General features: G+C 69.5%; 53 protein-coding genes and 1 riboswitch (1 of these 54 running past the window's edge). Of the genes, 25 read left to right on the forward strand and 28 right to left on the reverse strand.

Annotated elements, in window-relative coordinates; all coding sequences use genetic code 11:
• Positions 1-496: 496 nt before the first annotated feature.
• A complete protein-coding gene (locus tag ACTWQN_RS26230; RefSeq protein ID WP_443206236.1) occupies positions 497-709 on the reverse strand; it encodes an HC3 family zinc finger protein in 213 nt (70 codons plus the stop codon).
• Between the two features lie 113 nt (positions 710-822).
• Between ACTWQN_RS26230 and ACTWQN_RS26235 the strand changes: the two genes are divergently transcribed.
• Both ACTWQN_RS26235 and ACTWQN_RS26240 read left to right on the forward strand, forming a co-directional pair.
• Positions 823-1,674 (forward strand): helix-turn-helix domain-containing protein, encoded by an 852-nt coding sequence (locus tag ACTWQN_RS26235; RefSeq protein ID WP_443206237.1) that lies wholly within the window; start codon positions 823-825, stop codon positions 1,672-1,674.
• Positions 1,658-1,846 (forward strand): DUF397 domain-containing protein, encoded by a 189-nt coding sequence (locus ACTWQN_RS26240; RefSeq protein WP_443206238.1) that lies wholly within the window; start codon positions 1,658-1,660, stop codon positions 1,844-1,846. The genes ACTWQN_RS26235 and ACTWQN_RS26240 overlap by 17 nt, the downstream gene beginning before the upstream one ends.
• Before the next feature lie 25 nt (positions 1,847-1,871).
• On the opposite strand, the gene ACTWQN_RS26245 is transcribed toward ACTWQN_RS26240, so the two are convergent.
• Positions 1,872-4,850, reverse strand: coding sequence for a sacsin N-terminal ATP-binding-like domain-containing protein (locus ACTWQN_RS26245; protein WP_443206239.1), 2,979 nt, complete (start codon positions 4,848-4,850; stop codon positions 1,872-1,874).
• On the reverse strand, positions 4,847-5,698 hold the full coding sequence (locus ACTWQN_RS26250) for a DUF3027 domain-containing protein (protein ID WP_443206240.1): 852 nt from the start codon (positions 5,696-5,698) through the stop codon (positions 4,847-4,849). Before ACTWQN_RS26250 ends, ACTWQN_RS26245 begins: the two co-directional genes overlap by 4 nt.
• Before the next feature lie 78 nt (positions 5,699-5,776).
• Here ACTWQN_RS26250 and ACTWQN_RS26255 point away from each other — a divergent pair, with 78 nt between their 5' ends.
• The 4 genes from ACTWQN_RS26255 (at position 5,777) to ACTWQN_RS26270 (ending at position 9,814) form a co-directional block, all read left to right on the forward strand.
• Positions 5,777-6,619 carry a glutaminyl-peptide cyclotransferase gene (locus tag ACTWQN_RS26255; protein ID WP_443206241.1) on the forward strand — a complete coding sequence of 281 codons (843 nt, stop codon included), beginning with the start codon at positions 5,777-5,779 and terminating at the stop codon, positions 6,617-6,619.
• 21 nt (positions 6,620-6,640) lie between these two features.
• The gene (locus tag ACTWQN_RS26260; protein WP_443206242.1) at positions 6,641-7,390 is read left to right on the forward strand and encodes a hypothetical protein; all 750 of its coding nucleotides are present in this window, start codon (positions 6,641-6,643) and stop codon (positions 7,388-7,390) included.
• Between the two features lie 246 nt (positions 7,391-7,636).
• The gene (locus tag ACTWQN_RS26265) at positions 7,637-9,328 is read left to right on the forward strand and encodes an MFS transporter (protein WP_443206243.1); all 1,692 of its coding nucleotides are present in this window, start codon (positions 7,637-7,639) and stop codon (positions 9,326-9,328) included.
• A gap of 9 nt (positions 9,329-9,337) precedes the next feature.
• Entirely contained in the window at positions 9,338-9,814 is a 477-nt protein-coding gene (locus ACTWQN_RS26270) for a DUF2771 family protein (protein WP_443206244.1), read from the forward strand.
• A 397-nt stretch (positions 9,815-10,211) separates the two neighbouring features.
• Here the strand turns inward: ACTWQN_RS26270 and ACTWQN_RS26275 are convergent, their stop codons facing one another.
• A complete protein-coding gene (locus tag ACTWQN_RS26275; protein ID WP_443206245.1) occupies positions 10,212-10,604 on the reverse strand; it encodes a cold-shock protein in 393 nt (130 codons plus the stop codon).
• A gap of 239 nt (positions 10,605-10,843) precedes the next feature.
• On the opposite strand from ACTWQN_RS26275, the gene ACTWQN_RS26280 reads away from it, so the two are divergent.
• Positions 10,844-11,050, forward strand: coding sequence for a hypothetical protein (locus ACTWQN_RS26280; protein ID WP_443206246.1), 207 nt, complete (start codon positions 10,844-10,846; stop codon positions 11,048-11,050).
• 1 nt (position 11,051) lies between these two features.
• Here the strand turns inward: ACTWQN_RS26280 and ACTWQN_RS26285 are convergent, their stop codons facing one another.
• Complete coding sequence (locus tag ACTWQN_RS26285) at positions 11,052-11,672, reverse strand: HAD family hydrolase (RefSeq protein WP_443206247.1); 621 nt, start codon at positions 11,670-11,672, stop codon at positions 11,052-11,054.
• 205 nt (positions 11,673-11,877) lie between these two features.
• On the opposite strand from ACTWQN_RS26285, the gene ACTWQN_RS26290 reads away from it, so the two are divergent.
• The gene (locus tag ACTWQN_RS26290; RefSeq protein ID WP_443206248.1) at positions 11,878-12,852 is read left to right on the forward strand and encodes a R2-like ligand-binding oxidase; all 975 of its coding nucleotides are present in this window, start codon (positions 11,878-11,880) and stop codon (positions 12,850-12,852) included.
• 74 nt (positions 12,853-12,926) lie between these two features.
• Here ACTWQN_RS26290 and ACTWQN_RS26295 read toward each other — a convergent pair whose 3' ends face one another.
• Complete coding sequence (locus ACTWQN_RS26295) at positions 12,927-14,552, reverse strand: AMP-binding protein (protein WP_443206249.1); 1,626 nt, start codon at positions 14,550-14,552, stop codon at positions 12,927-12,929.
• A gap of 277 nt (positions 14,553-14,829) precedes the next feature.
• On the opposite strand from ACTWQN_RS26295, the gene ACTWQN_RS26300 reads away from it, so the two are divergent.
• A complete protein-coding gene (locus tag ACTWQN_RS26300; protein ID WP_443206250.1) occupies positions 14,830-15,666 on the forward strand; it encodes a PhzF family phenazine biosynthesis protein in 837 nt (278 codons plus the stop codon).
• An 80-nt stretch (positions 15,667-15,746) separates the two neighbouring features.
• A complete protein-coding gene (locus tag ACTWQN_RS26305; protein ID WP_443206251.1) occupies positions 15,747-16,148 on the forward strand; it encodes a YccF domain-containing protein in 402 nt (133 codons plus the stop codon).
• Between the two features lie 23 nt (positions 16,149-16,171).
• Here the strand turns inward: ACTWQN_RS26305 and ACTWQN_RS26310 are convergent, their stop codons facing one another.
• Genes ACTWQN_RS26310 through ACTWQN_RS26330 form a run of 5 tightly spaced genes read right to left on the reverse strand, consistent with a single transcriptional unit; the run spans position 16,172 to position 20,001 of the window.
• Positions 16,172-16,936, reverse strand: a complete 765-nt coding sequence (locus ACTWQN_RS26310; RefSeq protein ID WP_443206380.1) for an HAD-IIA family hydrolase — start codon at positions 16,934-16,936, stop codon at positions 16,172-16,174.
• A 26-nt stretch (positions 16,937-16,962) separates the two neighbouring features.
• Entirely contained in the window at positions 16,963-18,051 is a 1,089-nt protein-coding gene (locus tag ACTWQN_RS26315) for a sulfate/molybdate ABC transporter ATP-binding protein (RefSeq protein ID WP_443206252.1), read from the reverse strand.
• The gene (locus ACTWQN_RS26320; protein WP_443206253.1) at positions 18,048-18,857 is read right to left on the reverse strand and encodes an ABC transporter permease; all 810 of its coding nucleotides are present in this window, start codon (positions 18,855-18,857) and stop codon (positions 18,048-18,050) included. The genes ACTWQN_RS26315 and ACTWQN_RS26320 overlap by 4 nt, the downstream gene beginning before the upstream one ends.
• Positions 18,854-19,603 carry a molybdate ABC transporter substrate-binding protein gene (modA, locus tag ACTWQN_RS26325; RefSeq protein WP_443206254.1) on the reverse strand — a complete coding sequence of 250 codons (750 nt, stop codon included), beginning with the start codon at positions 19,601-19,603 and terminating at the stop codon, positions 18,854-18,856. The genes ACTWQN_RS26320 and modA overlap by 4 nt, the downstream gene beginning before the upstream one ends.
• Positions 19,600-20,001 (reverse strand): TOBE domain-containing protein, encoded by a 402-nt coding sequence (locus tag ACTWQN_RS26330; protein ID WP_443206255.1) that lies wholly within the window; start codon positions 19,999-20,001, stop codon positions 19,600-19,602. Before ACTWQN_RS26330 ends, modA begins: the two co-directional genes overlap by 4 nt.
• A gap of 184 nt (positions 20,002-20,185) precedes the next feature.
• Between ACTWQN_RS26330 and moaA the strand changes: the two genes are divergently transcribed.
• The 3 genes from moaA (at position 20,186) to ACTWQN_RS26345 (ending at position 22,887) form a co-directional block, all read left to right on the forward strand.
• Positions 20,186-21,244: a GTP 3',8-cyclase MoaA gene (gene moaA, locus ACTWQN_RS26335; protein WP_443206256.1), complete on the forward strand. Its 1,059-nt coding sequence runs from the start codon at positions 20,186-20,188 to the stop codon at positions 21,242-21,244.
• Positions 21,245-21,248: 4 nt separating this feature from the next.
• Positions 21,249-21,542, forward strand: coding sequence for a MoaD/ThiS family protein (locus tag ACTWQN_RS26340; RefSeq protein WP_443206257.1), 294 nt, complete (start codon positions 21,249-21,251; stop codon positions 21,540-21,542).
• Between the two features lie 572 nt (positions 21,543-22,114).
• A riboswitch (cyclic di-AMP (ydaO/yuaA leader) is annotated at positions 22,115-22,274 on the forward strand.
• Position 22,275: 1 nt separating this feature from the next.
• Entirely contained in the window at positions 22,276-22,887 is a 612-nt protein-coding gene (locus ACTWQN_RS26345) for a transglycosylase family protein (protein WP_443206258.1), read from the forward strand.
• 251 nt (positions 22,888-23,138) lie between these two features.
• Here ACTWQN_RS26345 and ACTWQN_RS26350 read toward each other — a convergent pair whose 3' ends face one another.
• On the reverse strand, positions 23,139-23,951 hold the full coding sequence (locus ACTWQN_RS26350; RefSeq protein ID WP_443206259.1) for an SDR family NAD(P)-dependent oxidoreductase: 813 nt from the start codon (positions 23,949-23,951) through the stop codon (positions 23,139-23,141).
• A 108-nt stretch (positions 23,952-24,059) separates the two neighbouring features.
• On the opposite strand from ACTWQN_RS26350, the gene ACTWQN_RS26355 reads away from it, so the two are divergent.
• Positions 24,060-24,662 (forward strand): TetR/AcrR family transcriptional regulator, encoded by a 603-nt coding sequence (locus ACTWQN_RS26355; protein WP_443206260.1) that lies wholly within the window; start codon positions 24,060-24,062, stop codon positions 24,660-24,662.
• Between the two features lie 154 nt (positions 24,663-24,816).
• Here the strand turns inward: ACTWQN_RS26355 and ACTWQN_RS26360 are convergent, their stop codons facing one another.
• The 4 genes from ACTWQN_RS26360 to ACTWQN_RS26375 all read right to left on the reverse strand — a co-directional run bounded on the left by ACTWQN_RS26360 (position 24,817) and on the right by ACTWQN_RS26375 (position 28,856).
• Positions 24,817-25,731 (reverse strand): molybdenum cofactor biosynthesis protein MoaE, encoded by a 915-nt coding sequence (locus tag ACTWQN_RS26360; RefSeq protein WP_443206261.1) that lies wholly within the window; start codon positions 25,729-25,731, stop codon positions 24,817-24,819.
• A 102-nt stretch (positions 25,732-25,833) separates the two neighbouring features.
• Positions 25,834-26,313: a cyclic pyranopterin monophosphate synthase MoaC gene (moaC, locus tag ACTWQN_RS26365; RefSeq protein ID WP_443206262.1), complete on the reverse strand. Its 480-nt coding sequence runs from the start codon at positions 26,311-26,313 to the stop codon at positions 25,834-25,836.
• Positions 26,314-26,897: 584 nt separating this feature from the next.
• Positions 26,898-28,352: an NAD-dependent malic enzyme gene (locus ACTWQN_RS26370; protein ID WP_443206263.1), complete on the reverse strand. Its 1,455-nt coding sequence runs from the start codon at positions 28,350-28,352 to the stop codon at positions 26,898-26,900.
• A gap of 318 nt (positions 28,353-28,670) precedes the next feature.
• Positions 28,671-28,856: a hypothetical protein gene (locus ACTWQN_RS26375; protein ID WP_443206264.1), complete on the reverse strand. Its 186-nt coding sequence runs from the start codon at positions 28,854-28,856 to the stop codon at positions 28,671-28,673.
• Between the two features lie 315 nt (positions 28,857-29,171).
• Between ACTWQN_RS26375 and ACTWQN_RS26380 the strand changes: the two genes are divergently transcribed.
• Positions 29,172-31,424, forward strand: coding sequence for a helicase-associated domain-containing protein (locus ACTWQN_RS26380; protein WP_443206265.1), 2,253 nt, complete (start codon positions 29,172-29,174; stop codon positions 31,422-31,424).
• A gap of 24 nt (positions 31,425-31,448) precedes the next feature.
• On the opposite strand, the gene ACTWQN_RS26385 is transcribed toward ACTWQN_RS26380, so the two are convergent.
• The 4 genes from ACTWQN_RS26385 to ACTWQN_RS26400 all read right to left on the reverse strand — a co-directional run bounded on the left by ACTWQN_RS26385 (position 31,449) and on the right by ACTWQN_RS26400 (position 36,520).
• On the reverse strand, positions 31,449-32,045 hold the full coding sequence (locus ACTWQN_RS26385) for a GTP-binding protein (RefSeq protein WP_443206266.1): 597 nt from the start codon (positions 32,043-32,045) through the stop codon (positions 31,449-31,451).
• On the reverse strand, positions 32,026-32,769 hold the full coding sequence (locus ACTWQN_RS26390) for a DUF742 domain-containing protein (protein WP_443206267.1): 744 nt from the start codon (positions 32,767-32,769) through the stop codon (positions 32,026-32,028). Before ACTWQN_RS26390 ends, ACTWQN_RS26385 begins: the two co-directional genes overlap by 20 nt.
• Positions 32,770-32,801: 32 nt before the next feature.
• Positions 32,802-33,209 carry a roadblock/LC7 domain-containing protein gene (locus ACTWQN_RS26395; RefSeq protein ID WP_063713963.1) on the reverse strand — a complete coding sequence of 136 codons (408 nt, stop codon included), beginning with the start codon at positions 33,207-33,209 and terminating at the stop codon, positions 32,802-32,804.
• Positions 33,210-33,388: 179 nt separating this feature from the next.
• Positions 33,389-36,520, reverse strand: a complete 3,132-nt coding sequence (locus ACTWQN_RS26400) for a nitrate- and nitrite sensing domain-containing protein (RefSeq protein ID WP_443206268.1) — start codon at positions 36,518-36,520, stop codon at positions 33,389-33,391.
• Between the two features lie 957 nt (positions 36,521-37,477).
• Between ACTWQN_RS26400 and ACTWQN_RS26405 the strand changes: the two genes are divergently transcribed.
• The 4 genes from ACTWQN_RS26405 to ACTWQN_RS26420 are packed head-to-tail and all read left to right on the forward strand — an operon-like array spanning position 37,478 to position 40,950.
• The gene (locus tag ACTWQN_RS26405) at positions 37,478-38,491 is read left to right on the forward strand and encodes an ABC transporter substrate-binding protein (protein WP_443206269.1); all 1,014 of its coding nucleotides are present in this window, start codon (positions 37,478-37,480) and stop codon (positions 38,489-38,491) included.
• 9 nt (positions 38,492-38,500) lie between these two features.
• Positions 38,501-39,268, forward strand: coding sequence for an ABC transporter permease (locus ACTWQN_RS26410; protein WP_443206270.1), 768 nt, complete (start codon positions 38,501-38,503; stop codon positions 39,266-39,268).
• Positions 39,265-40,065 (forward strand): ABC transporter permease, encoded by an 801-nt coding sequence (locus ACTWQN_RS26415; protein ID WP_443206271.1) that lies wholly within the window; start codon positions 39,265-39,267, stop codon positions 40,063-40,065. The genes ACTWQN_RS26410 and ACTWQN_RS26415 overlap by 4 nt, the downstream gene beginning before the upstream one ends.
• A 6-nt stretch (positions 40,066-40,071) precedes the next feature.
• Entirely contained in the window at positions 40,072-40,950 is an 879-nt protein-coding gene (locus ACTWQN_RS26420; RefSeq protein ID WP_443206272.1) for an ABC transporter ATP-binding protein, read from the forward strand.
• A gap of 79 nt (positions 40,951-41,029) precedes the next feature.
• Here the strand turns inward: ACTWQN_RS26420 and mdlC are convergent, their stop codons facing one another.
• Positions 41,030-42,625: a benzoylformate decarboxylase gene (gene mdlC / locus ACTWQN_RS26425; protein WP_443206273.1), complete on the reverse strand. Its 1,596-nt coding sequence runs from the start codon at positions 42,623-42,625 to the stop codon at positions 41,030-41,032.
• A gap of 109 nt (positions 42,626-42,734) precedes the next feature.
• Complete coding sequence (locus tag ACTWQN_RS26430) at positions 42,735-43,256, reverse strand: LppU/SCO3897 family protein (protein ID WP_443206274.1); 522 nt, start codon at positions 43,254-43,256, stop codon at positions 42,735-42,737.
• A 267-nt stretch (positions 43,257-43,523) separates the two neighbouring features.
• On the opposite strand from ACTWQN_RS26430, the gene ACTWQN_RS26435 reads away from it, so the two are divergent.
• Positions 43,524-45,071 (forward strand): purine-cytosine permease family protein, encoded by a 1,548-nt coding sequence (locus ACTWQN_RS26435; protein ID WP_443206275.1) that lies wholly within the window; start codon positions 43,524-43,526, stop codon positions 45,069-45,071.
• 16 nt (positions 45,072-45,087) lie between these two features.
• On the opposite strand, the gene ACTWQN_RS26440 is transcribed toward ACTWQN_RS26435, so the two are convergent.
• Positions 45,088-45,765: an LppU/SCO3897 family protein gene (locus ACTWQN_RS26440; protein WP_443206276.1), complete on the reverse strand. Its 678-nt coding sequence runs from the start codon at positions 45,763-45,765 to the stop codon at positions 45,088-45,090.
• A gap of 199 nt (positions 45,766-45,964) precedes the next feature.
• Between ACTWQN_RS26440 and ACTWQN_RS26445 the strand changes: the two genes are divergently transcribed.
• The 5 genes from ACTWQN_RS26445 (at position 45,965) to ACTWQN_RS26465 (ending at position 51,065) form a co-directional block, all read left to right on the forward strand.
• Entirely contained in the window at positions 45,965-46,504 is a 540-nt protein-coding gene (locus ACTWQN_RS26445) for an FMN-binding protein (protein WP_443206277.1), read from the forward strand.
• Between the two features lie 2 nt (positions 46,505-46,506).
• Positions 46,507-47,253, forward strand: coding sequence for an FAD:protein FMN transferase (locus tag ACTWQN_RS26450; RefSeq protein WP_443206278.1), 747 nt, complete (start codon positions 46,507-46,509; stop codon positions 47,251-47,253).
• Positions 47,250-48,911: a DNA repair helicase XPB gene (locus ACTWQN_RS26455; protein WP_443206279.1), complete on the forward strand. Its 1,662-nt coding sequence runs from the start codon at positions 47,250-47,252 to the stop codon at positions 48,909-48,911. Before ACTWQN_RS26450 ends, ACTWQN_RS26455 begins: the two co-directional genes overlap by 4 nt.
• 234 nt (positions 48,912-49,145) lie before the next feature.
• Complete coding sequence (locus tag ACTWQN_RS26460; RefSeq protein ID WP_443206280.1) at positions 49,146-49,814, forward strand: suppressor of fused domain protein; 669 nt, start codon at positions 49,146-49,148, stop codon at positions 49,812-49,814.
• 249 nt (positions 49,815-50,063) lie between these two features.
• Entirely contained in the window at positions 50,064-51,065 is a 1,002-nt protein-coding gene (locus ACTWQN_RS26465) for an o-succinylbenzoate synthase (protein WP_443206281.1), read from the forward strand.
• Between the two features lie 65 nt (positions 51,066-51,130).
• Here ACTWQN_RS26465 and ACTWQN_RS26470 read toward each other — a convergent pair whose 3' ends face one another.
• From ACTWQN_RS26470 to ACTWQN_RS26490, 5 genes are all read right to left on the reverse strand, one after another.
• A complete protein-coding gene (locus tag ACTWQN_RS26470; RefSeq protein WP_443206282.1) occupies positions 51,131-51,883 on the reverse strand; it encodes an SRPBCC family protein in 753 nt (250 codons plus the stop codon).
• Between the two features lie 413 nt (positions 51,884-52,296).
• Complete coding sequence (locus ACTWQN_RS26475) at positions 52,297-53,151, reverse strand: FAD binding domain-containing protein (RefSeq protein ID WP_443206283.1); 855 nt, start codon at positions 53,149-53,151, stop codon at positions 52,297-52,299.
• Positions 53,148-55,538 carry a xanthine dehydrogenase family protein molybdopterin-binding subunit gene (locus tag ACTWQN_RS26480; protein ID WP_443206284.1) on the reverse strand — a complete coding sequence of 797 codons (2,391 nt, stop codon included), beginning with the start codon at positions 55,536-55,538 and terminating at the stop codon, positions 53,148-53,150. Before ACTWQN_RS26480 ends, ACTWQN_RS26475 begins: the two co-directional genes overlap by 4 nt.
• Entirely contained in the window at positions 55,535-56,101 is a 567-nt protein-coding gene (locus ACTWQN_RS26485) for a (2Fe-2S)-binding protein (RefSeq protein WP_443206285.1), read from the reverse strand. Before ACTWQN_RS26485 ends, ACTWQN_RS26480 begins: the two co-directional genes overlap by 4 nt.
• Before the next feature lie 123 nt (positions 56,102-56,224).
• Positions 56,225-56,837, reverse strand: partial view of an XdhC family protein gene (locus ACTWQN_RS26490; RefSeq protein WP_443206286.1) — the 3' portion only. The gene runs 506 nt beyond the window's last position; the window shows 613 of its 1,119 coding nt (coding positions 507-1,119); its start codon lies beyond the right edge, outside the window; its stop codon occupies positions 56,225-56,227.

Below are 56,837 nucleotides of genomic sequence, written 5' to 3' on the forward strand. Positions count from 1 at the left end.
TCGCACCCCACGACCGGTTACCTGCGCAGGTGGTGCCGTCCGCTTGGCTCGTCAGGATCAGCGGACGGGAAGTCGGGGGCAACGGTGGATCGGGGTATCTGGGGGTGTTGGTGCTGGGTGAGGGGCACCCGTGACCAAGTAACTGGGTCACGGGTGCCCCTCACCCCGGTGGCCCTCACCTTTGTGGTGTGGTGTTCGGCTTCGATGTCGGCGATTAGGTGCCACACCGTGTACGCACCATCCCCGGCACCCGCGTGTTGGGCTGCGGACAGCGAGAACCGGCGTGTCGGTGTCTGGCTGGCCAGGAGGGCGAGGATCAGCAGGTTGATGAGGACGAGAGTGCTGAGCTGGAGCCAGAACATGTTGGGTTTCCTTCCCTTGATGGGGCATCGGTCCCGTGGATGGAGGGCGATTTCTCGCGAAATCGGCGCTTGTTGTGGGGCGGGGGCGGCGATTTCGCGCGAAATCGCCGCTCATCACCCCAGGTGGCGGATGGTCAGGGGTGGGTGGCGAGGAGGCGCCAGCAGGCCATGCAGGAGTCCTCTCTGATCCAGTCCAGCTCCGTGCGGTCGTGCAGCTCCGCCGCAGCCGCCTCCGCACCGCAGAACGCCGTCACCAGCTCCCCAGTCGGAGTTTTCTTTGCCGCGACGGGGAAAGCGTGGCGACCGCCGGTGACCGGACGCCAGATGTAGGTCAAGTAGTCAGACATTGGGCTCCTTCGGGACTTCCTGACTCGATGAGACAGTCCCAGAGGAATCAAAGCAATCTTGTTCACCGAAATGTGTAATGGCGCAGTCTCAGGGTCTGAAATAGCGTGGGTATATGACAACTGCACGTTCCCGTGGACTCGGCGCCGAAGTGCGCAAGCTTCGCAAGAACGCTGGCCTGCGCCTTGAGGAATTGGCCGAACTTTGCGGCTGGTCAAGGGCGACGTTCGGGCGAATCGAGTCCGGGGACAAGATTCCCACCGATACCGAGATAGCCATCATCCTGGGAACCCTTGGCATCAAAGGAAACGAACGAAAGCGCCTGCTGGAGTTGGCAAGCGACGCTCACCAGACACACTGGTGGGAAGTCGGGTATTCAGAGCTCCCATCCCAGCTTGTCTCCTTGCTGGAATTCGAACGCACAGCAACCAAGATCACTGACGTCGCGTTGGGCTTCGTCCCAGGCCTGCTGCAAACGGCGGACTACGCTCGGGCGGTCATTGCCACGGGTGGCGTCTCAGAGGGCACTGTCGAATCTAGAGTTTCGCTACGCCTCGGCAGGCAAAGTGTTCTGACCCGCAAGAAGCCAGTCGAGCTTCATGCCCTGATCGACGAATCCGTTCTTCATCGTCCAGTTGGCGGTGGTGACGTAATGGCAGAGCAGCTTCGGCACCTAATCCGCGTGAGCCAGCGACCTCATGTCACGATCCAGGTGGTTCCGTTTAGCGCAGGCGAGCACTGCGGCCTCAACGGAAGCAACATGATCTTGGAGTTCCAACGTCAGCGCCCGCTCGTCCATCTGGAGCACCGCCGTTCGGCGATCTTCGTCGACAAGCCCGAGGACACCTTCCTGTTCCTCAAAGCCGCGTCTACTGTTGTGAAAGTAGCGTTGAGCCCGACGGACTCTATCAAGCTCATCTCGTCCAGGGCTAAGGCGATGGAAGGTCGCGATGAAGCAGTTCACTGATTGGCGAAAGTCCAGCTACAGCGGCGTCGAAACCAACTGCGTCGAGGTTGGGTCGGCGGTCGGCGGAGTCGGGGTTCGGGATACGAAGGACCGTGACGGTGGGATCTTGGCGTTTGGACCGGAGTCCTGGGCTGGTTTCTTAGCCTCCGTCAAGGCTGGCCGTTTCGGGTGAACGTGCCGCTCAGCGCGTGAAAGCCTCAGCGGAGCAGGGTTGTTGCTTCCGGGTCGGCCAGGAGGGCTGCTAGGGCGAAGCGTTCGTGCCAGGCTCCGGACGCCCAGGCCAGGGCTCGGGCCAGGCCGTCGGGGGATCGCTGCGCGTGGAGCGTTCCGTTGCTGTCGACCCACCAGTGCACGCGCTGCTCACCGGCCGAGGTTCGGACGCGCAGCGCGTCGTGCAGGTTGATCTCGCCGGACGGCACGGTGATCCCCAGCAGTTCGCAGGCCGCTGGGACGCGGGCCACCTCGGCCCAGCGCTGGGTGCGCCCGGGATCCGCCACCTGCATCATGTTCTCTTCGGAAGCCAGTGGCAGGTCCAGGAGTTCGGCCAGCGCCTCGGCGTCGAACTGGTCCGGGCTGCCGCCCGCGATCACCAGCGGCGCTTCCAGCACGCCCAGCATCCACGGCTCGTCGAGCACCACGGCCCGCCCGGTGCTGACCACGGCGCCGGACACCGAGCGCACCATGTCCGGCGGGTCGAGCTCGGCCGCATCGACGACGCCGGAGGAGACCGCATCCGCCAGTGCTTGGTGCGCGCGCAGCGCGGTTCCGGCGCGCACGCCGCGGTCCGGGTCGCCGAGGCGTTCCAGCAGGTCCGATGCGTCGTCGGCGTCCGCGATCTGGAGTTCGGCGCGCACTCCCGCGAGTTGCAGTTGAACGCTCTCCAGGCCGATGTCGGGCACCGCGTCGTACAGGCCCGCGAGTTCTTCGGCGGCGGGCAACCGCCAGTGCCGGGGCGGGTATCCGGCCAGTAGCGCGTACCGCGCGATCCACCAGGTCGGGTAGCTGTGCGGTTCGCGCAGCGCCCGCAGGGTTTCCGGGTGCTGCACCAGCAGCTGGATCGCGGTCGGCCAGGCGTCGTCGGCGACCAGGTCGAGGTCGCGGATGGCGACGAACCGGGCGGGCGGCCAGTTCTCCGGCTGCGCGGCCTCCTGTTCGGCCCACCACTGGGGGGCGTCGGAGAAACCTTCGTCGGCATCGGCCGGGTCTTCCTCGACGTGCACCGCGAAGGTGTCGAGCACCCCGATCGACAGCAGCAGGTCGGCCGACCAGTCGGCGGCGAAGTCCGCGTCCAGCACCGAAAGCGGTGCGCCTTCGCCGATGTAGTCGGCGTCGAGCACGTCGAGCAGTTCCGCGTCGGGCAGCAGGAGTTCGTCCGCGCGGCGGAAATCGCCCGCCGCGTCGGGCAGCGCCAACGCGCCCAACCAGTCCCTCGGCTGCGCGCTGTCGACCAGCCGCAGCACGGCCTCGGCCAGCGGCTGGACGTCCGCCCCCGACCGCGCGTCCGACACGCTGCTGCGCACCGCCTCGGCCAACGGCGGTGCGTCGAGCAGTTCCGCTGGGCCTGCCGGGTGCGCGCCGAGCTTCTCCAGCAGCGGATGCGTCGCTTCGGGGTGCGCGATGCGCAGCCCGGAAATGTCCAGTGTGGACAGAAGTGCGGCCGGGTCCGGGTCGGCGTCGCGGTGGCTGAGCAGCACATCCCGCACACCGCTGACCGTGCGGCCGTCGGCCAGCGGCACCGGCAGTGCGCCGAATTCCTCGCGAGCCACCGGATCCGCACCCTCGACCGGGGTCAACGCGTCGTAGAGGCGGTACCACCAGCCCGGCGGGCGCCGCAGTCCGGTGACCGCCTCGACGATCTCCGCCGCACCGAGTCGCCGGATCTCCAGCACGTGCAGCGACCTGCGGTGCCTGGCATCGGCCAGATCCGCCGCGAGCAGGCCGGGCACCACGTCGCGGAGCAGCTCGACGAGCTCCGGCGAGACGTATTCGAGAACCCGGGATTCCAGCGGCGCGACCACTTTCCCGTCCGCCGCGGGCAGCCACGCCGCGACTCGCAGCCGGTCGTTGACCCCCTGCCGCAGCTTGTCGTCCACATCGGACAGCGGGAATCCGGGCAGCGGCACCAGCATGGTCCGGTGCTCCGCCTCGACCTTGCCGACCAGCGACGGGTAGCACTCGGCGGCGAAGGTCAGCACCGCGTCCGAGGCGCCCGACGCCGCCACCCGGCGCCGATCCGGCTCCACCGGCACGCTCGCCAACAGCCGCGCGGGCAGCGACAGCCGCTCCTCGGTCGGGGTCGGCGCGTGCAGCACGTCTTCCGCCAGCGGGATCGGCGTGCCTCGGTCGTCCAGCGGCACCGCCCAGGTCAACTGCCACTGCGTGGCGTGCCGGGCCTCCACGCCCAGACCGGTCAGCGCCGCCTCGCTCAAGGTGCCTGCCGCCCGGTGCAGCAGCCACCGATCGCTGCGGACCGGGCCGTGCACGACCACGCGATCCGCGTCCTGATCCACCCGGCGCCACACCTGCTCGCCGATGCGGATCTCGGTCAGCGCGGGCAGCGCGAGCAGCAGATCGGGGGCCTGGTCGGTGAACGCCGCCAGCAGCGCGTCCGCGTCGACCTCCGGCCGCAGCGGCAGCCGCACCTCGGTGGCGAAGCCCGCCGGTGGCTCTTCGGTGACTGGCCACGGCAACCGCAGCACCGGCACCGCGCCCTTGCGGGCTTCCAACTCCTCGGCCGGGCCGGGCAGCTTCGCCGCCGCTTCCCTGGTCCGCTCGGTGGAAAACGCCACGCCACCGGAGGTCGACACCACTCGCGGCTCATCGCAGACCGCCAGCACCGCGGCGAATCCGACGCCGAACCGGCCGACCGTCGGACCCGCGCGCTTGGCTGAGGCGCGCAGCGAAGCCAACCCCGCCACGCCGTCGGCGGTCAGCGGCGCACCCGTGTTGGCGACCCGGAGCTCACGGCCGACGAACTCGACCCGCAGCACACCGTCCGCGCCCGCCGCGTCGGCGGCGTTCTGCGCCAGCTCGACCAGCAGGCGATCCCGGTAACCGCCGAGCCGAAGATCCTCTTCGGCGTTGGCATCCTCGCGGAATCGGGTCGGCGACGACTCCCAGGACTGCAGCACGGCCTGCCGAAGCTCGGCCGCCCCGAACAAGTCCGTCTCGTTCACCCGCGCTCCGGGATGCGCGGCTCGAAGTCCAGGGTGGCGTCGTCGTAGACGACCTCGGCCACCGGCACCGTCGAGGAGGTGTCCACATCGACCTCGGAATGCGCGCCGCAACCGAACTCGACGCTGACCACCCGACCGTCGGCCGGGGCGATCTCATTGGCGCACACGCCGAACGCGCCGCCCATCGAACCCGCCAGCTTCAGGAAGAAACCGCAGGTACCGCAGGCTGCTGGCGCCATCCGGGCCATGTCGGAACGCGGCCCGAAGTCGCCGCTGTGCCAGCGGTCGGCGGCCTCCAGCCGACCCTCCAGGCTCAGCACCCGCTTGCGGCCCAGGCCGACCTCGCGGGCGACCTCCTCAACCGCCGGGTCGCCGCTGGCCAAGTAGCCGGGCGCCAACCGCGGGTCGTCCGTGCCGGTCGGCAGCAGATCACCGGCGCCGAGATCACCGGGCCGCACCCGCTGGTTCCACGGCACCCAGTCCGGCGCGGTCAACGCTTCCGGGCCCGGCAGCAGCACGACTTCGCTGACCGTCACCGGCTCGTCCGGTCCGACGCTGGCGACCGTGACCGCCCAGCGCCACCCGATGTAGCCGGGGTAGTTCGACTCGAAGTAGTGCGTGACCGCGTGCGGGCCCTCCGGCTCGACCCCGACGTGCGCCCCGACCGGGGCGCTGACCTCGGCGGCCAGAGTCAGCACCGGCGAGCCGATCGGGTCCGTGCCCGGGCTCGCCTCGTCCTCCGCCGCAGCTCGGGCGACATCTTCAGCCGCGGCGAGCTCCTGGTTCAGGAGCACGGGCGCAGGTTGCCCGGTGTCCTCGAACGGGGCACCCGCACCTGGGCTGGTCATCGGAGCAGGCATAGGGGTCACATGCTCGATTGTGCCGTACGCGCTCGCCGCTGACGTCGGGCGTGTCAAGCTTTCGGGGTGCGACTCCTCCTGACTCGACGTGCGCTGTGCGGCGTGGTGCTCTCCGTCGGGCTGGGGTTGGTGGCGTGCGCGCCGCCAGCACCAGCGCAGCACGACGGCCAGCAGAACGGCGAGCAAACCGATCAGGGCGTTGGGCACGCGGGAAGCCTGCCACACCTCCGAACGGAGGTGATCCACGTGCTCCCGCACGACCGCTCCTCATTCACTCAGGGCCTGGAGATGGCCGATGGCACCCTCTACGAAGGCACCGGCCTGCGCGGTTCGTCGCTGGTGCGGGCCACCGACCTCGCCACCGGCGAAGTGCTTCGCGAAACCCGACTTCCGGCCGACCTCTTCGGTGAGGGCATCACCGTCAAGGGTGACCGTATCTGGCAGCTCACCTGGCAGGAAGGGGTTGCGATCGAGCGCGACCGGGCGACGCTGGCCGAGCTGCGCCGAGTGGAGTACTCGGGCGAGGGCTGGGGGCTTTGCTTCGACGGGTCGAGGTTGATCATGAGCGATGGCAGCGGCCGGTTGACCTTCCGGGATCCGGTGACGTTCGCGCCGATCGGCGGGGTGGACGTGCGCCGCGATGGGTCGCCCGCCGACGAGCTCAACGAGTTGGAATGCGTCGGCGGTCAGGTGTGGGCGAACGTCTGGGGCAGCGACGAGATCCTGCGGATCGACCCGGCGAACGGGCAGGTCACCGCGGTGGTGGACGCGGCGGGGCTGCTGAGCCCGCAGCAGCGCCCCGGTACGGACGTGCTCAACGGCATCGCGGCGGTGCCGGGCACCGACGAGTTCCTGGTAACCGGGAAGTACTGGCCGACAATTTTCCGAGTTCGCTTCGTACCGGCTTGATCATCTTCTACGGTCACCCGCATGAATGATCAAGGCGACTTGGTGGAGCCGCTGCACGTGCTGTGCGTGGTCGGTTCCGGCCTGGACTTCGAAGTGGTCGAGAAGGTGGTCCGCGCTGTCGGCGGACCGCACTTCACCCTGGACCGGGAGTTCTCGGAACAGGAGCACGACCCGCGGATGCCGCAGGCGTTCGAGGCTTCCCTGGCCGGGTTGAGCTTCACCGACGCCGACTGGGACGCCGTGGACGACCACGATTCGGTCGCGTACGTGCTGGCCCAGGCCGGGCGGGAGCACGCTTCGTACACCTCCGAGCGGATGTTGGTCGTGGCTGCGGAGCTGTTCGAGCACGCGGGCGCCATGGCCATCAAGAGCGAGAGCTGCGGCCTCGCCCATGGTCGGGACACCTGGCTCGCGCTCGCCGCGGACGCCGAGGATCCCGAGGCCCTGCGCCGCGCTTGGGTCAAGCGACCGATCAACGGCGGCGACCTGCTCTACAGCTGCGGAATGCACCTGCTCGGGTCACCCGATGTGGAGCTGGCGGCCGAAGGGCTGCTGGATCCGGATCGGGTCGACGAATGGGTGGAGCTGATCGACGGTCTGGCGAATTATCTGCTGACCGAGCCGCGGGCTGCGGCCATCCGGGACGGCGAAGGGTTCCGGTTGGCCGAGGACGCGCCGCGCTGGTTGCTGCGGCAGCAGTCCTGCGACCGCTACGACGATGACGACATCTTCTTCAACCCCTACGGCTACTGGCGCCTCACCCCTGCCTGAGTGCCTGTCCTTGAACTCGTTTCGCGTGGTGGTGCGGGTGACGTAGGTGGGCTAACTACGGCGCTTCAAACAGAGACAGGTTCTTTCGCGCGGAATCCACTCGGACGGGGGGCTTTCGGCCGGTTGCTGTCGCTCGATCGGGCCCGGGTGTATCTGGCGGGTGGGTTCGCGTCTCTTTATCCGTGGAACCGCCGAAATCCGGCGGAGACCGATCGGCCGGAAGCGGGGTGAGGCAGGATGAACAGCATGGGTTTGCGACGCCATGACCAGCGGCCGGACGCCTCACGCGGGCGCCGGGGCTGGGGCGCCGGTCAACGCGGCAAACGGGGTTCGTACGCCGAAGGCGAGTCGGAGGTGCCCGGCGCGGCGCGCGAGGGCGCGTCGGAGCAGCGCGCCGAGCACCGGTTCGAGGCGCCGACCACCGGCGGCGGTGTTGCGGGCGGCGCGGCGTACCGGCGGGACGAGCGTCGGTATCCGTGGGAGGAAGACCCCGACTACGCCCGGCCGCGCAGTGGCGCCCGACGCCTTCCGCCACTGCCCGAAGATCACCTGGGACGCGAGGCGGAGCCCGAGAAGCCTCGGGGCACCGCACCACCCCGGAAGCTGACCGTCACTCGCGTCGCCGCGTGGCGCAGTCGGGACCTGACGCAGCGCGCGATGCGGATGTTCTTCTCGCTCGCGCACGCCGACGGCGCCGACCGGTCCGGGCTCGCGAAGTTCACCTACGCGGTGATGGGCAACTACGCCGTGGACGCCGCGATGGCGGTCGCGCTGGCCAACACGCTGTTCTTCTCCGCCGCCACCGGCGAGAGCAAGGACAAGGTCGCGCTCTACCTGCTGATCACGGTCGCCCCGTTCGCGGTGATCGCACCCGTGATCGGCCCCGCGCTGGACCGGCTGCAGCAGGGCCGCCGCATCGCGCTGGCCGCGTCGTTCGCGGTTCGCGTGCTGCTCGCGGCGGTGATGGCGCTGAACTTCAACAGCTGGCTGCTGTATCCGGCCGCGTTGGGCTGCATGGTGCTGTCGAAGTCCTTCGGAGTGCTCAAAGCCGCGATGACGCCACGCGTGCTGCCGTCGCAGATCACCTTGACCAAGGCCAACTCCCGGTTGACCGCGTTCGGCATGGCCGCGGGCGGGATCTTCGGCGCGATCGCGTCAGGCTTCGCCTGGCTGCTGGGATCCGAGGGAGCGCTGTGGTTCATGGCCGCGATGGCGGCCTGCGGGGTGTTGCTGTGCCTGCGGATGCCCGGCTGGGTGGAGAGCACCGAAGGCGAGGTCCCGACGTCGATCAGTGCGCACCCCCGGCAGGCCAAGAAGGTCCCGTTGAGCGGGCACGTGATCGTCGCGCTGTGGGGCAACGGCGGAATTCGGCTGCTGACCGGGTTCCTGACGCTGTTCGCCGCGTTCGTGATCAAGCAGAGCACCCAGCACGAGCCGTTCATGCAGTTGGTGCTGCTCGGGCTGATCGGCGGCGCGGCCGGGATCGGCAGCTTCCTCGGCAACGGCCTCGGTTCGAAGATGCACTTCGGCAAGCCGGACCGGGTGATCATCGCCTGCCTGGGCAGCGCGGTGGCCGTGGCGGCCTGCGCGGCGCTGCTCTCCGGGCTGCCGCTGGCGGTGGTGGTCGGGTTGGTGGGCGCGACGGCCAGCGCGCTAGCCAAGGTCTGCCTGGACGCGGTCGTCCAACGCGACATGCCGGAGGAATCGCGGGCCTCGGCCTTCGGCCGGTCCGAGACGATCTTGCAGCTCAGCTGGGTCTTCGGTGGTGCGCTCGGGGTCCTGCTACCACCGGTGTACTGGATCGGGTTCACCGTCGTCGCGGTCCTGCTGGCGCTCGTGCTGGCGCAGACGATCACCGTCGGCCGGGGTGGCACCCTGCTGCCCCGAATCTCGCGGCGGAGTGCACCGGCCACGCAGCGATTACGGACCGGGTCGTAGGGTCGAGTCGTGCATCGTGGACTGAAGCCGCTGCTGGTGGTGGCCTGCATCGGCCTCGCCGCCGGTTGCGCGGCTCCCAGCGAACCGCAGGTCACCTTCTACTCCCACGGGAGGACGGCGACCGTCGATCCCGCCCTGTACTGCGACGCGACCGGGCAGCACTGCTCGAAGCCGTCCGAGGATCCCGTCGGTGAGCTGCGGATCCCCAGCCGCGAGCCGCTGCAGATCTCGGTGCCCGGCGAAGTCGCCGCGGCGCCGTGGCAGGTGGCGTTCATCTACCGCGGGGTCAACGGCCAGGAGTTGGACGGCCGCAGCGCGGTCTTCCCGCCCAACGAGCGCTTCGCCTACACGCTGCAGCTGCCGCCGGATGGCGCCCGCCTGGAGCACGTGGAGGTCCAGCAGTTCTCGGCGGTGCTGACCCAAGGCGCCGACGGCGGTGTCGACTTCGGCATCGGCGGCAGCTGGCTCCTGGACGTGCAGCAGTAGCCCGGGCACCGTCGAGCAGCCGCTCACTCTCGGCGAAGCGGGTGGCACTGCTCGGATCCGCGGCACAGTGCTTCGGCAGTCGTCCCCGGCAGCGGGCGGTGCGGCTCAGACCAGCCCGACTTCGTACGCGATGATCGCCGCCTGCACTCGGATGTTCGCGGACAGGCGTTGCAGGATCGCGCTGATGTGCGCTTTCGGCGGTCAGCTCGGGCGCGGCCTGCGCGGTGGCCAGGCCGGGCGCACCCAGATAACCACCGCGAGCGCGGTGATCTTGGCTTTCATGCTGGGAAAACTAGCGATCCGCGCGGAATCGGCCGATCGACCACGGCCACCCCTGACGAAAGCCAAGAAAGGCCGGGCGCGCTCGCGATGCGCCCGGCCTGCGGTGGGGCGTTGGTCAGTTGCCGGGGTCCAGCTCGCGGGCGACCGCGCGGACCACCTCGCCGATGCGCTTGGCGGTCTTGCGATCCGGGTGGCGACCGCGGCGCAGGTCGGGCTGGATCTTCAGTTCCAGCAGCTTGATCATGTCCTCGACCATGCCGTGCAGTTCGTCGGGCGAGCGGCGGTGGGCCTCCACCACCGACGGCAGCGGGTCGAGCAGCTTCACCTTGAGCGCCTGGGGACCTCGGCGCCCCTGCGCCATGTCGAAGTCGACGCGCTGGCCGGTCTTCAGCGCCTCAACGCCGGACGGTAATGCGGAGGACCGCACGTACACATCTTCCCCACCGTCCTGGGTCAGGAAGCCGAAGCCCTTGTCCGCGTCGAACCACTTGACCCTGCCGGTCGGCACTGTCCTCACCGTTCCCTGTCGAATGCACTGGCCCGGTTTCCGGGTCCCCGATCTTCCCTGTTGCTCCGCCGCGCGGAACCGAACGGCTCCGGCACGACGAAAGCGCCCCGAAAACGCCTAAGTGGGGCGCGCCGGGACGCGTCACACCAAGCGTACCGCGTACCCAGGGGGTAACACCCGGCCTTATCGAGCAAGGCCCGCTGCGGCACCTGGCGTAGTGCGTGAATACGCTGGTCAACATGGCAAGTTCCGCGCCCAGGTCCGCTGTGCTCTCGGTGTCGATGATCATGTTCGGGCTGGGGCTGCTGGCGATCGTGGCGATCTTCGTGCTGTTCGCCCTCGGGTACCAGAACCTGCCGATCTGGCTCAACCTGGCGACTCTGCTGTGCCCGGCGGGCCTGATCTTCGGCGTGATCGCAACGGTCCTGCGCAACCGTCGAAGGTGACTCAGAGCTGCCGGGCGAACCAGGACGGGAACTCGGTGAGATCGCGCAGCGCGACGTCGGCACCGGCATCGGCGAGCTCCTCGACGCCGTACGGCCCGGTGGCCACGCCGACGGAGATCACGCCCGCTGCCTTGGCGCCGACCACATCGCCGAGGTGGTCGCCGACGTAGATCGTCGCGCTCTCCTGGCGCAGCACTTCGCCCTTCGCGGCGGCGAAGACATCACCGGCGAGCCGGTCGACGCCCCAACCGAGCGCCTTGAGGTGCAGGCCCGCGTTCGGCTCGAACTTCCCGGTGATCACCAGCGTGCGCCCACCCGCTGCGCGGACCGCGTCCAGCGCCTGCGCCGCGCCGGGCATCGGCTCGGTCGCCTCGACGACGACCGTCGGGTAGATCTCGCGGAAGTAGGTCACCAGCCGATCGACCATCGGCTCCTCGAAGCCGTAGCCGCGGATCACGTCGGCCAGCGGCGGTCCCAGGTGCGCGGCGAAGTGCTCGGCGTCGAGCGACAGCTCGAACCGCTCGTTGAGGGCTTCGAAGGCGCGCACCATGCCGGGGCGCGGGTCGATCAGGGTCATGTCCAGGTCGAAACCAACGGTCGGGGCGCATCTGCTGTCGGGCACGCACCCCACCCTAGAAGCCTGTCCCTGAACCCGTTTTGCGTGGCGGTGCAAGCGCCACAGGTGGACCAAGCGGCTACGCCACTTCACGAACAAGAACGAGGACGGGCGGTTCGGGTGCCGTCCGGCGCACGAGCCTTGACTCGAAACTGTGCAGTATCGAAAATCGTCTCAACAATCTTTCTCACATTTCGCGAGGGAGTCTGCAATGACCAGCACCACCGCGCATCCCACCCACCGCGAAGGCTTCCACACCCTGCGGGCCAGCGGCCTGAACTGGGACTCCTTGCCGTTGCGGCTGTTCAGCAAGGGCAACGCCAAGTTCTGGAACCCGGCCGACATCGACTTCAGCAAGGACGCCGAGGACTGGCAGCGGCTCAACGAGGACGAGCAGCGCAGCGTGGCAACCCTGTGCTCCCAGTTCATCGCCGGGGAGGAGGCCGTCACCGAGGACCTCCAGCCGTTCATGGCCGCGATGGCCGCCGAAGGCCGCTTCGGCGACGAGATGTACCTGACCCAGTTCTGCTTCGAGGAAGCCAAGCACACCCAGGTGTTCCGGTTGTGGATGGACGCCGTGGGCCTCACCGACGACCTGCACCAGTACGTCGAGGACAACCCCGGCTACCGGGAGATCTTCTACAAAGCCCTGCCCGAGTCGCTGCACGCCCTGCACGCCGACCCGAGCGCGGAGAACCAGGTGCGCGCGTCGGTCACCTACAACCACGTCGTGGAAGGCACTCTCGCGCTGACCGGCTACTACGCCTGGCACAAGATCTGCGTCAGCCGCGGCATCCTGCCCGGCATGCAGCAAGTGGTGCGCCGCATCGGCGACGACGAGCGCCGCCACATGGCTTGGGGCACGTTCACCTGCCGCCGCCACGTCGCCGCCGACGAACGCAACTGGGACGTGGTGCAGGACCAGATGGCGCGCCTGCTGCCGCACGCCATCGCCCAGGTCCAGTGGAGTCCCGAAGACGCCCCCGAAGTTTTGCCGTTCCAACTGGACAAGGAGGAACTCACGGCCTACGCATCGGACCGCGCCACCCGCCGCCTCGGCGCGATCTCCAGCGCACGCGGCATGCCGCTGGCCCAGATCGACGTCGACGCGTCACCGGAGCAGTTGGAGGAGCAGTTCGGGGCCGAGGATGCCGCCGAGCTGGCGAAGGTCGGCGCCCAGCGCTGATCCTCGCCAACCCGTGTTGGCCGAATCCCCTGCAATGCGAGGCGGATCGCCCCAGAACACGCGCGGCTACCCGACTATTCGAGGTCGAGCAGCTCCTTCGCGGTTTCGCGCATCTCGACCTTGCGGATCTTGCCGGTGACGGTCATCGGGAACTCGTCGACCACGTGCACGTAGCGCGGGATCTTGTAGTGCGCGAGCGAACCGGTGCAGAACTCGCGGAGGGCGTCGGCGGTGAGCGGTTCGGCACCGTCGCGCAGCCGCACCCAGGCCATGAGTTCCTCGCCGTACTTGGCATCGGGGACGCCGATGACCTGGGCGTCGAGGATGTCGGGGTGGGTGTAGAGGAACTCCTCGATCTCGCGGGGGTAGATGTTCTCGCCGCCCCGGATGACCATGTCCTTGATCCGGCCGGTGATGCTGACGTAGCCGTCGGGGTCCAGGACGGCGAGGTCCCCGGTGTGCATCCAGCGCGCCGAGTCGATGGCTTCGGCGGTGCTGTCGGGTTGTTGCCAGTAGCCGAGCATCACGGAGTAGCCGCGCGTGCAGAACTCGCCGGGGGTGCCGCGCGGGACGGTGCGACCGGTACCCGGGTCGATGATCTTGATCTCCAGGTGCGGCCCGACCCTGCCCACTGTGGACACCCGGCGCTCCAGCGAGTCGTCGGCACGTGTTTGGGCGGACACCGGGGAGGTTTCGGTCATGCCGTAGCAGATCGTCACCTCGGTCATGCCCATCCGGTCGATGACCTGCTTCATCACCTCCACCGGGCAGGGCGAGCCCGCCATGATGCCGGTGCGCAGCGAGGACAGGTCGTAGTCGGCGAAACCCGGCAGATCCAGCTCGGCGATGAACATGGTCGGCACCCCGTACAGCGATGTGCACCGCTCGGCGGCCACCGCGGACAAGGCCGCGGCCGGGTCGAAACCCTCGCTGGGGATGACCATGGTCGCGCCGTGGCTGGTGGCGGCGAGGTTGCCCATCACCATGCCGAAGCAGTGGTAGAAGGGCACCGGGATGCACACCCGATCCACCTCGGTGTACCCGCACAGCTCGCCGACGAAGAAGCCGTTGTTGAGGATGTTGTGGTGCGAAAGCGTCGCACCCTTGGGGAATCCTGTGGTGCCGGAGGTGTACTGGATGTTGATCGGATCATCCGCGGACAACTGGATCTCGGCCAGCCTCGCCCGATCCCCGCTGGTGGCGCGCAGCTCCGTCCACTCCGGACGGTCCAGGAACACCACCTGCTCCAGGTCGGGACAGCGCGTCCGCACCTGCTCGACCAGCGCGGCGTAATCCGAGGACTTGAACGACTCGGCCGAGATCAGCAGTCGGATTCCGGCCTGGTTGAGCACGTATTCCAGTTCGTGCACCCGGTAGGCCGGGTTGATGTTGACCAGGATCGCGCCGATCTTCGCCGTCGCGTACTGCGTCAGGGTCCACTCCGCGCGGTTGGGTGCCCAGATCCCCACCCGGTCGCCCTTGCCGATCCCGGCCGCCAGCAGGCCCAGGGCCAGCGCGTCCACGTCCGCGACGAACTCCCGATAGCTCCAGCGGCGACCGGTCGCGCACTCCACCAGCGCTTCCCGATCCGGGAACCGCGCCGCCGTGCGGTCGAGGTTCGCGCCGATGGTGTCGCCCAACAACGGCACGTCGGAGGTGCCCGAGGCATAGCTGAGCTGGGCTGGTTCGACGGCATCCACGTCGACGACCTCCCGAGGGACGAGTGATTCGGATCACCCATCTTGACCTGTCACCGCACCACTGGCCAAGCCCTCCGGCCAGGCGGCACGAGTCGGCGGGCAACGTTGCGAGGACGGAGTTCGGAAAAATCGGTCCTGCAGAGCGTAGGGTCTCCCGGCACCAGCCATATTGCGAGCGGCCGGTCGCCGCCCCGCGTGCCGGTAGCGACGCGGGTTGTCCCGGCACGAACCAGAATTATCACTCACGAATACCTACGACACCTTCTAAGGTGCAGTAGTGCGTGTCTTCGTGGTGGATTCCTTCACCGACAGCGCTTTCCGCGGCAACCCCGCCGGAGTCGTGCTGCTGGACGCTCCTGCCGGGGTCGCCTGGATGCAGTCGGTAGCCGCTGAGCTGCGGCACTCCGAGACCGCGTTCGTCGTGCTCGGCGGCGCTGCGGACGAGCCGAAACCGCTGCGTTGGTTCACCCCCACCACCGAGGTGCCGCTGTGCGGGCACGCCACGCTGGCCGCCGCGCACGTGCTCGGTGGCGACCAGCGGTTCGACACCCGCAGCGGGGTGCTCACCTGCACCGCGCAGGCCGACGGCTGGATCGAGATGGACTTCCCCACCGACCTCGCCGAGCCGGTGGAGCCGCCGGAAGCGCTGGTCGCCGGGCTGCCCGGCTGCACCGTCGAGGAGACCGCGCAGGGCGCGACCAAGGTGCTGGCGCTGCTCGGCTCCGCAGCGGAGGTCCGCGCGGTCCGGCCCGACTTCGCGATGCTGGCCGACGTCCCGTCCCGTGGCGTGATCGTCACGGCGCCCGGCGACCGGCCCGGCATCGACTTCGTCAGCCGCGTGTTCGCCCCGCAGGTCGGGATCCCGGAGGACCCGGTTACCGGTTCGGCGCACTGCACGCTGGCCGCGTGGTGGGCGGCGAAGCTGCAGCGCGACGTGCACGGCACGACGTTCGTCGGCGAACAGGCCTCCCCGCGCGGCGGCATCGTCCAGATGGCCCTGCGCGGCAACCGGGTCGGCCTCCGCGGTCGAGCCGTCACGATCCTCCGCGGCGACCTCCTCACCCGACCCGCCCGCCCAGCCTCCCCACCAGCACCGAGCTCCCCGATCGAGTGACGAGTGAAGGGCACCTTTGACCGGCATAGTCGGTCCAAGGTGCCCTTCACCCGGCGCAGCGGGGATGGCACCGTGGGTGTATGCGGGTATTGCTGAACATCATCTGGTTGGTGTTGTGCGGGTTCTGGATGGCGTTGGGTTATGCCGTCGCCGGGGTCGTGCTGGGGATCACGATCATCGGCATCCCGTTCGCGATCGCCTCCTTCCGGATGGCGAACTTCGCGCTGTGGCCCTTCGGGCGCCGCCTGGTGGACGAGCCGACTTCGGGGGCGATGTCGACGATCGGCAACATCATCTGGCTGGTGCTGGCCGGTTGGTGGCTGGCGCTCGGGCACATCTTCACCGGGACCGTCCTGTGCATCACGATCATCGGCATCCCACTGGGCGTCGCGAACTTCAAGCTGGTGCCGGTCTCGCTGCTGCCGCTGGGGAAACGCATCGTCGACGCCGACGACGTGTACGCCTTCATGCGCTCCAGGTGACGCCGGAATCGCCCGGCCCCCGCTCAGGCCTTGAACGGGTCCAGCACGTGGTCGATCAGGTCGGCGATCGAGTTGACCACCTTCGTCGGCCGGTACGGGAACAGGTCCGCGGTGTGCTCGTTGGAGATCCCGGACAGCACCAGGATCGTCTGCAGACCGGACTCCAGTCCGGACCGCACGTCGGTGTCCATCCGGTCGCCGATCATCAGCGTGTTCTCCGAATGCACCCCGAGGTGCCGCAGCGCGGATCGCATCATCAGCGGATTCGGCTTGCCCACGTAGTACGGTGCGCGCCCGGTCACCCGCTCGATCAGCGCGGCGACCGCGCCGGTAGCGGGCAGCGTGCCCTCCCGACTCGGCCCCTTCTCGTCCGGGTTGGTGGCGATGAACCGCGCCCCGCCCTCGACCAGCCGGATCGCCTTGGTGATCGCCTCGAAGCTGTAGGTGCGGGTTTCGCCGAGGATGACGTAGTCGGGCTCGCGGTCGGTGAGCACGTAGCCGATGTTGTGCAGCGCCGTGGTCAGCCCCGACTCGCCGACCACGTAGGCCGATCCGCTGGGCCGCTGGTTCTCCAGGAACTGCGCGGTCGCCAGCGCCGAGGTCCAGATCGCGCCCTCCGGGACGTCCAGACCGGTGCGCATCAGCCTGGCCCGCAGGTCGCGCGGCGTGTAGATCGAGTTGTTGGTGAAGACCAGGAACGGGATGTCTTCCGCGCGCAACGCCGCCAGGAAGGCGTCGGCGCCCGGCACCATGTGCTCCTCGTGGACGAGCACGCCGTCCATGTCCATCAGGTACGTCCAGGGGGATGGCTCAGTCACGCCCCTGATGATCCTCCGGAGACGGGGTGGATGGCCACTTCGGCGGCCTTCACCACGAACCACACCTCGTCGTCGGGGGTGAGCCCCAGGTCGGCGACGGCCGCCGGGGTCACGTCGGCGGCCAGCGAGCAGGCCCGCACCACGCCGCGCACCCGCACGACGTCGCCGCGCGGTTCGAGCGCCGCCAACCGCACCGGGATCGCGTTGCGCGGGCTGCCGTGCGGGCGCTCGCGGTGCACGGCGACGGCGGCGGGCGCGAACACCGCCGCAGCGGCTTCCCCCGGCTCCACGGCCTCGACGATCCGACCGCTGATCGTGTTGTCACCGAACGAAACGCCGTCTGCCGCGGCGACACCGGGCACCAGGTTCAACCCGGCCACCCGGGCGGTGAAGGCCTCCTTCGGCCGGGCCAGCACGTCACGGGTCGGCCCCTGCTCGACGATGCGGCCGTCGAGCAGCACCACCAACCGATCGGCCAGCACGACCGCGTCCAGCACGTCGTGGGTGACCAGCACGGTCGGCTTCTCCTGCCGCCGCAGCACCTGGTGCAGCAGTCCCCGGATGGCCGGTGCGGCGTCGACGTCGAGCGCGGCCAGCGGCTCGTCCAGCAACAGCAGCCGCGGGTCGGCGGCCAGCGCCCGCGCCAACGCGACGCGCTGCGCCTGACCACCGGAGAGCTGGCCGGGCTTGCGCGCCGCCAGCCCGGCAGCGTCCACTTCGGACAGCCAATGCTCGGCGGTCCGCCACGCCTCGGTCTTGCGGCGGCCGACCGCTCGCGGGCCGAAGGCGACGTTGTCCAGCGCCGTCAGGTTCGGGAACAGCAGCGCATGCTGCGCGAGCAGCCCGACACCCCGGCGGTGCGTCGGCACGTTGATCCCGCGCCCGGTGTCCAGGCACCGCGCGCCGTCGAGCTCGACCACTCCGCGCTGCGGAACCAGCTCGCCCGCGAGCACCGACAGCAGCGTGGACTTGCCAGCGCCGTTGGGCCCGAGCACCGCCAGGACCTCACCGGGCGCCACCTCGAACTCGGCGCGCAGCGTGAAGTCCGCGCGCCGGAACTCGATGTCGGCCCGCAATCCGCTCACAGCTGTCCTTCCACGGCCTTGGGCCGGGCCACCACGATCACCAGGAGCGCGACCACCACCAGCAGCAGCGACATCGCCACCGCCGCATCCACATCGGACTGCGCCGTGGTGTAGATCGCCAGCGGCAGGGTCCGGGTGGTGCCCTGCAAACTACCGGCGAAGGTGATGGTCGCGCCGAACTCGCCCAGCGCCCGGGCGAAGGTCAGCACCAGGCTCGATCCGAGCGCGGGCAGCAGCAGCGGCACGGTCACCCGTCGGAAGGTCAGCCACGGCCCGGCCCCCAGCGTCGCGGCAACTCTCTCGTAGCGGCCACCGGCGGTCCGCAGCGCACCTTCCAAACCGACCACCAGGAACGGCATCGCCACGAACGTCTGCGCCAGCACCACCGCCGCGGTCGTGTACGGCAGGCGCAGGCCCACGGTGTCGAGCAGCTGTCCGAGCGGGCCGGTGCGGCCGAGCAGGTAGAGCAGGGCGAGGCCACCGACGACCGGCGGCAACACCAGCGGCAGCAGCACGAATGCCCGCACCACGCGCAATCCGCGCAGCCGCGACCGCGCCAGCACCAGCGCCAGCGGCGCGCCCAGGACCAGCGCGAGCGCGGTGGAGATGAGCCCGGTGACGACCGACAGCCGCAGCGCGTCGAGCGCGGCCGGGCTGAGCAGCAGCGCCGGAAGCCGTGCCGCGTCGACGCGGGTCAGCAGGCCGACGACCGGCAGCACCACCAGCGCCAGCGCCAGCACTGCGGGCACCCAGAGCGCCACTGGCACCTGGGATGCCCGTGGTTTCGGTGGTCGGCCAGGTGTCATGGAGTGCTGAAGCCGTGGTTGGCCAGGATCTCGCGACCGACCGGACCGCGGGCGAAGGCCATGAACTCCGCCGCCAACTGCGGTTGCGGGGCCGCGGTGATCGTCGCGATCGGATAGGTGTTGATCACCTGCTGCGACTCGGGGAAGTCGACCGACTGCACCTGCGCGCCAGCCGCCCGCGCGTCGGTGATGTACACCAGCCCGGCGTCCGCCTCGCCCGCGACGACCTTCTGCAGCACCGATTTGACGTCGTCCTCTTCGCTGACCGGCTTGAGCTGCGCGCCCGAGAGCCGCGTCACCTCCTGGGTGGCCGACCCGCACGGCACCTGCGGTGCGCAGACGACCACGGTCCGGCCGGGTGCCGCGAGATCGGCGAACGAGGTGATCCCGGCCGGATTGCCCGGCGGCACGACGATCGTCAACCTGTTGGTGGCAAAGGTTTCCGGCGTACCGACGAGGTCGCGGACCTTGTCCATGTTCTTGGTGTCCGCCGATGCGAACACGTCCGCCTGGCGCCCCTGCTTGATCTGCTCGGCCAGCGTCGAGGAACCCTGGTAGTCGAACTGCACCCGTACATCCGGGTGCTCGGCGGTGAAGCGGTTGCCCAGCTCGTCGAAGGACTCGGTCAGCGACGCCGCGGCCAGCACGGTCAGCGTGCGCTGCTGCGGGGCCGCGGCCTGCCCGCATCCGGCCAACAGCACGAGCGCGATCAGCGCGCCGACGATGATCCTCAGCTTCGCCATCATCCCTCTCCCGGTGTTTCCACCACGACATTGGTCGACTTCACCACTGCGACCGCGAGAACCCCGGGCGCCAGCCCGAGTTCTTGCACCGCTTCGGTGCTCATCAGCGACACCACCCGATGCGGACCGCACTGGATCTCCACCTGCGACATGACCCGGTCCGAGATCACCTCGGTGACCAGCCCGACCAGCCGGTTGCGGGCCGATCGGCCGACAGCGGAGGGATCCGGCGTCGAGCGCGCCTGGGCGCGGGCGAACTCGGCGAGCGCGGCCCCGTCGACGGTGCGCCGACCGGCGGTGTCCCGCTGCGCGGGCAGTTGCCCGCTCTCGATCCAACGGCGCACCGTGTCATCGCTGACACCGAGCAGGCCAGCGGCCTCTGCAATCCGATAGTGCGGCACAGTCGCCAACATTACTTCCGCAGTTGCGGAGAAAACCAGCGGTATTCAGCCGCGATTCCGGATCGTTAAACGACCTCGCCGCTTTTTTCGAACCTGCCGACCCCACCTGCCGACCGCCCGGCGAATCCGCACAAAAAGCAGCTACTCGATCGAAATTCCTCACCAGGACACGTAGGGTCGTGGAGTGACAGGGGTGGATCTGGGAATCCCGCTCGTGCGTCGCACGACCGACACGTCCACGCGTCCGGACACGTCCCAGCTGGTGGACCGGTTCGGTCGAGTGGCCACCGACATGCGCGTATCCCTCATCGACAAGTGCAATCTGCGCTGCACCTACTGCATGCCTGCCGAAGGCCTGCCCTGGCTGAAGCGCGCGGAACTGCTCGACACTGCCGAGATGAACCGGCTGATCCGCATCGCCGTCGAGGAGCTCGGCGTCACCACGGTGCGCTTCACCGGCGGTGAACCGCTGCTGCGCCAGGACCTGGTGGACATCATCGGCACGACCGCGGCGTTGCCCAGCCGCCCGACGACCTCGTTGACCACCAACGGAATCAACCTCGGCAGTTTCGCCGAGCCGCTGGTGCGAGCCGGGTTGAACCGGGTCAACGTCTCGCTGGACACCCTCGACCGCGAGGTGTTCAAGCAGCTCACCCGCCGCGACCGGCTCGACGACGTGCTCGCCGGGCTGGCCGCCGCCAAGGAGATGCGGCTGGAGCCGGTCAAGGTCAACGCGGTGCTGATGCGCGGGATCAACGACCACGAAGCGGGCGACCTGCTGCGGTTCTGCATCGAGCGCGGCTACCAGCTGCGGTTCATCGAACAGATGCCGCTGGACGCCCAGCACGACTGGGACCGCGAGCGGATGATCACCGCAGTAGAGATCTTGGACCGGCTCAGCGCCGAATTCACCCTCACCCCGGACGTCGCCGAGCGCGGCTCCGCGCCCGCGGAGCGCTGGCTCGTCGACGGCGGGCCAGCCACGGTCGGTGTGATCGCCTCGGTCACCCGGCCGTTCTGCGCGGCCTGCGACCGCACCCGGCTCACCGCTGACGGCCAACTGCGCTCGTGCCTGTTCTCGACGACCGAGACCGACCTGCGCGGGCCGATGCGGGCCGGGGCGGACGACGCCGAGCTGATCCGGCTGTGGCAGGAAACGATGTGGGCGAAGGCCGCCGGGCACGGGATGGACTCGGGAGAGTTCGCCCAACCGACCCGGCCGATGAGCGCGATCGGGGGTTGAGCGGATGACGGCTCCGCCGGAACAGATGAAGACCGTGGCGGTGCGGGTCCGGTACTTCGCGGGTGCTCGCGCGGCCGCCGGAGTGCAGGAGGAGACGGTGCGCATCCCGCGGCCCGGCGACCGCGCGGTGACCGTGTCGGACGCCATCGCCGCCGCGCTGAACCTGCACGACGAGAAGCTGACGAAGGTGCTCCCGGCGTGCAGTTTCCTGCTCGACGGCGTCGCGGTCCGGGATCGCGGTGTCGAGGTCGCCGACGACGCCACGCTCGACGTCCTCCCACCATTCGCGGGCGGCTGACCACTCCCCCTGGGCTTAGCGGCTCGACACTGCATTACTGCGCGCGCGTGCGGGTGCGCGCGCACGCGCAGTACAGCATGCGTCGGCGTGTCGTACACGCTCATTCAGGTGACTTTTTGATCTCACTCCGGGTCGTGTCGATCTTGCTTTTTAAGCTGGGTACTTCGTCAGCCTTAAGGGCTTCCGATCCAGCGACATAGATCGCCACTCTCCGCATCGATGCGAATCCTCTTCGCAGCCGCCTCGATCATGCCTGCGGGGCACCCCGGACACGCCTGAGAGACGTCCGGCGGCGGCGTGAACCAGTGCGACGCGGGTTGCCCAGAGGGAGCAACGAGGTGACTCACGCCTCACCGACGGTGATCGATATCAGCCTGGAAACGAGTTGATAACGACGCTCTGATCAGCAGAAACACCCCGGATCGGAGTACTTGCTCGGGGCGTTACTGTGACCAGCGTCACGTCGACGAAGATTTCCGATCTGCCGTTTGGTTACGTAGTGTCGCTCCTCGGTCGGCCCCGAACCGATCAGCAAGGAGCGGGAAGCTCGCAGCGCCTAGCCCTGTCCGGCGAGCTTCCTACCCCCGAAACGAACACACCGGACAGGGGCGGGGGAACCACCACCGGGCTCCCCGAAAGCCCTAGGGGTGAAGTCGGCTCCCCCGAGCCGACCGGGCTGCCTCTCAGCCCGAACCCGACAGCTCACCTCGCAGGCGCGGCAGGAGAGAGGAACATGGCTCGCTACAAAGGCAAGCACCGCAAGCCTTCGAATACCAGCCGTACCGTTGCCCGAGTCGCCGTCGCAGGCGCGGTGATCGCCACCCCGATCGCGATCGCCGCCCCAGCTGCCAACGCCGCCGACTGGGACAAGCTCGCCCAGTGCGAGAGCAGCGGTAACTGGAACACCAACACCGGCAACGGCTACTACGGCGGCCTGCAGTTCAGCCCGTCGACCTGGGCGGCCTACGGCGGTACCCAATACGCCGGCAGTGCCCACCAGGCGACCCGCGAGCAGCAGATCGCGGTGGCCGAGAAGGTCCTCGCCTCGCAGGGCACCGGCGCGTGGCCGGGCTGCACCGCGAAGCTCAACTGGTCCAGCGGCAGCACCAAGGTCAGCAGCAAGACGACCACCACGCCGAAGAAGACCCAGACGAAGACCAAGGCGACGACCAGCACGCCCACGATCAAGGCCAGCGGAGCGGACTACACGGTCCGGGCCGGTGACACGCTCAGCAAGATCGGTGAGGCGTTCGGCGTGCAGTACCAGGACATCGCCCAGCGCAACGCGAGCATCATCAGCGACCCGAACCTGATCTTCCCGGGCCAGCAGCTCGACATCAAATGATCTGGTCGACCGGCTAGTCCGGTCGGCAAGGAGTACGTGTCGTCCCCCCGACACGGCACGTGCTCCGCACCTCTCGGGACCCCACCGCACGCCCCCAGCGGTGGGGTCCCGCCATTTCCGCCGACCGGGCCCGCCGCGGTCGGCCGAAGGCGCTGAAGGTTGCTTACTCCAGGCGGTCTCGGCGATCTCGTCCGGGGCTACCGCAGAACAACGATCCTGAGCGCCTCCTCGTGCGCGGTCCGCTGGATGGCTCAATCGGCTTGTCGGCTGAGGGATTCCCACTTCGCCAGTTCTGCCGTTCTGGTCCGGGTCATCTGGTCGACCATGTCGTAGGCGGCGCCGCCCAGGATCAGCCGCTTCGGCGGTTCGGCCATGTTCGCCACCCGCAGCACCACCTCTGCCGCAAGTGCCGGGTCGAAGTCCTCCGATTCGCTCCACAGCCCGGCGAGCCACTCGCGCAGCTGGCCGTAGGCCTCGTACTCCGCGGTTGTGGTCAGGCCCCTGGTGAACAGTTCGGTCTGGTAGCCGCCCGGCTGCAGGATCGTCACCTTGATGCCGAACCGCTCGACCTCCATCGCCAACGCCTCGCTCATCGCGTCGAGCGCCGCCTTGCCCGCGCTGTACATCCCGGTCGCCGCGAAGCCCCCGGCCGATCCCATCGACGAGACCTGCATGATGTGCCCCGACGCCTGCTCCCGCAGGTGCGGGACGACGGCCTGGTTGACCCACAACGCGCCGAAGAAGTTGGTGTCCAGGTGCTTTCGGGCCTGTTGCTCGGTGACCTCCTCGACCATGCCGAGCATTGCCCCGCCAGCGTTGTTGACCACGACGTCCAGCCTTCCGAACGCGGCGAATGCGCGTTCCACACCGGCGAACACCGCAGCGCGGTCGGAGACGTCGAGTGGGAAGGTGACCAGTCGACCACCGCTCGCGGCGACGAGCTCGTCCAGGGGCACGATGTCCCGGGCGACGCCGACGACCTGATCTCCGGCGGCCAGCGCCGCTTCGGTGAACGCGCGTCCCAGGCCCCGCGAGGCACCGGTGATGAACCAAGTTCGGGTCATGCGATTCCCTTCGAAAGACGAGACGTTTCGTCTCAACTATCGCCCAGCATGGACGCGAACCGGGGAACTGTCAAGACGGATCGTCTCGTCTCGCGTAATGTCGGCGGCATGGCAGAGCGCAGAGCACCTGATGTCAGCCGCCGCAGCGAACGATCCCGAACAGCGATCCTGACCGCGGCACGCGAACTCATCGCCGAGATCGGCTACCACAAGCTGACCATCGAGGCCATCGCCGCCCGCGCCGGAGTCGGCAAGCAGACCATCTACCGCTGGTGGCCGTCGAAAGGTGCGATCGTGTTCGACTCGCTGCTGGCGCTCAGCGAGCAGGCGGACGGCGAAGGCATCGCGCTGCCCGACACCGGCGACGTCGAAGCCGACCTCAAGACAGTGCTGCGCGCGACAGCGGCCGAGTTCGCCGACCCCGAGTTCGAGAAACCGATCCGGGCGCTCAACACCGAGATCATCAACGATCCGGAACTCGCTGCCGCTTACCGGGAGAAGATGGCGGCGCCGATGACCGAGGCGAAGAAGCAACGACTGCGCAGCGCCCAGCGAGCCGGGCAACTACCGGCCGACGCGGACCTGGACCTATTCCTCGACGTGCTGTACGCGCCGCTGACGCAGCGCTGGCTGCTGCGCTCCGGCCCGCTCGACGACGCCTTCGCCGACGCACTCGTGGAAACCGCCCTCCGCGCCTTCCGCCCGGAATGACCAACCGCCCCACCGGTCCAGCACCCGTCCGCGATCTCGTCCCCGAACCGACGCAACCACCCGTGTTCACCCGATGAGGTCGAGGTGAAGGGCACCTTGGACCGACTATGCCGGTCAAAGGTGCCCTTCACTCATCACCCGAGCGGGCGGCCGTTTAGGGGCAGTTGACCCATTCTTCGGTGTTGTCTTCGAAGACCTGGCGCTTCCAGATCGGTAGGCGCCGCTTGACCTCGTCCACCAGCTCCGCGCAGGCGGTGAATGCTTGCTTGCGGTGCTCTGCGGCCACCGCGCAGCCCAGGGCCACGTCGCCGATCTTGAGCAGACCGATGCGGTGCGACGTCGCGATCGCGCGCACGCCCTCGAAGCGGCCCGCGATTTCCTGGGCGACGTCGGCGATCACCTCGGCCGCGCTGGGATGTCCGACGTATTCGAGCTCGCGGACGCCGCGTCCGCCGTCGTGGTCGCGCACCACACCGCCGAAGGTCACCACCGCACCGGCCGCGCGGTGCTCCACCGATCGGGCCAGGTCCTCGACGTCGATCACCTGCTCGCTCACGTCGGCCCGCAGCACATCGGCCGCCACCCGGCTCGGTGCCGCATGATCGCCGCCGTGCAGCTGGTCGACGGCGTGGTCCAGCACCCCGTCCAACACGCCCAGCCCGTCTTTCACACCGCCGCGCGAGCCCGGCAGGTTCACGATCAACGTCCGGCCGCTGACCCCGGCGAGGCCCCTGGAGAGCACCGCCGTCGGCACCTCCGGCAGACCCGCCGAACGGATCGCCTCGGCCAGTCCCGGAATCGGGTAGTCCAGCACCGCCGCGGTCACCTCGGGCGTGCGGTCGGTCGGGCTGATTCCGGTGCCGCCGGTGGTGATCACGACCTGCGCGCCGTCGGCGACCGCGCGGCGCAGCTCCTCCCCCACCGGGTCGCCGTCGGGCACCACGACGGGGTCGGGCACCTCGAAGCCGCGCCCGCGCAGCCACTCGACGATCACCGGACCGGTCCGATCCGGGTACACCCCGGCCGCAGCACGGTTGGACGCGGCGATCACTCGCGCTGTCCTCGTCATGGAATCCTCCTGTGTGTTGCGCCCCGTCCGGATCCGGCCGCCACAGGGTCATCTTCCGTGCTCGACCGACACCGCATCAAGCAACGGGAATTCGGCCGGATTTCATCCGTCCCGCGTCCAAGTTCCGGTCTTGCCGCCTTCCTTGCGCTCCACGCGCACCGCGTCTAGCACGGCTGCCGGATCGACGGCCTTGATCATGTCGTGCAGCGCGAGCCCGGCCCCGGCGACCGAGGTGAGCGCCTCCATCTCGACGCCGGTGCGGTCGGTGGTCCGCACCGTCGCGATGATCCGCACCTCGGCCTCGCCGAGTTCGAGATCGACCTTGGCGCTGGAGATCGCGATCGGGTGGCACAGCGGGATCAGGTCCGGGGTCCGCTTGGCGGCCATGATCCCGGCGATCCGGGCGGTGGCGAGCGCATCGCCCTTCGGCAGCCCGTCGCGGCGCAGCAGGGCGATCACCTCGGCGGTCGTGCGCACCACGCCGCTGGCGACCGCGGTGCGGGCGGTGGGCTGCTTGTCGGAGACGTCGACCATGCGAGCGGCGCCCGCGGCATCGACATGCGTGAGCTCGTCCTGCGCCATGCACCGAGCCTAGTCCGCCGATATCGGCGAAGCTCCGCCAACCTCGACTCCAAACAGGGCGAGGTGAAGGGGCCATTTACCAAACAAGAGCGTGCGGATCGGTGCGGAGTTCTATGCGAGTGCCCGTCAGGTGAGCGGCGAAGCCGCTTTCGGTGGTACACCGCCGCCGCGACGAGCAACGGACGCACGCGCCTGTGCCGTCGCAAGCGCCGCAGGCGCTTAGCCCACCTACGCAGCTTGCACCGCCGCGGGTTCTCAGGCAGTGCCCTGCGGGGACACCCCGCACCCCGAGCTATCTCGCGAGGACAGCCCCGACGCCGCGTATCGGACATACACAAGTCGGGGATCCCGGAGACGAGAAGGCCTCTGAGGGCCTGTCTTCGAACTCGTCCTGCTTCGCGGTGCGAGTGGCAGACCGGGCGATTTCGCGCGAAATCGCCACCCGCCCCGCATGGGAGACGGCGATTTCGCGCTAAATCGCCCACCTCACCCGAGGCGGACGGCCCGACACGACCACTTCAAAAACAGGCACCGAGGTTCCGCCACCCGCACCGCCACGCAAAACGAGTTCAGAGATAAAAACGTCAGTACTCGATGTCCTCGGCCATTGCCCAGGGGAGGGAGGAGCCGCCGCGGGGCGCCGGGTCGTTGCCCCTGGAGGCGAGCACCGCCCGCTTGACCGCGTCGGCGACCGCCGGGGCGACGGCCGAGTCGAACACGCTCGGCACGATGAACGACGCGTTGAGCCGCTCGCCGTCGACGACATCGGCGACCGCGTTGGACGCGGCGATCATCATCTCGTCGGTGATCTCCCGCGCGTGCGCGTCCAGCAGGCCGCGGAAGACGCCGGGGAAGGCCAGCACGTTGTTGATCTGGTTCGGGTAGTCGCTGCGGCCGGTGGCGACCACGGTGGCGTGCTTCTGCGCCTCCAGCGGGTCGATCTCCGGGTCCGGGTTGGCCAGCGCGAAGACGATCGCGTCGGAGTTCATGGTCGCCACGTCGTCGGCGGTGAGCAGGTTCGGCGCGGACACCCCGATGAACACGTCCGCCTCGCGGACCGCGTCGGAGAGCGTGCCGGTGCGGCCGTCGGTGTTGGTGCCCGCCGCGATGGACCGCAGGTTCGGGTCGGTGTCGCCGCGTCCGCTGTGCACGATGCCGTCGATGTCGACGGCGATGATGTCGGCCGGTTTCTTGTGCTGCAGCAGCCGGATGATGGCCGAACCGGCGGCGCCGACCCCGCACACCACGATGCGGCAGTCGGTGATGTCCTTGTCCACCACGCGCAGCGCGTTGCGCAGCGCGCCGAGCACGACGATCGCGGTGCCGTGCTGGTCGTCGTGGAAGACCGGGATGTTCAGCTTCTCGCGCAGCCGCGCCTCGATCTCGAAGCAGCGCGGCGCGGCGATGTCCTCCAGGTTGATGCCGCCGTAGACCGGGGCGATCAGCTCGACGGCGCGGATGATCTCCTCGGTGTCCTGGGTGTCCAGGCAGACCGGCCAGGCGTTGACCCCGGCGAACTTCTTGAACAGCGCGGCCTTGCCCTCCATGACCGGCAGCGCGGCCTCGGGGCCGATGTTGCCCAGCCCGAGCACCGCTGAGCCGTCGGTGACCACCGCGACCGCGTTGCGCTTCACGGTAAGCCGACGGGCGTCTTCCGGGTTCTCCGCGATCGCGGTGCAGACCCGGGCCACCCCTGGCGTGTAGGCGCGGGAGAGGTCGTCGCGGTTGTTGAGCGCGACGCGCGGGGCGACCTCGATCTTGCCGCCGAGGTGCACCAGGAAGGTCCGGTCGGAGATCTTGCGCACCCGGACGCCGGGCAGCGTGCCGAGGATCTCGGCGAGGTCGTTGGCGTGGTCGGCCGACAGCGCGTTGCAGGTGATGTCGACGACGATGCGGTCGGCGTGCGACTCGACGACGTCGAACGCCGTGATGACCCCGCCCGCGCGACCGATCGCGCTGGTCAGATCTCCGGCCGCGGTCGTCGATGGCGGCGCCTCGACGCGAACGGTGATCGAGTAACCCGGACCTGGAACCGGCATGGCACACCCCTGTCGAGCGGATCGGCTATGAACTTGGCGGGTGCTGTTCGCCGCCCGGCCAGAGCGGCCGCGCGGGCAGATCGCTCATCCGGGATGCAAGCCCTGTGGGGCTGTTAAGCGACCGGAACTTCACCCAACACGAAAAAGCCTAAAACTTTCCCGAGTGTGAGCGACGTCCGGTCTGGTTACCGACCGGTTGGCCTTGACAATCCGCCGCCGAACGGCGCAACGGCCTGGTCCGCACTGGCGGATGGTGGGTGCTGTGCGTCGTTTCGGCGGGGCGGTTCCGCTACCGGGTCGCCTGCGCGAATCGGCGGGTCACTTGTTGATGCGAGTGACCGGGTGGACGTACGGGACGGCGTCCTCGCCGAGGGGGAGGGTGGTGTCCCCGAACGGCGACAGCGCACCCTGCTTGTCGGCCAGGAGCTCGCTCACCGGGTGGTCGCCGTCGGAAGCCTTCGGCCAAGACGGGTCAATGCGGTCCTGCTTGGTCTTACCGGCCACGTCGTCCTCCTGTGCGCTGCGGATCCGGATGCACTTCCAGTTTGCCGGATGCGCAGCCGCGGCTCACCCAAGGGTGCGCAGCGGGACAGGCCGTGCGACGCATCTCTCACCAACCACCGCGAACCTGGGCGCACACCAGCCGCTTTCGCCACGTCAACCACTCGCACCGCCCGGCCCCGAACCCGCGCGCGTGGCGGCGCTGCCAACTTACTTGGCGAAAGGTGCCCTTCACCCCGACCTGATCCGCGTGAACTGTTGTGTTGGCGATTGGCGTATCGGGGGATGACCGGGTTGGGGCTGGGTATCGTGGCAGGGATGTCATCACTCGCGGACTGGCTGCGGGAGCGCAGCGACGGAGACCTCGTCGCGCTGCTCCGCGCCCGGCCCGACCTCGCGACTCCGCCACCGGCCGATACGTCGGTGCTGGCGACGCGCGTCGGGGTGCGCTCCTCGGTCGCGCGGGCCTGCGAAGACCTCGACTCCGTCACCCTCGCCACGCTCGAAGCGCTGGTGCTGCTCGACGCCGATGCGGCCCCGGTGTCGCTGGACTCGGTCGCCGAACTGCTCGGCCGCGATGTCACCGTCGAGCGCGCCCGCCGCTGCGTGGCGCGGCTGCGCGATCTCGCGCTGGTTTGGGGCGACGACGCCGAACTCGCCGTGTCCACGGCGGCGCGGGAGGTGCTGCCGACCTTCCCCGCCGGGCTCGGGCGGTTGGCCGAGCACCTCACCGAGTCCGCGGCGAAAGCCGCGCTGGCCGAACTCGACGAGGAAGAGCAGCGCCTCGTCGGCAAGCTCGCCGAAGGCGCGCCGATCGGCCGCACCAAGGACGCGGCCAGGAACGTTGCGCTGGCGCAGGCGACGAACCCGGTGCAACGGCTGCTGGCCAAGGGGCTGCTGCTGCGGCGCGACGCCGAGACCGTGGAGTTGCCGCGCCAGCTCGCCTTGGCCGTGCGCGGTGACCGGCCGATGGGTGCCGTCGAACCCGAGGAACCGCTGCCCGAGCTGACCGGACCAGGCCAGTCCACAGTGGACATGACGGCGGGTGGCGCGGCGCTGGAGCTGTTGCGGCACGTCGAAGCGCTGTTGCAGTCCTGGGGCGAGGAACCGCCCGACGTGCTGCGCTCCGGCGGTGTCGGGGTCCGCGACCTGCGCCGCACCGCCAAGACCGTCGAGATCGACGAGAACCAGCTGGGCCTGCTGGTGGAAGTCGCGGTCGCGGCCAACCTCATCGCGAGCAGCGAGAGCGCGGAACCCCAGTGGGTGCCCACCGTCCAGTCCGACACCTGGCTTGCCTCGCCGCCGGAGCAGCGCTGGGCGACCCTGGCGCAGGCCTGGCTCGACCTGCCCCGGCTGCCCGGCCTGATCGGCACCCGCGACGAGAAGGACCGGCTGCTCAACCCGCTTTCCGACGACCTGCGTCGGCCGCTGGCGCCGAAGGACCGCCGACGCGTCCTCGACCACCTCGACGAATTGCCCGGCGGATACGGCGCCCAGCCGGACGACGTCGCCGCGGTGCTCAGGTGGCGGGCGCCGCGCCGCGGCGGTCGACTGCGCGACGACCTGGTGCGCTGGACCCTCGCCGAGGCGACCTCGCTGGGCATCGTCGCGCTGCACGCGCTGACCACCGCCGGACGCGTCCTGCTCGCCGACGGATCCGCCGAAGCGGCGCGGCAACTCGCCAAGGCGTTGCCCGCACCGCTGGACCACGTGCTCGTGCAGGCCGATCTCACCGTCGTGGCGCCCGGTCGCCTCGAACCCGACCTCGCCGTCGAGATGAAACTCGTCGCGGACGTCGAATCCGCCGGTAGCGCAACCGTCTTCCGGATCAGCGACAGCAGCATCCGCCGCGCGCTGGACACCGGGTACACCGCCGACGACCTGCACGCGTTGTTGCGCACCCGCTCCCGCACGCCGATCCCGCAGTCGCTGACCTACCTCATCGACGACGTCGCGCGCCGCCACGGGCGGCTGCGCGCGGGAACCGCGGCGGCCTTCCTGCGCTGCGACGATCCGCTGCTGCTGGCCGAGATCCTGGCCAAGCCCGAGACCGAGGAACTGGAACTCCGCCGCATCGCGCCCACCGTGCTGGTCAGCCCGCTGCCGCTGGCCGACGTGGTGGAAGGGCTGCGCGCCGCCGGATTCACGGCGGTCGCCGAAGGCCCCGACGGCAACGTGCTCGACCTTCGGGAGCGCGGGCGGCGAGTGCGCGGCAGGAGCCGCCCCGCGCCGCCGGTGGCGCCGACCGCGCCGAACGAGGAGCAGTTGGGCGAACTGGTGGCGCAGCTGCGCGCTGGCGACCGCGCCAGCGCGGCACGGCGCGGCAGCACCGTGAGCCCGGAGCGCGGGCGGCCGAGCGCGGAGGCGACGCTGCAACTGCTGCGCGACGCGGCGCGGCAGCACCGGAGCGTGTGGCTGGGATTCGTCGACACGCACGGGGTGCGCAGTCAGCGCGTGGTGCGCCCGGTGAGCGTTGGCGGCGGAATCCTGCAGGGCTTCGACACCAGCAGCGAGGAACTCGGAAACTTCCCGCTGCACCGCATCATGTCCGTAGCCCTCATCGAGGACTGACCCGCCGCGGCACGCGAACTCCGATCAGCGGGCGGCTGCCATGCGCTGCCGCATCGCGTGTTCGACCAGGGTGATCAGGGCCTGCTTGGTGGACTCCCGGTTGCGGGCGTCGCAGGTGATCATCGGCACCGAGGCGTCGATGGTCAGCGCCTCCCGGATGTCCTCCGGCCGGTGGTGCATCACACCGTCGAAGGTGTTCACCGCGATGATGTACGGCAGCCCCCGATCGTCGAAGAAGTCGATCGAGGCGAACGCGTCCGCCAACCGCCGGGTGTCGACCAGCACCACGGCGCCGATCGCGCCGCGCACCAGGTCGTCCCACATGAACCAGAACCGGTGCTGGCCGGGCGTGCCGAACAGGTACAGGATCAGGTCCGAGTCCAGCGAGACCCGGCCGAAGTCCATCGCCACCGTGGTGGTGACCTTGCCCGGCGTCGCACTGAGGTCGTCGACCCCGACGCTGGCCTCGGTCATGACCGCCTCGGTGGTCAACGGCACGATCTCGGACACCGAACCGACGAACGTCGTCTTCCCGACCCCGAACCCACCAGCGACCACGATCTTCGTCGAGGTCTTCTGGTTGTTCGCAACCGACCGGGGATCAGAGCCTGCGAAGCCCACTGAGCACCCTCTCCAAGAACTCCATGGACGGCCGATCACCGACGACCATGCCACTGTCATGAATCAGAACCAGGCCGGTATCGGCCATGTCGCCGATCAGCACCCGCACCACGCCCAACGGCAGGCGCAGGTGCGCGGCCACCTCGGCCACCGAACGAGCTTCCATGCACAGCTCGGAAATCGAGCGGTGCTCGGCCCTCGACTGGGTCGCCTGCGTGCGACCGCGCTCGCTGGTGGTGACCAGCGTCTCGATAGCAAGATCATAATCGGTTCGGGTGCGGCCGCGCGTTCGGGCATAGGGACGCACCAGCGAGCCGCCGTCGAAGCCCTCGGATTGCGGCGGGTCGATGCTGGGGATCGCGGGCATTGAGCCCGAGATCGACGGCATGGACTGCGAAATCGGTGGCAACGGTCCCGAAATCGACGGCATCGACTGGGAAATCGGGGACATCGACTGCGAAACCGACGGCATCGAAACCGAAGGCGGCCCGCTGTCGGTCGACCGGGGCCCGGCCACCTCGGGCACCGAACTGTAGCCGGAGCCGAACAGGTCGGCGCCCGGTCCGCCGAACAACGCCCGGTCGTAGCCGCCGATCGAATCGGCACCCCGGCCGGACTCCACGTCGTCGCCGACGAAGTCGTCCTGCCAGGAGTCGGCGCTCAACCGCTTGTTGTAGAGGCGGAACAGGTCACCGTCCCAGTTGGGCTCGGAACCGCTGTTCATCGCGAGCTCCCCTCAGCATTCCCCTGCCGGAGTCACCGGCGCACCATGCCCTGCAGTTGCGCCCGCAATTCCGGAGTCAGCTGCCGCCCGACCCGCTCCACCAGCAGGGTCATCTCGTAGGCGACCAGGCCGATGTCGGCGTTCGGGGCCGCCAGCACCGCGAGGCAGGAACCATCGCTGATCGACATCAGGAACAGGTAGCCCTGCTCCATCTCCACCACGGTCTGGGTGACCTCACCGGCTTCGAAACAGCGCGCGGCGCCCTGGGTGAGACTGACCAACCCGGAGGCGACCGCGGACAACTGCTCGGCACGATCCCGCGGCAAACCCTGGGATCCGGCGAGCAGCAGACCGTCCGCGGAGACCACGACCGAGTGCGCCACGCCGGGCACCCGGCGCACGAAGTCGGTGATCAGCCAACTGAAGCTGTTGCTGCTCATCGGTTGCTGCACGGACCCGTTCACTCCTGCTCCTCGGGACGGCTCGGATTCGAGCGGGGTAGTTCACTGGAAACCGGTTCGGCCTTGGAATGCCTGCCCCGCTTGACACCTTGCTGGAAGTTCGCCATCCGACCGCGGATGGCGTCTGCCGAGCGCGGGGTGGCGGGCTTGCGGGGAGCCTACGGCGAGCGCGGCGCCGCCGAACCGGGCACCAGGTTCGTCTTGGGCACCCGCTTGGGCAACCCAGCTGGGGTGGTCTCCTGGACGTGCTGCTGAGCTTGCAGCACCGCCTCCGCCGCCTTCCAGCCGACATCGGCCGAACCCCAGCCGGGGTCGGGCGTGGTGGTGCGCGGCACCTCTTCGACGGGCGGCGGCGGGAAGCTCGGCTCGGCGACTGGCGGCGCACTCGGCCGGACCGGCAGGACCGGTTCCGGTTCGATCTGCTGGACCGGTTCCGGTTCCGGTTCGACCGGCTGGACCGGTTCCGGGGCACGAGTCGCCGCCACCGGCTCTTCGTCCCCATCGGACTCGCGGAACCACTGCGAAAGCACGGCTTCGTAGATCGGCAGACGTTGGGTCGGCGCGTCGTCCATGTCCCAGGAGATCCCTCTCGGCTCGTCGTCGGCGAACGCCGGCGCTCGGCCTTCGGTGCCCTCCACCGGACCGCCCCCTTGGGTCCGGGCAACCGGGGCCGGCTCGTGCCGGGTTCCGTTGTCCGCGGCGCCCCCGGAATCCGCAGAGCCGAAACCGGCTCCGCCGAGCCCGGTCCCGTTCAGCCCGTTGCCGTTGTGCACCGGCTCGTCCAGGCCGGACGGGTATTCCGTCGGCATGAACCGGGCGGTCTTCTCCGCCTCGTACGGGCTGTGGAACAAGTTGGCCGTTTTTTCGACGGGATCCGGTGGAACACCGCACTGGCCGTCGAATCCGTCCGAGTACGGCCTCCCGATGTTCTCCTCGCCGGGCCATTCCTCGGCGCGGACAACGTCGTCCGCGGGCGCCTTCGAGACATCGTCCCACTCCGGGACGTCGGTGGCGCCGAACGAATCGCCGGAGGAAACGGTCACCGAGTACTGGGTCGACAGCTCGGTGTCGTCGAAGTCCGGTTCTTCCCGCTGTTGCGGGTGGAACGCGGTGGGCGGATCGATGCCCGACAGCGACGGCAGCGGGGCGCGCTCGGTGGGCGGATCGATCCCGCGGTCGATTCCCGCCGCGGCACGACCGCCGAACGCGGCGGCCAGGCCGAGGTGGGTGCCGGTCTCGCTGACCGATTCGCGCCGGTCGTCGGCGATCGCCGAGCGCGGCACGTCCGGCATCGGCATCGGGCCGTCCGGGGTCAGCTGGACGACGAACTCGCCGGCCAAGTGCACCGTCGCGGTCACGCCGCCTTCCAGGTTGTCGTTGTTGTGCAACTCGACCAGGATGTTGTGCCGCCTGGCCAGCTGCCCGACCACGAACAGCCCCATCCGGCGGGACACCGCGACGTCGATCTCCGGCGGCCGGGTGAGCCGATCGTTGATGTCGTGCAACTCGCTGGCGTCGATGCCGACGCCGCGGTCGCGGATCTCGATGACGAGTTCCTGCCTGCGGTAGGCGGTGCGGACGGTGACCTCGGTGTCCGGGTTGGAGAACACCGTGGCGTTCTCCAGCAGCTCGGCGACCAGGTGCACGAAGTCGTTGACCACCCGGCCCTGGATGGCCAGGTCCGGTGCGTCGACCACGGCCACCCGCGCGTACTGCTCCACTTCGGACACCGCCGCGCCGAGGACCTCGTTGAGCGGCACCGGGCGCATCATCCGGCGGGTCAGGTCGGTGCCGCCGAGGATCAGCAGGTTCTCGTTGTTGCGGCGCATGCGGGTCGCCAGGTGGTCCAGCTCGAACAGGCTGCTCAGCTGGTCCGGGTCCTGCTCGTCCTGCTCCAGCCGGTCGATCAGGGCCAGCTGCCGCTGCACCAGGGTTTGGCTGCGGCGCGCCAGGTTGACGAACAGGTCGTTGACGTTGGTGCGCAGCAGCGCCTGTTCGGCGGCCAGTCGCAGCGCCTGCTGGTGCACCGCGTCGAAGGTCCGGGCGAGCTGGCCGATCTCCTCGCGGGAGTGCACCGGCACGGGCGGCACGGTGATCTGGCTGCCGGTGCTCGGGTTCTGGTTCACCCGGTCGATCGCGTCGGGCAGGCCGTGCTGCGCGATCTCCAGGGCGCCGCTGCGCAGGGTGCGCAGCGGACGCAGGATCGAGCGCGCGATGTAGAACGCGACGCCGAAGGCGACCACGAGCAGGAGCAGCAGCAGCGCCGAGTCGCGGATCAACGACCACTGCGCGGCACCGGCCAGCGAGGCGGCCTCGTCGTGGAAGTCGCCCAGCACCTCGTCTTCCACCGAGCGGACCAGGTCGGTGCGCTTGCCGGACTCCTGACCCCATTCCAGCGGGTTGATGCCCAGCGGCTCGTCGCGGTCGGCCGCGATCAGCGCGGTCTGCTCGATCTGCTCCGACCGGTCGACCTCGGCACCGGCGACTCGCGCCGCGTAGAGGGCACGCTGCTGCGGGTTGGCGGAGTTCTCGAACTCCGCGTAGGCAGCCTCGAACCGGGCGTTGGCGGCGCGCACCGCGTCGGTCTGCCCGGTGATGAACTCGCCCCGCAGCCCGGCGCCGAGCAGGATCGAACGCTGCTGGGCGAGCTGCTCCTTGGCCCGGCCGAGTGCTTCGGAAGCCCGAGCGGTCTGACTGACCTGGGTGTTCCCAGCGGAGGTGGTGACCGTCCGGTTGATCTGCTGCAGGCTGTCGAGCACCGAGCCGTAGGCGACCAGCGTCTGCGGGCCGGTGAAGCCAGCGTTGATGGTGGTGCGCAGGGCGCCCAGGCTGTTGAGCCGGTCGACGGCGCCCTGGTAGGCGCCCTGGACCTCCGGCGAGAAGGTCACCACTCGCGCGTCGAAGGCCCGCAGCTGCTGCGTCGCCGTGTCGACCCGCTGGTTCTGCGTGGTGTAGTCGCCCTGCGCGGTGGGGCCGTGCACGGTGGTGAACACGATCGCGAAGTCGCGTTCACGCTGCAGCTCGTGGCTCAGGTTCGCGGCCTGCTGGGCCAGTTCGACCTGCTCGACGATGGTGTTCAGCCGGGTTTGGGTGGCCAGTCCGTCGTACACCCGGATACCGCCGACGGCCAGGGCGGCCAGCGTCGGTACGAGCAGGACGGCGGCCATCTTGTACCGGAGGCGCCAGTTGCGCAGCCACAACTTCTTGGTCCGGACGGCAGCAGGTTTCGCGGCTGCTCCGGTATCGGGGTCGTTGTTGAGCATTCCTGTTTCCTGCGCTGCGGCGGACATGTGCGACACCGCCACGGCTAGTTGCCTCTCCGCGCCGCGACAATGTTGATCATCGTGCCAGGAATGTGCCCGCGTGCCGACGTAGGGCCGTCGGGAACCCACGAGCGGGTCAGCAGTGCCTCGACTCCTGTCGAGCTACCGAAGACCCTGACTCTGTCAGCCGGGCTTGCCATCACACTCCCTGGTCACAACGTGCATCCCCCGAAGCAGAGGCCGGTCACCTCGACGGGCGAGACTATACTTAACTAGGCGTCACAAGTCAGGCCCCCAGAGCTAGAGTTCATCACTCGGTCGAGTGGTATGAACAACAACTAGGCCAAATGCGTGACGGCGGGCCGGTTACAACTGGTTGCCAACCGCAGATCAACTCCCCGCGCCCGAGCCGCACCCAACGCCCCTGGCGGAAAATCGCCACTCGCGCCATCGCGCGCCGGATCGCCGGACCGGCGCAAGATCGAATTGTGGTGTCGATGGGCCTTTTGGTCGAATGCGCCGTGTGCTGAACGCGGAACCCAGCTACACGAGCAGAACTGCACTTGTGTTCGAAGACAGCGGGCTAATTCCCCCGAATTGCGGAGTCCACATTCGTTTATCCGTCACAATCCGCCGTCGGCTAGTCCTAATGGAGTGAGCCAGGCAACACGTTGGCCAGATGTGTGACAACAAGCTAGTTACGCCTGGTTGTCGCATGTGGTCCAACCTTCTACAGTTTCCGTGCACCAACCCCGCCGCAGCTTCCGGGAGAATCGATGCACCGCCGACGGACCACAGCACCCAACCGGTCCAACGTCGTTGCGCAATCCGCCTGTCCTCCCGGGTCATAATCGCGACGACGCCGTCCATCCCGAATATCGGCCACGAAACCCGTGGCAGCGGCTCAGCGTCGACCCGTCCCTCTCCCGGCGCGCGGCACCACAACAACCGCGCACCGCACCCCGATGCCAGGAGGATCCAGAGATGAGTTCCGTTCCCCGCAGCCTCCCGCGCCGAAACCTGCTGAAGATCGCAGGTGGAATGGTCACGGCGGGTGCCGTGATGGGCGCCAGCGGTTGCGGACTCCTCGGCGGTTCGGAAGCGCAGCAGGGCGGCAACAACCAGGTCGAGAAGGCGAACCTGCGGATCGGCGGACTGCCGACCAGCGAGATCGCCCCGCTGCACTTAGCGGTGCAGAACGGCCTCTTCCAGCGGGAAGGCCTCAACGTCGAGGTCATCACCGCCGTCGACGGGGGCGCCGCGCTGAACAGCACCATCGGCGGTGACTACGACATCACCTTCAGCAGCTACGTGCCCATCTTCGCGGCCCAGGCGCAGGGCGTCGCGCAGCTGAAGATCGTCGCGGACTGCGCGTCGAGCGTCCCGAACACCTGCATGATCATGGCGCCGCCGGACTCCGGCGTGCGCACTCCGCAGGACCTCGCGGGCAAGCGCATCGCGATCAGCGGCGCGCGCACCATCTCGGAACTGATGGCCAAGGCCGCGATGCGCGCCCACGGTGTGGACTTCAGCAAAGTCGAGTGGGCTCCGATCGGGTTCGCCGCCATGCCCAACGCACTGCGGCAGCGCCAGGTCGACGCGGCGTTCGTCGTCGAACCGTTCCTGACGCTGTCCGCCCGTGACGCCGGAGCGATCCCGGTGGTCGACACCGCGACCGGACCGCTGGAGGACCTGCCGCTGGGCGGCTACGTCTCGCTGGCCAAGTTCGCCGAGGAGAACCCCCGAACCGTGGCCGCGTTCCAGCGGGCGATGGACGCCGCGGTCGCCGAGGCGCAGGACCGCAGCAAGATCGAGCCGCTGCTGCCGAAGTTCGCCAAGATCGACGAGAACACCGCGTCCATCATCACCCTGCTGAAGATGAACTCCCGCGCCGACGCCACCCGCCTGCAGCGGATTCCCCGCCTGATGCGGGAGTTCGACTACATCGACAAGGACGTCGACGTGGCGAGCATGATCGTCACTCCGCCGCAGAGCTGATATCGGGAAATGACCAAGACATTCCGGGGATTGGTCGGGCTGCTGGGCTTCCTGCTCATCTGGGAAGCCTTCAGCCGGTCCGGGATCGTCCCCCAGCTCTACTTCCCGCCACCGTCCACAGTGCTCGCCCGGTTCGTCGAACTGCTCGGCGACCCCTCGTTCCTGCTGGACCTGATCGCAACCATGCTGGCCTGGGCGATCGCGCTGGGCATCTCCGTCGCCGTCGCGGTACCGGCCGGGCTGCTGCTCGGCAGCGTGCGCGGCATCCGGGTGGCCAGCCGAGCGATCATCGAGTTCCTCCGCCCGATCCCGTCGGTGGCGCTCATCCCGCTGGCGATCGTGCTGGTCGGCGGCGGCCCGGAAACCAAGATCGCGCTCGCGGTGTACGCCGCGGTGTGGCCGATCCTGTTCAACACCATCTACGCGTTGGACGAGATCGACCCGGTCATGGTGGAAACCGCGCGGTCCTTCGGGCTGGGCCGGGGCCGGGTGATGTTCACCGTGGCGCTGCCCAACGCGGCACCGTTCGTGCTCACCGGCATCCGGATGTCCGCGGCGGTGGCGCTGATCCTGGTGGTCAGCACCGAGTTCCTGGCCGGTGGTGGTAGCGGGCTGGGCAGCTTCGTGCTGGATGCGAGCCTCGGCGCCGGCCGGATGGACCTGGTGCTGGCGGGCACGCTGGTCGCGGGCATCGTCGGCTACCTCGTCAACGAGGTCCTGGAACTGGTGCACAAGCGCGGACTGCGGTGGAGCACGGTGGACCGGGAGGCGTTGTGATCAAGGTGCACGGATTCCTGCGGCGCTGGTTGGTGTTCATCGGCGCGATCGTGGCGTGGGAACTGCTCACCCGCGTCGCGCAGCACCCGTTCTTCCCACCGCCGACGCAGATCGTCAGCGCCGCCGGACAGCGGTGGTTCAGCGGACCGGCGTCGTCGCTGTTCCTGACCGACACGGTGTTCAAGGACCTGCTGGCCAGCCTCGGCCGGATCGCCGCTGGTTGGCTGCTCGCGGTGGTGCTCGGCGTCGGGCTGGGCACGCTGCTCGGCCGCTCCCGCACCGCGCTGGACTACTTCGGACCGGTGATGGCGTTCATGCGGTCCGTTCCGCCGCCGGTACTGGTGCCGGTCTTCCTGGTGCTGCTGGGCATCGGCGTGCAGATGCAGATCACGGTGATCGTCTTCGGCGTGATCTGGCCGATCCTGCTGAACACCGTCGACGGCGTCCGCTCGGTCGATCAGGTCAAGATCGACACCGCCCGGTCGTTCCGCATCCCCCGTGCGCACTGGGTTTTCGGGGTGGTGCTGCCCGCGGCGACGCCGAAGATCTTCGCCGGACTGCGGGTGAGCCTGTCGTTGGCGCTGGTGCTGATGGTCGTCTCGGAGCTGGTCGGCTCCACCAACGGCATCGGCTACCGGCTGATGCTCGACCAGCGGCAGTTCGACTTCCCCGCGATGTGGGCGGGCGTCGTCCTGCTGGGCGTTCTCGGATACGTGCTCAACACCCTGCTGCTCGCGGTGGAACGGCGAGCGCTGAGCTGGCAACCCTCGCAGGCGCACCAAGTAGTCGGAGGCTGATTCACGATGACCGGATCCACGACCATGCTCGAAGTCTCCGAGCTCGGACACCGCTACGGCGGCGCGAACGGTCACCAGGCCATCGCCGACCTGACGTTCCAGGTGCGCACCGGTGAGCTGGCCTGCATCGTCGGCCCGTCCGGTTGCGGCAAGTCCACGCTGCTGCGGGCGATCTCCGGGTTGATCCAGCCCAGCGGCGGCGGTGTGCGGTTGCACGGCGACCCGGTGCAGGGCGTGCCGTCCGATCTGGCCGTGGTGTTCCAGGACTACAGCCGCTCGCTGTTCCCCTGGCTCTCGGTGCGGGCCAACGTCGAGTTCCCGTTGCGCTCCAGGGGTTTGCGCAAGGCCGAGCGGCGCAGCCGGGCCGACGAGGTGCTGGAGTGGGTGGGTCTTGGCGCCGCCGCGCGGAAGTACCCGTGGCAGCTCTCCGGCGGCATGCAGCAGCGGGTGTCGATCGCCCGCGCCCTGGCCTGCCGTCCGGCGCTGCTGCTGATGGACGAGCCGTTCGCCTCGGTCGACGCGCAGACCCGCTTCGAGCTGGAGGACCTGCTGCTGCGGGTCCGCAAGCAGTTCGACAGCACGGTCCTGCTGGTCACCCACGACATCGACGAGAGCATCTACCTGGCGGACCGGGTGTTCGTGCTGTCGAAGTCCCCGGCGTCGATCGTCGCGGACCTGGAGATCCCGCTGGGCACCGAGCGCGACCAGATCACCACCCGCGAGTCGGAGACCTTCGTGCACCTGCGCAGCGAGGTGGCCCGCCTGCTGGAGGTCCGCAGCGCCCAATCAACGCCCGCCAGGACCCAGACTCCTGAGGACACCACCGCGAAGCAGTGGGCAGCAGCGGAACGCGCCGAAACCGCAAAACCCGCCCACCGCGCCTGAGAACCGAGGTGAAGGGCACCTTTCGCCAAGTTACTTGGTGAAAGGTGCCCTTCACCCGAACGGGGACCCGGCGTCCGGTTCAGTACAGGTGGCGGTGGCCTGGGTCGATCTTGATGTGCAGCAGGGTCGGGCCGGGTTTGCCGGTGAACTCCTCGGCCAGAGCCGCTTTGAGCTCCGCCGGATGATCGATCAGCTTCGCCGGGCAGCCCATGCTGGTGGCCATGCCGACGAAGTCGATGCCGCCGAGCTCGACACCGGGCAGCTTGCTGCCCCCGGCCGCCTCGCCCAGCACCGCCACCGCCGCGTACCGCGAGTTGTCCATGATCACGAAGGTGACCGGGGTCTGCTCCCGGACCGCCGTCCACACCGACTGGATGCCGTACATGCTGGAGCCGTCGCCGAGCAGCGCGACCGTGCGCCGCTGCGGGTCGGCCATCCCCACCCCGACGGCCGCCGCGACCGCGTACCCGAGCGCACCGGAGAACCCGGCGAAGAACCCGCCGTCGGTGGATCGGATCGGCAGGTACTCGTGCAGGTCGTTGCGGTGGCTGGGGGCCTCCTCCACCACCGCCGCGTCCACCGGCAGCACCTCGGCGATCGTGTCGTAGACGTAGGCGGCCGTCAGCGGCGTCGACGCGGCCGGTTTCGACGGCCGCGCATAGGCTTTCGGCGCGCTCCGGGCCAGCGCCTCGACCTGGTCGTTGACCTGCCGCACCGAATGCGCCAAGGTGCCCAGCACGCCACGGCCTTGCCGGGCGCGGGCCAGCACCTCCGCGTCGTCGTGCACCAGGAACAGTTCGGGCAGCTCGGCGTCGCTCGCGCCGCGGTACACGTGGTAGGTGAACGCCGGTGCGCCCCACACCACGACCAGGTCGTACTGCGACAGCTCGGCCTTCAGCAACCGCTGCTCGGGCTGCAGGAAACCGGCGAACCGCGGGTGGTCCTCGGGGAACGAGCAGCGCGGCGACATCGGCGCCACCAGAACCGCGGCCTGCGTCTTCTCCGCCAGCTCGACCATCTCGCCGACCACGCCGTCGGCGTCCACCGCCGGGCCGACCACGAACGCGGGACGCTCGCAGCGCCGCAACGCCGCGGCGAGCTCGGCGACCGCGGCCGGGTCCGGGGCGAAGCCGGGCGTGCGCGGCCGCGCGGACACCGGATCGCCGGGCTGGTCCCAGTCATCGGCCGGGATCGACACGAAGACCGGGCCGCACGGCGGTGTGGTCGCCAGCTGGTAGGCGCGCAGCAGGGCCGCCGGGACGTCCGCCGCGCGGGCCGGTTCGTAGCTCCACTTCACGTACGGTTTGGGGAAGGTCGCGGCCTCGGTGGCACCGAGGAACGGCTCGTCGAACATCAGGGTGCGGGCCTGCTGACCGGCCGTCACGATCATCGGCGTCCGGTTGCGGTACGCGGTGAACACCGCGCCCAGCCCGTGCCCCACGCCACCGGCGGAATGCAGGTTGACCAGCACCGGTTCGCGGCGGGACTGCGCGTACCCGTCGGCCATCGCGACCACCACGGACTCCTGCAACCCGAGCACGTAGCGGAAATCGTCCGGCCACCCGGTCAGGAACGGCACCTCAGTCGTGCCCGGATTGCCGAACACCGTGGTCAACCCCAGTTCGCGCATCAGCTTGCGGGTGATGTCGCGGACCGTGGTGCCCTCGCTGCCCATCGAAGCCCTCCCTCGTCATGCCGACCGAATCCCCTGCACCTGCCCCCTGCACCGGCGGGGTGCCCTGGTACGACATCACATCGAAGGCCGCGGAACCAGATCGTGTTGGTCACTGCCTGGAAGTCTTGGTGCACACCGTCCGCGCCGGGTCCGGGTACACGGTGAACCGGCCCGTCCCCGGCGGGCAGGCCGCACCGCCGCCGGTGTTGGACGCCACCGCGATGACCTCCGCGTCCGCGTCGGGCTCGCCGCACCGCACCTTGGTCTCGATGCTGGCTCGCGGAACGCGCAGGCAGTCCCCGACCACCACGTCCGGCACCAGGCACAACCGCATGCCGCTGGTGCGCCGGGTGTCCTGGCTGGCCGTCGCGTACCCCGGCGGGCAGGTGTCGGAGCTGGCGGTGACCTTGGCGATCACGAAGTCGGACTCGGTGCTGCCGCAGTCGGCGCGCCGCCAACCGGGCTCCGCGGTGTCCGCGTCGGTGATGTTCACGCATTGCCCGGCCGCGGGTTCGTCGGTGTTGAAGGTGGCGTAGGCGGTGATCGCGATGCTGATTCCGACGGACAGCGCACCGACGTAGAGGACTCGGCCGATCACCCTGCCTGCCCGGCTGCGCGGCGGATGGCTCATGGCTCCCTCCGGAGATGATCTTCGTGCCGCAAAACCTAGCCGAGTCGATCATCCCCGTCCCGCCCACCGGCGAAACTGCCCGAAATTGCCGAACTCGGCCCCGAAGCGATTTCGCGCGAAATCGCCCCAGCCTTCCCCTGCCGGTGCCGGGCATTGTGCGTTCATCCAACGCGGCGATCCGCTGTTGGAGGTTCGACTGCTGTTCCGCATCGCCCGCGTGGTCCACGCTCTCCTGATCACGCGGCAGGACGTGTGGAGGGGCGAGGCATGGCCAACGAAAATGCGGTTGCGGCGGGGAAACCGGCGCGTCGGGTCACCGAAGTCGAACAGCGCGGGGTCGAACGAATCCCGGACGACGAGCGGACCGCGTCACCTCTCGACCTGTTCCGGTTGTGCTTCGGCGGGGCCAACACCTTCTCGACCGCGGTGCTCGGCGCCTTCCCCATCTTGTTCGGGCTCTCCTTCTGGCAGGGGCTCGCGGCGACGGTGTCGGGACTGCTCATCGGATCGCTGGTGCTCTGCCCGATGGCGGTGTTCGGGCCGGTCAACGGCACCAACAACGCGGTCTCGTCGTCGGCGCACCTCGGTGTGCACGGCCGTGTCGTCGGCTCGTTCCTGTCCCTGCTCACCGCGGTGACGTTCTTCGCCATCTCGGTGTGGAGCTCAGGTGATGCGCTGGTGGGCACCGCGAACCGCCTGCTCGGCCTGCCGGAGTCCGTGCCGTCGTTCGCGGTGGCGTACGCGCTGTTCGCGGCCCTGGTGCTGGTGATCTGCTTGTACGGGTTCCGGCTCATGCTGCTGGTCAACAAGATCGCGGTGCTGGCGGCCACCGCGATGTTCGCGCTGGGCCTGCTGGCCTTCACCACCGCCTTCGACCCGTCCTACCCCGGCTCGTTCAGCGGCGCCGACAGCTCGGGGTGGTGGCCCGCGTTCGTCGGATCGGCGCTGATCGTGCTCGCCAACCCGATCTCGTTCGGGGCGTTCCTGGGCGATTGGTCGCGCTACATCCCGGCCGACACACCTCGCCCGCGAGTTGTCGCGGCGGCGCTGTTCGCCCAGCTGGCCACCATCGTGCCGTTCGGCTTCGGGCTCGCCACCGCGACGGTGATCGCCGTCTCAGCCCCGCGGTACCTGCACGGCTCCGCGCCGAACTACGTGGGTGGGCTGCTCGCGGTCGCCCCGGGCTGGTACTTCGGCCCGCTGTGCCTGATCGCGCTGATCGGCGGACTTTCCACCGGGACGACCGCGCTGTACGGGACCGGGTTGGACTTCTCCAGCGTGTTCCCGCGCTTCTCACGGGTGCGGGCGACGCTGTTCGTCGGCACGCTCGCCATCGCGCTGATCTTCGTCGGCCGCTTCGGGTTCGACGTCGTGCAGAGCATCTCCACCTTCGCCGTGCTGGTGGTCACCTGCACCGCGCCGTGGATGGTCGTGATGATGCTGGGCTACGTGACCCGACGCGGCTGGTACGACTCCGAAGCCCTGCAGGTCTTCAACCGGCGGCAGCGCGGCGGGCGCTACTGGTTCCGCAACGGTTGGAACTGGCGGGGTCTGTCGGCCTGGCTGTTGTCCGCCGCCATCGCGCTGGCCTTCGTCAACATCCCCGGGCAGTTCGTCGGCCCGCTCGGCGATCTCGCCGGTGGCACCGACATCAGCCTGCCGCTTTCGGTCGTGCTCTCGGCGACCCTGTACCTCGCGCTGCTCGCGGTCTTCCCCGAACCCCGCGACGTCTTCGGCCCGCGCGGTCCGAGGTGGGTCCCCACCACGGACACCCCGGTGCCGCCCATCGTCAGCGGCAACGGAAGCCGGACCTGAATCTCGCGGCAGGGCCTCAAGTGCCCTGCACGTCGCCGAAGCAGACGGTGCGGTTGTCGAAGACGTAGTAGCCCTCTTCCTCCTGGCAGGCGGTTTCCGGGTCCTCGCTGTCGGCGACCCGCGTCACCTGGTCCTCGGCCCTGCCGCAGTCGATCTTGAGCGGCAGGATCTCGTCCGACTCCTGGTAGGACGTCAGGCAGTCGCCGACCTTGACGTCCAGCACGATGCAGTACGTGCTGCCTTCCGTAACGTTGTTGTAGTTGTCCTGGCACGCATCGGGGTTCTGGCCCTGGCGGACGTCCACGACCTGGTAGTCCGACTCCTCGGATCCGCAGTCCGCGGGGGTCATGCGACCGCCGCGCTCGCTGGCCAGCGACATGCAGTCACCGGCCTCGATCCGCCGGTCAGCGCTGTTGACGAGCACCAGGACGACCGTCACCACCGCCGCGAGCAGCACCACCGCGCCGACGCTGACCAGGGTGATGATGAGCCCGGTGCGGCTCTTCTTCGGCGGCGGCGGGGGTTGGTTGCCCGCGACGTGCCGCCAGAAGTCGTCCGAGGCGTTGGGCGGCGGGTACTGGCCGGACGGGTACGACCCCGATCCGTACGGGCCCGACTGCGATCCGTACTGGCCCGACTGCGATCCGTACTGGCCCGACTGCGATCCGTGCGGATCCTGCGGTGGATAGCTCACTGCTCCTCCGTTTGTCGTTCGCAACGAGCAACTTAGCCGAGCCGACCCAGGACACATTGCCCGAACAGGTGACAACTACGGCGGGTCGGGCACACCCCGCAAGCGCACGATCACCGTCCGCAGCACGTCTGTGCCGCCAGGTCGGTTGCCCGCCGATTTTCCAAAGTTCTTCCCAGAAACGCGGCCGAAACTCGGCGACGTGCGATGGCAGCGGCGAAAGACCATGGCGGACGACGCGAAGTGGTGGCTGCGGGCCCTGCTGGCGCTCAACGCGTTGTGGGTCGTCGATCTCTTCCTGCTCGGCGGTGCGGCGGGTGCGCTCACCGACCCGCGGGGCTCGGTGCTGGCGCTGGGCCGGTTGACCGGCCTCTGCGGCGCGTTGGCCCTGGTGCTGCAACTGGTGCTCATCGCGCGGGTGCCCTGGCTCGAACGGCGACTCGACATGGACCGGCTCACCGGCTGGCACCGGTGGACGGGCACCTGGGTCCTCTGGTTGGTGCTGGCGCATGTCGTGCTGATCACGGTCGGGTACGCCGAGCAGGACCGCAGCCCGGTGCTGTCGGAGTTCGCATCGCTGGTGGTCGAAACCCGGGACCTGCTGCTGGCCGCCGCGGGTACGGCGCTGCTCGTCGTGGTGCAGGCGCAGAGCGCGAACCTCGACGCGGTGTCCGGCGCCACCACCACCAGCGAGGCCTACGCCGAGTCCCTGCAGGCCGCGATCGACGCCCAGGGCAGGTAGTCGTGGCAAGCGGAACGGGCTGCCGGATCCGGCGCGTGGAACACATCATGGGCCTGCCGATCTCGATGGACGTGCGGTCGGCCGGGCCAGCGGTACCCGCCGCCGCGTCGCGGGCCTTCGACTGGCTGCGCGAGGTGAATCGCCGGTTCAGCCCCTTCCGGGAGGGCAGCGAGGTCTGGCAGTGCGGCCGCGAGCTGGCGGCGCCCGCGCACGCCAGTGCCGAACTCATCGAGATCATCGACCTCTGCCTGCGCTACGAGCGGGACAGTGGCGGGGCGTTCCGCGCCTGGCTGCCGGGCCGTCCCTTCGACCCCTGCGGGGTGGTCAAGGGCTGGGCCGTGCAGCGCGCCGGAGACCTGCTGCGCACGGCGGGTGCCGACCGGTTCTGCCTCAAGGCCGGAGGGGACGTGCTCGCCGTCGGGGCGGCCGAGCCCGGCCGCGCTTGGCGGGTGGGCATCCGCCACCCCGAGATCGCGCAGCGGGTGTGCGCGATCTTCGACGTGCGCGACTGCGCGGTCGCCACCTCCGGCAACTACGAGCGCGGCGGCCACGTCATCGACGGCCGCACCGGTCACCCGGCCCGCGAACTGCTGAGTCTCACCGTGCCCGGTGCTCCCCGGCCGGTGCCCACCTCGGACCCAGTGCCGGAACGGGTCACAACGAGGGCAGTGGGATACTGGCGGCGGAGTCTGGCACCGCTGATCACCTGCGAAGAAGCAGTCCGACCCGAGGGAGCTGCGCACCCGTGACCGACGGACCCCTGATCGTCCAGTCCGACAAGACGTTGTTGCTAGAGGTCGATCACGGCCTCGCCGACGAGGCCCGCACCGCCATCGCGCCGTTCGCCGAGCTGGAGCGGGCCCCGGAGCACGTGCACACCTACCGCATCACCCCGCTCGCGCTGTGGAACGCGCGCGCCGCCGGGCACGACGCCGAGCAGGTGGTGGACGGCCTGGTGCGCTACTCGCGCTACCCGGTGCCGCAGCCGCTGCTGGTGGACATCGTGGAGACGATGGGCCGCTTCGGCCGTCTGCAGCTGGCCAACGACCCGGCGCACGGCCTGGTGCTGAGCTCGTTGGACCGCGCGGTGCTGGAAGAGATCCTGCGGCACAAGAAGATCATCCCGATGCTGGGCGCTCGCCTGGACGACGACACCGTCGTGGTGCACCCCAGCGAACGCGGGCGGCTCAAGCAGATGCTGCTCAAGGTCGGTTGGCCCGCCGAGGACCTGGCCGGTTACGTCGACGGCGAGGCGCACCCGATCAGCCTGCGGGAGAACGGCTGGCAGCTGCGCGAATACCAGCAGCAGGCGGTGCAGTCGTTCTGGGCCGGTGGCTCGGGCGTCGTGGTGCTGCCCTGCGGTGCGGGCAAGACGCTGGTCGGTGCGGCGGCGATGGCCGAGGCGCAGGCCACCACGTTGATCCTGGTCACCAACACGGTCGCCGGGCGGCAGTGGAAGCGCGAGCTGATCGAGCGGACCTCGTTGACCGCGGACGAGATCGGCGAGTACTCCGGGGAGAAGAAGGAGATCCGGCCGGTCACCATCGCGACCTACCAGGTGATCACCCGGCGCTCCAAGGGCGAGTACAAGCACCTGGAGCTGTTCGACTCCCGCGACTGGGGGCTGGTGGTCTACGACGAGGTGCACCTACTGCCCGCCCCGGTGTTCCGGATGACCGCCGACCTGCAGTCGCGACGGCGCCTCGGGCTCACCGCCACCCTGGTCCGCGAGGACGGCCGGGAGGGGGACGTGTTCTCGCTGATCGGGCCCAAGCGCTACGACGCGCCGTGGAAGGACATCGAGGCGCAGGGCTGGATCGCACCGGCCGAGTGCGTCGAGGTCCGCGTGACGCTCACCGACAACGAGCGGCTGGAGTACGCCACGGCCGACGCCGACGAGCGCTACAAGATGTGCTCGACGGCGCGCACCAAGGGGCCGGTGGTCAAGGCGATCCTGGACCGGCACCCGGACGAGCCCACCCTGGTCATCGGGGCGTACTTGGACCAGCTGCACGAGTTGGGCGAGGCGCTGGACGCGCCGATCGTGGAGGGCTCGACGAAGAACAAGGAGCGCGAGGCGCTGTTCGACGCCTTCCGACGCGGTGAGGTCAAGCGGCTCGTGGTGTCGAAGGTCGCGAACTTCTCCATCGACCTGCCGGAGGCTTCGGTGGCCGTGCAGGTCTCCGGCACCTTCGGTTCCCGGCAGGAGGAGGCGCAGCGGCTCGGTCGGCTGCTGCGGCCGAAGGCCGAACGCCGACAGGCGCACTTCTACTCCGTGGTCTCGCGGGACACCCTGGACACCGACTACGCGGCGCACCGGCAGCGGTTCCTCGCCGAGCAGGGCTACGCGTACCGGATCGTCGACGCCGACGATCTGCTCGGACCCGCAATTCCGGACGTAGGGTGACGACATTTGGGGGACACACCCGGTCAGCTGTCATCCAAAAGTGTCCGTGTGCGGGCCCGCAGCAGCTACCGTTGCGATGAACGCACGTAGCACCCGAGACGCACAGGAGTGCTGCTCAGACACGTCGACTCGGGTGTGGCGGCCGCGGGATCCGGGCAACGGGGGCTCGGTGGGACCGGCGCGGACGCCGGAACGAACACAGGTGCGGGTGTACCGCAAGGCACTGGAGGCGTCATGAGCGACACTTCGCCGTTCCTCGCTCATGCGGACCGACCGGATGCGGGTGTCCCGCAAGACGCTGGAGATCGGATGGCCACCGAGCAGGAACGTACGGCGATGGGCGGCGCACACCGGTTCGTCGGACTCGCGGAGAGCCTCGAACGCCACGCCGGGGCACCGACCGGGGCCGAACCGCCGAACGTGCACGGCAACAACCGCGGTTACGGCCTGGTGTTCTTCCACCAGGAGCAGTACCACCTGACCACGGTGATCAGCACCGGGCTGCGCTTCCAGCCGCTGGGCGCCGAACCCGCCCAGGAACTGGCCTGCACGGTGTACAAGGAGCAGGCCGAAGCCGCCCGGCACCTGGTCGACCTCACCGCCGAACTGCTGGTGCAGCAGCGCACCCACCTGGTGCCGGATCAGATCGTGCCGAACGAGAAACCGCTGCTGCCCGGCACCGAGTTCCACGGGGTGCTCGCCAGCGGCCACCCGCTGTTCGCGCCGGAGTTCACCAGGTTCACCGATGCCGAAGGCGTGGAGCAGCTCCAGGTGTTCACGCTGCTACCGGTGACCCTCGGCGAGCTCAACTACATCCTGGACAACGGCGTCACGGCGCTGCGCCAGCAATGGGCGCGATTCGAGGTCGACGTGTTCGACCTCGGCCGACCCAGCGTGGTGTGAGTGCTCGGCTTCGAAACTCCTCTTACGTCCTCGCGAGACGACGCCTGAGAACCCGCGGCGGTGCGAGTTGCGGGAGTGGGCCAAGCGGCTACGCCGCTTCAAGAGAAAAGATCAAAGACAGACTCCGAGAGCCTCGGCCGACTTCCGAGGTCAGCGCCGCGGTGGATCGGCACCGGGACTCGTCACGACCACCCGGGCGCGGCGTCCCCTTGACACGCTGCGGCGACGGCGGGGTGAAAGGATCAGACCATGGACTCGACCGGGGTGACGATCGATTTGGCGGACCTGGACGCGGTTCGGGTCTACGCGCTGCCGATGCGCAACAAGTTCCGCGGTGTCACGGTCCGGCGGGGCGTGCTGCTCAGCGGTCCCGCCGGATGGGGCGAGTTCTGCCCGTTCGAGGACTACGACGACGGCCAGTCGGTGCCGTGGCTGCGCGCCGCCTTCGAGGCGTGCACCGAGAGCTGGCCGGAACCGGTGCGCGAGAGCATCCCGGTCAACTGCACGGTGCCCGCAGTGCCCGCCGACAAGGCTGCGGCGATCGTCGCGGCGTCCGGATGCGGCACCGCGAAGATCAAGGTCGCCGAGCCCGGCCAGTCCCCCGGTGACGACATCGAGCGGGTCGCCGCGGTACGCGACGCGCTGGGGCCCGGTGGCGCGATCCGCATCGACGCCAACGCCGCCTGGGACGTCGAGACGGCGACCGATCGCATCCGCGAGCTGGACAAGGCCGCCGGAGGACTGGAGTACGCGGAACAACCGTGCCCGACGATCGACGATCTCGCCGCCGTCCGGCGCCGCGTCGACGTGCGCATCGCGGCGGACGAGAGCATCCGCCGCGCTGACGATCCGCTGCGCGTGGCCGTCGCCGGTGCAGCGGACGTCGCGATCATCAAGGCCACGCCGCTGGGCGGTGTCCGGCGCGCGCTGCGCGTCGCCGAGGCCTGCGGCCTGCCCTGCGTGGTGTCGTCCGCGGTGGAGAGCAGCGTCGGCCTCGCCGCGCAGCTCGCCCTGGCGGGCGCACTGCCCGAGCTCCCCTTCGCCTGCGGCCTGGGCACCGTGGCACTGCTCGACGGCGACGTCGTCGCCGACTCACTGCTACCGGAACTCGGCCGCCTCCCGGTACTCCGACGCCCACCGGAACCGGACCCGGCGCTGGTAGCGGCGGCCACGCCACCCGCCGACGTCCAACGCACCTGGCTGGACCGCCTCCACCGCGTCAACACCCTGCTCCGCACGAACCCGGCATGACTGAAGGGCACCTTGGACCGACTATGCCGGTCAAAGGTGCCCTTCACTCGTCACTCGACCAGGGGTCAGGCGCGGGCGCGGCGGCGACGGATGCGTCGGACCACGATGAACAGGACGAGCAGACCGATCGCCAGCGGGGCCGCGCGCTTGAGCAGCGGCGCACCCGCCGTGCCGAGCAGGTCGATGGCCTCGTCCGAGCCTGCCGCGCCGCCGGTCACCACCGCGTCCGCCCGACGCGAGGGCTCTTCCACCGGGGTGACCCGCCAACTCGGCTTCTCCGTCGCCACGCCAGCCGCCGCTGGTTCGGCGGCGGTGCCGCCCGAAGCGGGCTTCGCCTCGGCCTTGGTCTCGCCGGTCGGCGCCGCGGCCGGCTCCTCAGCGGTGAGCCGCTGCGCGAGGTTGGCGGCGAACTGGTTCAGGATCTTGCCGCCGACCTCGGAGATCAGACCGCGACCGAGCTGCGCCGGCTTGCCGGTGACCTTCAGGTCGGTGTCCACCGTGACCGCCGTGCTGTCACCTTCCGGCTTGAGCACCGCGGTGACCGTCGCGGCGGCGGTGCCGCTGCCCCGCGAATCCTTGCCGCTGGCGTCGATGACCACCCGGCGGGCGGTCTCGTCGACCTCCTGGAACGTGCCGGTGCCCTTGTAGAGCAAGCTGACCGGGCCGAGTTTGACCTTGACCGAGCCGGTGAACGCGTTGCCCTCGGAGCTGGTGAGCGTGGCGCCGGGCATGCACGGTGCGACCCGCTCCGGGTCGAGCAGCGCCTGCCACGCCACGTCGACCGGCACCGGAACGTTGAACTGGTGCTGCATCTGCACTGGAGGGTCCTCCTGGTTCGACCTAGCTCAGCCCTCGAAAGAGCCGTCCTTCTTGAAGAAGCTGTCTCAAGATCACGCGGAATGGGCTCGCGCAGGTGATCGCGAAACCTCGCACACCACCCCGGATGCCCGACTCGCACACGTCCACCAATACACCGCGTCGCGCGATGCCGTCGGAGAACCCGCGAATCATCACCGTGCGTGCGCGGCGACAACGGCCGGTGCCGCTCGGCTGACGTCGAAGCGATCCGTGCGACCTCTCGAACAGTCCACCACCACAGCTTCTCAGTCCGGCGCGCTCGTGGATACCCCATTCGGATCACTCAAGCGGCTCCGACCGGCATCCACCGCACCCGCGAGTGCTCCCGGGCCCAGCACGCCCCGGAGCACTCGCGGCCAGCGGACCTGCCGAGCTAGCCGCCCGCCGCGGCGAGCACCGCGCGGCCGGTGAGCACTTCGGCGAGGTGCTCGCGGAAGTCGACGTCCGCACTGGCGTCGGCCGCCGGGCTGGTTCCCTCGGTGGCGTGGCGGGCCGCCGAGCGGATCGCCTCGGCCGTGGCGGGCTGACCGACCAGTGCCTGCTCGACACCGGTCGCCCGGATCGGCGTCGGCCCCATGTTGGTCAGCCCGATGCGGGCCTGCGCGATCGTCCCGTCGGAGACCTGCACCGCGGCCGCCACGCCGACGATGGACCAGGCCTGGGCGACGCGGTTGAACTTCTCGTAGTGCGCGCGCCACCCGGTCCACTTCGGCAGCCGCACCTCGATGAGCAGTTCACCGGGCTGCAGTGCGGTGGTGAAGTAGTCCACGAAGAACTCGGCGGCGGGCACGGTGCGCCGCCCGGACGGCCCGGCCACCACCATCTCGGCGTCCAGCGCCAGCGCCGGGGCCGGCAGGTCACCGGCCGGATCGGCGTGCGCCAGCGAGCCGCCGAAGGTGCCGCGGTGCCGCACCTGCGGATCGGCGACCGTGCGGGTGGCCAGTGCGATCAGCTTCGCGTGCCGGTGCACCAGCGAATCGCGCAGCACGTCGTGGTGCGTGGTCATCGCGCCGATGACCAGCGAGTCGCCGTCCTCGCGGACGCCGCGCAAGGCCTCGATCCGGCCTAGGTCCACCACGACTCCCGGGTCGGCCAGCCGCATCCGCAGCACCGGCAGCAGGCTCTGCCCACCGGCGAGCACCTTGGCGTCCTCCCCGGCCTCGGTGAGCGCGACGACCGCTTCCTCCACAGTGGAGGGTGCGAGGTATTCGAACTGGGCGGGAATCACCGGGTACCTCCCTGGGCGTCCATCGTGCGGGCGCGGGCCACGGCCCGCCACACCCGCTGCGGCGAGCACGGCATCTCCACGTCGTCGACGCCCATCGGCCGCAGGGCATCGACGATCGCGTTCACCACCGCCGGGGTCGAGGCGATGGTGCCCGCCTCGCCGACTCCCTTGACACCCAGCGGATTCGACGTCGCGCGGGTCTCGGTGCGGTCGGTGACGAAATCCGGCAGGTCGGCGGCGGACGGCACCAGGTAGTCGGCCAGCGTGCCGGTCGTCAACGTGCCGGACTCGTCGTAGACCGCCTCCTCGAACAACGCCTGCGCGATGCCCTGCGCCAACCCGCCGTGCACCTGGCCCTCCGCGATCAGCGGGTTGACCACGGTGCCGATGTCGTCGACGCAGACGTACTTGCGGATCTTGACCTGCCCGGTCTCGGTGTCCACCTCGGTCGCGCACAAGTGGGTGCCGTGCGGGAAGGAGAAGTTCTCCGGGTCGAACGTCGCTTCGGCGTCCAGGCTCGGCTCCACCCCGTCCGGCAGGTCGTGCGCGGCGAATGCGGCGAGCGCCACCTCCGCCAACGCGGTGCCCCGATCGGTGCCGCGCACGCCGAAGCGCCCGGCGGCGAACTCCACGTCGTCCTCGGCGCATTCCAGCATGTGCGCGGCGATCCGCTTGGCCTTCTCGACGACCTTGTCGGCCGCGTTGACCACCGCCACGCCGCCGACGGCCAGCGACCGCGACCCGTAGGTGTCCAAGCCCTTCGGCGAGACCTGGGTGTCGCCGTGCAGCACTTCGACGTCCTCGAACGGCACGCCGAGCCGGTCTGCGACGATCTGGCTCCACGCCGTCTCGTGCCCCTGCCCGTGCGGTGAAGATCCGGTGACGACCTCCACCTTCCCGGTCGGCAGCACCCGGATCGCGGCGTGTTCCCAGCCGCCCGCGCCGTAGGACAGCGAGCCCAGCACGCGCGACGGGGCCAGCCCGCACATCTCGGTGAACGTCGAGATGCCGATGCCCAACTGGACCGGATCACCGCGGCGGCGCCGTTCTTCCTGCTCCTCCCGCAGTGCCTGGTAGCCGAACAGTTCCACGGCCCGGTCGGTGGCGGCCTCGTAGTTGCCGGAGTCGTAGGTGAGCCCGGAAACCGTGTCGTACGGGAACTCCTCGTGCGCGATCCAGTTCTTGCGCCGCAACTCCATCGGGTCCATGCCGAGTTCGGCGGCGAGCTCGTCCATCATCCGCTCGATGGCGAACGTCGCCTCCGGCCGTCCCGCGCCGCGGTAGGCGTCGGTCGGCGTCTTGTTGGTGAACACGTTGGTGCAGGTGAAGTGGTAGGCGGGGATCTTGTAGATCGCGTTGAACATGAACGCGCCCAGGATCGGAATGCCCGGCGTGACCAGCCGCAGGTAGGCGCCCATGTCGGCGAGCAGTTCGACCTTCAGGCCGGTGATCTTGCCGTCGCGGGTCGCCGCCAGCGACAGCCGCTGGATCTGGTCGCGGCCGTGGTGCGCGGAAACCATCGTCTCGGAGCGCGATTCGGTCCACTTCACCGGCCGACCGAGCTTGCGGGCCAGCACGAAGGCGATGAACTCCTCCGGCGTCACCTGCAACTTGCCGCCGAACCCGCCGCCCACGTCCGGCGCGATGACCCGGATCTTCTGCTCCGGCACGCCCAGCGACATCGCCAGCATCAGCCGCAGGATGTGCGGCACCTGGGTGGCCGACCACACGGTGATCTGCTCACCGGTCGGATCGACGACCACCGAACGCGGCTCCATGAACGCCGGGATCAGCCGCTGCTGCCGGAAGGTCCGGTCGACGCGCACCTCGGCGCTGCGCAGCGCCTGCTCGACATCGCCGCCGGTCCCGGCCTCGCCCGAGTCGAACGTCCAGGTCGCGTTGCGGTTGGTGCCCAGATCCTCGTGCACCAGCGGTGAATCCGGCTGCAACGCCGCTTCCATGTCGAGCACCACGGGCAATTCGTCGTAGTCGACGTCGATTGCGTCCAGCGCGTCGCGCGCTTCGGCCGCACTGCGCGCCGCGACCACCGCGATGGCGTCCCCGGCGAACCGCACCGTGTCCACCGCCATCGGCGGTGCCGCGGGGGCCTTCATGTCCTCGGTGATCGGCCACGCGCACGGCAGGCTGCCCTGCTCGTCGGCGATGTCGCGACCGGTGAGCACGGCAACGACGCCGGACATCCGGCGCGCCGCGTCGGTGTCGATCGAGGTGATCCGGGCGTGTGCGACCGGGCTGCGCAGGATCGCCAGGTGCAGCGTGCCCGCCGGTGTCAGGTTGTCGGTCCAGCGGGTGCGACCGGTGATCAGCCGCGCGTCTTCCTTGCGCTTGCGGGAGCGCCCGAGCTCGGGTTCCAGGACCGATGTCATGACTGCCGACCTCCCGCCACCTTCGATTGGGCCTGTTCATCAGCGGGAGTCCGAGGTGCCGGTGCGCCCTCGGCGTGTTCCGCGGCGGGCCCGGCGCCGGGCTGCATGCGCTGCGCCGCATCGCGCACCGCGCGGACGATGTTCTGGTAACCGGTGCAGCGGCAGAGGTTTCCCTCCATGCCTTCCCGGATCTGCTCGTCGTCGGGTTCGTGCACTTCGGCGAGCAGGTCCAAGGCCTGCATGATCATCCCCGGGGTGCAGAACCCGCACTGCAGGGCGTGGTTGTCGTGGAAGGCCTGCTGCAACGGGTGCAGTTGGCCGTCCTGGGCGAGCCCTTCGATGGTGGTGACCTCGTGCCCGTCGGCCTGCACCGCAAGCACCGAACACGACTTCACGCTTTGCCCGTCCAGGTGGACGGTGCACGCGCCGCAGTTGCTGGTGTCGCAACCTATGACGGTGCCTACTTTGCCGAGACGTTCGCGGAGGTACTGGACGAGCAGCAGGCGCGGCTCGACCTCATCGGTGTATTGGGTGCCGTCGACGTTGACGGTGATGCGCGGCATTGGGCGGCCTCCTCGGAGGAACTGGCCCGCGGTGCGCGGACGGTCGGGAACAGACTGCTCCGCCTGAGTGACGGACGTCACTGGGGAGAGCCTGCTACGCCAACCGAATGCAGGCAAGCGCGCTCACGAGTGATGGTGAATGGGCCCCTCGACTTCGGAGAGTCGCACCCCGCGGCCACCCCACCGCAACGCGATCAGCTCGGCGGCGATGGACACCGCGGTCTCCTCCGGGGTCCGCGCGCCCAGGTCCAGGCCGATCGGCGAGGCGAGCCTGTCGAGTTCGGCGTCGGTCAGACCCTGCTCCCGCAGCCGCCGCAGCCGGTCCTCGTGGGTGCGCCGGGAACCCATCGCGCCGACGTAGCCGACGTGCTGCTTCAGCGCCGCCTCCAGCACCGGCACGTCGAACTTCGGATCGTGGGTGAGCACCATGACCGCGGTCCGCTCGTCCAGCCGCCCGGCCTCCGCCTCGGCGGCCAGGTAGCGGTGCGGCCAGTCCACCACCACGTCGTCGACGCCCGGGAACCGGCTGTGCGTGGCGAAAACCGGGCGCGCATCGCAAACCGTGACCCGGTAGCCGAGGAACGCGCCCATCCGGGCCATCGCGGCGGCGAAGTCGATCGCGCCGAACACCAGCATCCGCGGCGGCGGCTCGAAGGAGTTCACGAACACCCGCAGGCCCTCGCCGCGGCGCTGCCCCTCCGGGCCGTACTCGATGACACCGCTGCGGCCGCTGGCC

It is taken from the genome of Saccharopolyspora antiqui (assembly GCF_052246905.1).
Lineage (GTDB): Bacteria > Actinomycetota > Actinomycetes > Mycobacteriales > Pseudonocardiaceae > Saccharopolyspora.

Coding starts and splice junctions, on each gene's coding strand:
- ACTWQN_RS26230 (WP_443206236.1), bottom strand. CDS start 709: ATGTCTGACTACTTGACCTACATCTGGCGTCCGGTCACCGGCGGTCGC.
- ACTWQN_RS26235 (WP_443206237.1), top strand. CDS start 823: ATGACAACTGCACGTTCCCGTGGACTCGGCGCCGAAGTGCGCAAGCTT.
- ACTWQN_RS26240 (WP_443206238.1), top strand. CDS start 1,658: ATGAAGCAGTTCACTGATTGGCGAAAGTCCAGCTACAGCGGCGTCGAA.
- ACTWQN_RS26250 (WP_443206240.1), bottom strand. CDS start 5,698: ATGACCAGCCCAGGTGCGGGTGCCCCGTTCGAGGACACCGGGCAACCT.
- ACTWQN_RS26260 (WP_443206242.1), top strand. CDS start 6,641: ATGAATGATCAAGGCGACTTGGTGGAGCCGCTGCACGTGCTGTGCGTG.
- ACTWQN_RS26265 (WP_443206243.1), top strand. CDS start 7,637: ATGGGTTTGCGACGCCATGACCAGCGGCCGGACGCCTCACGCGGGCGC.
- ACTWQN_RS26280 (WP_443206246.1), top strand. CDS start 10,844: ATGGCAAGTTCCGCGCCCAGGTCCGCTGTGCTCTCGGTGTCGATGATC.
- ACTWQN_RS26290 (WP_443206248.1), top strand. CDS start 11,878: ATGACCAGCACCACCGCGCATCCCACCCACCGCGAAGGCTTCCACACC.
- ACTWQN_RS26305 (WP_443206251.1), top strand. CDS start 15,747: ATGCGGGTATTGCTGAACATCATCTGGTTGGTGTTGTGCGGGTTCTGG.
- ACTWQN_RS26310 (WP_443206380.1), bottom strand. CDS start 16,936: ATGGACATGGACGGCGTGCTCGTCCACGAGGAGCACATGGTGCCGGGC.
- ACTWQN_RS26320 (WP_443206253.1), bottom strand. CDS start 18,857: ATGACACCTGGCCGACCACCGAAACCACGGGCATCCCAGGTGCCAGTG.
- modA (WP_443206254.1), bottom strand. CDS start 19,603: ATGATGGCGAAGCTGAGGATCATCGTCGGCGCGCTGATCGCGCTCGTG.
- ACTWQN_RS26340 (WP_443206257.1), top strand. CDS start 21,249: ATGACGGCTCCGCCGGAACAGATGAAGACCGTGGCGGTGCGGGTCCGG.
- ACTWQN_RS26345 (WP_443206258.1), top strand. CDS start 22,276: ATGGCTCGCTACAAAGGCAAGCACCGCAAGCCTTCGAATACCAGCCGT.
- ACTWQN_RS26350 (WP_443206259.1), bottom strand. CDS start 23,951: ATGACCCGAACTTGGTTCATCACCGGTGCCTCGCGGGGCCTGGGACGC.
- ACTWQN_RS26355 (WP_443206260.1), top strand. CDS start 24,060: ATGGCAGAGCGCAGAGCACCTGATGTCAGCCGCCGCAGCGAACGATCC.
- ACTWQN_RS26360 (WP_443206261.1), bottom strand. CDS start 25,731: ATGACGAGGACAGCGCGAGTGATCGCCGCGTCCAACCGTGCTGCGGCC.
- moaC (WP_443206262.1), bottom strand. CDS start 26,313: ATGGCGCAGGACGAGCTCACGCATGTCGATGCCGCGGGCGCCGCTCGC.
- ACTWQN_RS26370 (WP_443206263.1), bottom strand. CDS start 28,352: ATGCCGGTTCCAGGTCCGGGTTACTCGATCACCGTTCGCGTCGAGGCG.
- ACTWQN_RS26380 (WP_443206265.1), top strand. CDS start 29,172: ATGTCATCACTCGCGGACTGGCTGCGGGAGCGCAGCGACGGAGACCTC.
- ACTWQN_RS26390 (WP_443206267.1), bottom strand. CDS start 32,769: ATGAACAGCGGTTCCGAGCCCAACTGGGACGGTGACCTGTTCCGCCTC.
- ACTWQN_RS26395 (WP_063713963.1), bottom strand. CDS start 33,209: ATGAGCAGCAACAGCTTCAGTTGGCTGATCACCGACTTCGTGCGCCGG.
- ACTWQN_RS26400 (WP_443206268.1), bottom strand. CDS start 36,520: ATGTCCGCCGCAGCGCAGGAAACAGGAATGCTCAACAACGACCCCGAT.
- ACTWQN_RS26405 (WP_443206269.1), top strand. CDS start 37,478: ATGAGTTCCGTTCCCCGCAGCCTCCCGCGCCGAAACCTGCTGAAGATC.
- ACTWQN_RS26410 (WP_443206270.1), top strand. CDS start 38,501: ATGACCAAGACATTCCGGGGATTGGTCGGGCTGCTGGGCTTCCTGCTC.
- ACTWQN_RS26420 (WP_443206272.1), top strand. CDS start 40,072: ATGACCGGATCCACGACCATGCTCGAAGTCTCCGAGCTCGGACACCGC.
- mdlC (WP_443206273.1), bottom strand. CDS start 42,625: ATGGGCAGCGAGGGCACCACGGTCCGCGACATCACCCGCAAGCTGATG.
- ACTWQN_RS26430 (WP_443206274.1), bottom strand. CDS start 43,256: ATGAGCCATCCGCCGCGCAGCCGGGCAGGCAGGGTGATCGGCCGAGTC.
- ACTWQN_RS26435 (WP_443206275.1), top strand. CDS start 43,524: ATGGCCAACGAAAATGCGGTTGCGGCGGGGAAACCGGCGCGTCGGGTC.
- ACTWQN_RS26460 (WP_443206280.1), top strand. CDS start 49,146: ATGAGCGACACTTCGCCGTTCCTCGCTCATGCGGACCGACCGGATGCG.
- ACTWQN_RS26465 (WP_443206281.1), top strand. CDS start 50,064: ATGGACTCGACCGGGGTGACGATCGATTTGGCGGACCTGGACGCGGTT.
- ACTWQN_RS26480 (WP_443206284.1), bottom strand. CDS start 55,538: ATGACATCGGTCCTGGAACCCGAGCTCGGGCGCTCCCGCAAGCGCAAG.
- ACTWQN_RS26485 (WP_443206285.1), bottom strand. CDS start 56,101: ATGCCGCGCATCACCGTCAACGTCGACGGCACCCAATACACCGATGAG.